Consider the following 57671-nt stretch of genomic DNA (forward strand, 5'->3'; position numbering starts at 1 on the left):
GACCAAGTCCGCAGACGACATCTTGGCGTCAATCCAGCGCTTCTGCCAAAGAACCGTCGACGTCCAGCAGAGATGTGGATAGAAACTTCGGAATCATGACACTAGCAGGAATTGATCATCCTGCTAGCCCAGTGCTCAAATGGGGCGGCGCCCTCTAGCTCCGAGTCCGCTGAAGCATGTCGCGCGATTAAACTTTTTGGAAGGTATTGAGAAGTGAGACTCGCAATTCTGCTCTTCCGCAGATTGGCCTAGCCTCCTGTCTCAGCCAGAAGCAAAGAGGGCCAAGTCCTCCAGATTTCTGCCGAGCCAGGAAAGCTGCTGCGTCATGCTGACCCTAATTTTTAGACGAGTAAGCCCGCACCATGCGGTTTTGATCTAAATCAAAACCTGGAACGCCCGGGTGGCGCACTACCCCGGTGCCGCTGTCGTGTTGACCAACGTCTAGGCCAACCCTGCAGAGGCAGAACGCTTTATCTGGGGGGCCTTGCGTGGGGGGTTGCGTGTCTTGCTCGTCGAGGACGATTACCTTGTCCGGCTGGTGGCCGGAGAGTTTCTCCGAGACGAGGGTTTTGAGGTCGAAGAGGCCTCTTCCGGTGACGAGGCAGCTCTGCAGCTTGTCGGGCCGAGATTTTTTCATGTGTTGTTCACCGATGTCCAAATGCCAGGGAAATATGGATGGTGTCCACGTCGCGACCCACGCCCGTGGCTTCCATCCAGCGATTATTCTAATCGTCGCGTCCGGGCTCGCGCCGCTCATCCACGACCGCCTCCAGGAGTTCCGTCCGGCCATCACCTTCTTTCCTAAACCCTATCATATGTCCGAGATCGTCCGCACGATTAGGCGTCTGGCCGCGTAAGGACCGGTCCACCCCAATCTGCGAGGGTGCTAGCCCGCCACGGGTGACGTATCCACCTAAGGCCCTCACGAGCCAGGAGAGTAAGTGGAGCGTTTCGATGGCTGATGTTGCCAAAGCCGCGATAGCTGCAAGCGCTCGAATTGATGCGTTGCCGGTGATCCTCGATGTGATTTGCAGAACGACTGGCATGGGCTTCGTGGCAGTGGCCAGGGTAACTGACGATCGATGGATCGCGTGCGATCTGCTCGACCGGATCAATTTTGGTCTCAAGCCCGGCGGGGAGCTAAAGATCGAGACGACCATTTGCAGCGAAATCCGGCGCGACGCCGAGCCAGTCGTCACCGATCACGTTGACCTGGACCCGCGACATGGCCAGCACCACACACCTCGACTCTATGGTTTTCAAAGCTATATCTCCATGCCGATCGTCAGGGCCGATGGCTCAATGTTTGGTGCTCTCTGCGCAATCGATCCACAGCCTAGGCGGCTGAGTGCTTCTGCGACCGTAGCGATGTTCAAGGCGTTCTCGGACTTGATCGCCAGTCACCTCGATGCGCAGGACGACAGCGACGCTCGTGACAAGGAGCTGACCGACCAACGCCATAACGCCGAGTTGCGGGAGCAGTTCATTGCCGTGCTCGGTCATGATCTTCTAAATCCGCTCGCCGCGATCGACGGCGGGATCAAGCTGCTGGCCAAACGGCCACTTGACGACAAAGCTGTCGTTATCATCAAGCTGATGCAAGAAAGCGCGACGCGGATGAGCGGCCTCATCGATAGTGTTCTAGACTTCGCGCGCGGGCGCCTGGGTAACGGCATCGCTCTGGAGCGCGCCTCCAGCGCTTCATTAGTGCCGTTGCTTGAGCTGGTCGTTGCAGAGCTACGGACGGCATGGCCTGATCGTGCCATCGAAACCGATTTCACGATCTACCAGCCCGTCTCATGTGACCCCGAACGTGTCGCTCAGTTATTCTCCAACCTATTGGCGAATGCCATTACGCACGGCGCGGCCGATGCCGCGATCCGGACGAAAGCCTGGACACATGGCGGCTTCTTCGAGTTGTCGGTCGCCAATTCGGGTGAGCCAATCCCCCTAGCGGCAATGGAGCATCTGTTCCAGCCATTTTACCGCAACTCACTACGCCCAACTCAGCAAGGGCTCGGCCTGGGGCTGTATATCGCCTCAATGATCGCTCCGGCGCATGGCGGCAAAATAGACGTCACATCTATCCCAGCTGAAACACGCTTCACGTTTCGCATGCCCATCATTTAGTCGAGTTTACACCCTTTGCCGCCAGCACATTTTGTTCCGATCATCGCGCCACGGAACGACGAGTCTCCGTCTAGGACGACCACCTTTGCATCATATCGGGCTGTCACAGCCTTAGGCTTTCGGAAGGAAGGTAGGACGATGGAACACGATAGCGGTTGGTTCGCCCACGAGATCATGCTCATTACGCATCCAATTGATGGCCATCGACGCCGCCTGACGTTGCCATGCCGATGGATTGAGTTCGTGCAGAACTGGGACGCGAAAGGGAATAAACGACCGTTCTTCCAAATCTCGGCTAAGAACACGGCGGGCTTGAATGAAGAGAAGTGGCACATCCTTGCATTTCAGGATGGCAGCGGCAATCAACACCAGTACGTGATCAGCGATATCAAGGAGACCAAGCCCAATGTCATCCGACTGACTAAGGCAGCTTGAACCGTGCAACACCATCATGATCAGTCAGTGAGATCGCTCACTCGCCTTCGGTGTAGGAAAGCCACAGCGGCGACTTAAGCCGTCCGGTCGCCGCGAACTCTGCCGGACGGCGTTGTGGATCTTTTGGGCTTCGTGGCTAGCAGGTGTTTTAGATGGTGATAGAATGGCCGCTATGGGACTTCTTCGCTCCAGCGCCCCAGAATGGGGAGGCTTACTCTCACACGTATCTCCACCTGTCTTGGATTTAGGATGTTTCATCATGACGATGTCCCGGTGAGACGCCGAAAGCGCCCACCAGTCGCTAAGTCCTCGCTCCGCAACATCGGCGCACGCATGCCTAGCCGAACGACGCTGACATTTTAGCGGATCGAATCACTGAACTCATGTGTCGGCTAGGGGTTGGGCCCGAATGAGGCTATTAGCGGTTCTTTGAACACAAGACGATCCTCGATAGCGACGACCCCGGGAACGGTCTCTGCCGCGACGCGGAGTGCGCTTCGCGCGATTTGATCATGGATGGTCCCGGTGAGCGTGACCACACCGGCGTGTACTTTCAAAGTCACGCGACAATTCTCCAAACAGGGCATTTCGAGGACTTTGGCGGAAACGTTGGCCTCTATATCCCGATCGCTTCCCTGGAAATTTGGAAGGTCGGCAAGCTTGCGGCCGAGTGCTGCAACGAGATCAGCGCGACTCACAATACCCGCGAGTAGCTTACCTTGCACGACTGGAATGCGCCGGATATTGTGCTTCTCCATGAGTCTAACGACTCCTTCGAGCAGTGCTTCCTCTGTCACGGTTACAACCTCGCCGGTCATGAGGTCGTCAACGCGCCGACTGTGTGCGCGGACGTAGTCGTCGGCCGCGTGCCGGTGACGCACAAGAAGTTCGAGGAAGCCGGGATGACGGCAGCCGTCAGTGTCGGTCTCGACTCTTCGCAATAAATCGCCTTGTGTCAGGATACCGACCAGCCGGCCGTCGCTTGAGACAACCGGGACGCCGCTGACGCGGTTCAACACCATGATTCTTATCGCCAAGTCAATCGTAGCAAACGGTCCGACCGTCAACACGGATCTAGTCATAATGTCGCCAGCTTTCATCAACCATTCCTTCGATCCGCTACGGTCGCCCTACCGCAAGACGCCGATTGCATGCTGTTTGTCTCACCCGAGAAGGCTACTTTCTGCGGGCACTCGATGGCCCCGCGGCGGATTGGCGGCTGCCAACCGCGCTGGTCTCAGTGACGCTTCAGACAAGCATTGACCCGGTGTCGAGAAACCGCTGGTGCCATGAAAGAGCTTCCCCCGGCAGTGAAGGTGAGTGCTGACCGTACGAATGATCTCGAGCGCGCTTGTAATAGTCGGTCAGTCCTGGCCGGTAATCCGGATGCGCGCAGTTCGCTATGATTGTCATGGCGCGCTGTTTAGGCGAAAGACCGCGCAGGTCAGCCAATCCCTGTTCGGTCACCAGAACCTGCACATCCTGAGTGATATGGTCGACGTGGCTCGCCTGAGGCACAACCGCGGAAATCTGGCCGCCTTTCGCGGTCGACGGCGTCATAAAGATCGAGATGGAGGCGTTGCGTGCGAAGTCACCCGACCCGCCGATTCCGTTTTGAATGCGAGATCCCATGACATGGGTGGAATTGACGTTACCGTAGATGTCGGCCTCGATCAGACCATTCATGGCGATACAGCCGAGACGCCTTACAAGCTCGGGATGATTGCTTATTTCCTGGGGGCGCAGGATCATTTTGTTGCTGAAACTCTCCATATCGCTATTGACCCTGACGGCCGCCTTGGGGCTGAGTGAAAACGCAGTCGCGGAGGCCATACGCAGCTTCCCCACGGCCAGCAGGTCCAACATCGCGTCCTGTATCACCTCTGTGTACGCAGTCATGTCCTCGAATGAGCTGCTTAGAAGTCCAGTGAGCACCGCGTTTGCAATGTTACCGACACCGGACTGGAGCGGCAGCAGGGAAGCCGGTAAGCGCCCCTTTACAACCTCGTGGTGTAGGAACGCCAGCAAATGCCCTGCTATGGCGTGCGCCGCCGCGTCCGGTGGAGCGAAGGCAAGGTTGCGGTCGGGCGCGTGCGTTTCGACGATGCCGACGATCTTGTCGGGGTCGCAACGGAAAAAAGGATCGCCTATGCGATCGTCCGGACGCACAAGAGGGATGGGAACCCTGTTGGGTGGCAACGCAGTCCCGTAATAAATATCATGCATACCTTCCAAGGCGGTATTCTGCCAACTATTCACCTCTAGGATCACGTTTCTTGCTCGGTCAAGCCAGGTCTTGTTGTTGCCCACGGAAGAGGAGGGGACCAGAGCGCCATCCGGCCGCACGGCTGTGACCTCGATAACCGCAATATCGAGCGGGCCTAAGAAGCCTTGCCACGCCATTGGCGCGACTTGGCTTAGATGCATATCGAAATACTCCATCGCGCCGCTGTTTATTTTCTCACGGACAACCGGATCAGAGTTGTAAGGCAACCGGAACTCGATGCCGTCCGCTTTCGCAAGCGCGCCGTCGAGTTCTGGACCGGTTGAGGCGCCAGTCCAAACTCGCACTCGAAATGGCCTTCCCGCCGCATGCTCCTTTTCGATGAGTGCCGCGAGGGCGAGAGGGACGGCCTTCGGGTAGCCGGAGCCCGTAAATCCACTCATCCCCACGGTGCTTCCGGACTTGATGAGCGAGGCAGCCTGGTCGGCGCTCATAACCTTGGAGCGCAGGCTCCGCGAGCCAATTCTTTTGTGATCGATCATTTTCCGCCCTCGACTTCAAACTTGCACTCACTCGGTTACAAGGTCGATGAGTTGCTCCACATCAAAGCAGTTAGTCGGGATGCGCCGCGATCGCATTAGCCCGCCACTTGGCAACGCCGACGCCATCGGAGGCGTCCGCCCGGCGGACTGCCGGATAGGCCGCCGCTTAGCGGGCGGATGGCAGACCGACAACACGACTACGGCACCGCCAGCCAACCTTGATTGATACAGATCAAAGACTCGAGACATCTAAACGCGGAGGCTGCGTATACCGCCACTGGGCCATCCACAACCAGGTCGGCGTTCCGGTGACACGACAAGGCTCCGCCTGAATCTAGATCAGAAGATTGCGCCCCCGATCTAACCAATCTCGTTCGCAGTCGTCTTCGCGCAGAAAGAATCGCGTCATGCGTCTCCACTCGCTAGACGAATTGGCTCGGACGGAAAGTGCGTGTTGTTGCGCGCGGACCTCATTGTGCCAATGGACGGTGGCCGCCTCGGTGAATTCTTCCGGCTGGAAAATACCTGCACCACGTTGCGCGACCTTGTGACAAGGGTGCGCGCGTTGTCGTCTGCAGTCACCTTGGCCGGCCACAGGGCGTGCGCGATCCGGCACTGACTCTGCGTCCGGTGGCTCATGCTCTGACGGGCGTTGGACTAGTGGCCGCGCAGTTGCAGTATCGCGAGGCCATTTACGGTGTTCGCCTCGTTTTGCCGGGCTTTCATCCGACATGTGGACGAACTAGTCTAGCCGCACGCTTGAGTGGATGACGTCTCGCATAGTGCAGCCAAAAGCACCGCCCATTTCGCTCCGGGCCTGGGACTTCGCTCGGGGCGACTCAGGATCACAAGGGGCACATTGCCGAAGCCATTTTTCCTACGCTCGGCGCGGCATAGCCGCATATTACGCTAAAGGCGGGTCGCTATCTGGCGAACCGTGTGCCGATCCTCCTCCGCCGCGTCCGCAGGCACTGTCATCACGAGCCTAAGGTCAGTTCGTTCTGCACGGATGCGCCGAGCGGCCGCGAGCAATGTCCTCAGGTCCTCGAAAAGGATATGGTCTTCGAAGGTATCACCTGGTCCGAGGAGCTTAAGTCGCCACAAGCTGGACAATTGCCTTAATTCTTTTCACCTAACGAATGGTATAAATGAACGGCCGGCGCAATTATTTCTCTCGACCCGGCGGGTTGCATGGCACAACGCCGTTACTGGTTGGGGCTTCGCGCCAAGGCGGCAGTTGCGTCGTCGTGAGGAGTGTGGACACCCGCGAAAACAACTGTCTCGTGGAGAAAGGCTTCTTGAGGAGGGTGCTGCCACTGAGGTGTTCAATGCACTGTCTATCGGCGCTCATCAACAGGACGCCTGCGTCTGCGGTAGCCCACGAGCTATAGCTGCGAGTTCGAGCCCGCTTAAACTTGGACCGAGATTTACATTGACGGGCAGGACGACGCCTTTCTTCGCCCGATCCAAGTGGCGCAGGGCGCCTTCACGAAGCGTCTCGGCGACGCAGCCGCGAAGCGGCCTATCGTCATCTGTGACGATGGCGAGCGGTACCGGAGGTAGCGTCGTAATGATTCCCATGTTGTCAGCAGACACCCCCTTAGGGCTCATGTCTGATAAGCATGTCGCCTTCTCCATGGGAAGCTCCACCATGATGATGTCAGGACGCAGGCTCCCTAGTTGAGGCCGACGGCATTAAGCCGTCTTGATCGAGATCAAGCCAAGCCGGATTGGGTCAGACGAGGGTGAGAAGGGTTAGCCTATCTTTAATAAGTCTTCGAACCGAAATGCGATGGACCGCGAGGGTGGGCCAGATTGACCCGAGAGGTAAGCCGTGAAGATGCGACAATTGAACCTAGAGCATTCAACTGCCGCTCAGGTGATGAGCAAGGAACCGCTGACCGTTACGGGCGAGACTTCTCAGGTCCCCGCGATAGGTCTGATGATAGTGATTAGAATCAACGGTGTACTTGGGGGTGGACGCCATTAGCGCACCCACTGGCGTGCTTCAGAATTGCGAGACGAAGGTAACGATCACGATTACTCAGCGGCTGCGATCGAACGCGTCGGCGGCGACATTGTGTGGTCGTATGAGGAGGAGGTGACGAGTCATTGGTTGATGTTGCTGGGAGATATAGGGGGCCGCCATCCAAGGTGTCCGCCGGGCACTAACGATGGCTTTCGGTTAGGCCGTCTGCAACCACTCAGCGGCCCAGTCTCGGCTCGGCCACCGAAACCTAGAATCTCTGAGTTGCAGGTCGCGGGCTCTCATCGTTGCGGCGCATCCAGGTCCATAAACGCGGCGAGCCGCGGTTCGGGCGCCATGACCCGGCAAAATTCAAAAGATGAAGTCGCGCGACCGGTGGTTGATCCGGATCAAGGCCGTCCGGCGTCTCTCGGTCGACACTAGGCTTAACGGGCTCAGGATTATGCGCGAGTGCAGGCGCCCCCGTGGTCATGACGTCGAACGAGTAGTTTAATAAGGACTAGGAAAATGACGATCGCTAGCTTGATGGTCGAGGTCGATCTTGAGAGCGACAACAACGCGCTCCTGCGCTTCACCGCAGACCTTGCGGGCCAGCACGGCGCATCAGTCATCGGTATCGCGGTACGCCAGCCTCACCAGATACTGTACGGCGATGGCTATGTGCCTATCCAAGTGCTTGAGGCCGAAGAATCTGAACTGGAGAAAAAGCTGGAGCGGGCAAGGGAACACTTTGAATCGGCGATGCACGGGCGAACTGAATCGTTCGCTTGGCGCTTCTCGACTGTGCTCGGACCATCTTCCGAATACATTGTCCAACAAGCCCGCGCCGCTGATATTGTTATAGTTGGCAGCAGCCGCCGGCGGGCGGCGCTCCTTGGTGGTATAGTGATCGGCGCCGGGCGACCTGTGCTCGTGGTCCCCAATGACCTTGAGGGGTCAAATCTGGATCGCGTTTTGATCGCCTGGAAGGATACGCGAGAGGCACGCCGCGTCACTCTCGATGCCATGCCATTTATCCGTAAAGCACGAGCAGTGGAAGTCATCGAGGTTGCACCACATGAAGACCGGGCGGATGCGGCATCTCGCTTGGAGGACGTCATTCTGTGGCTGAGGCGACATGGAGTTCAAGCTGAAGCTCAGGTTATATCTGCCTCGGGTGACAACGCCGCCCAGCTAACCGACATTGTGACCGAACATCATGCAAATCTGGTGGTCGCGGGTGGATACGGCCACAGCCGACTCCAAGAATGGATACTCGGGGGCGTCACCCGTAGTCTTCTGACTGTGCCGAAGTGCTGCACCTTTTTGTCCCATTAGAATTCGTTGCGCGACCGATCGAAGGCGGCACTGCACAGTCAATCTCGCCGGACGATTGCTAAACGCTGCCACAAGTCGCTCGGCTTCAACTTGCCTCGGCGGGAGGTGGGAAGGTATAATCTTGACAGAGACCCGGTCCGACAATGAACGACCCGGAGCACGCGTAACAGGGTCCAGATCCGAGAGCCGCACGCTCCTTTGGCTTTGGCAGCTATCCTTTATTGTCGCCGTCACCGGTCCTATATTGGCGATCTCTATGGCGAGTGAAAGTCGCGGCGCCGAGAATGCATCGCCTCGTCAGCCTCAGACGACGTTGCACCTTCCGGACTTCAGTGCAGTTGTCGCTCGAGTGCGGTTATCAGTCGTGACCGTTACCGCTCTGGACCAGGATTCGTCCGACCCGGGAGCCGACGAGGATTCTACGGTGTCGCAACCCTCCGGCTCACTGCCTTTCGGCAACGGGCTATCATTAAGCGGGGCTGCGGAAACACAGGCCTCTGGCTTCATAATCGGTGCCGATGGGACCATTCTCACCGACATTCGTGTCGTGCTCAATGCGTCGACGGCGCTGGTGACGCTTGATAGCGGTGCCGAGCTCTCTGCGCGGGTTCTCGGCCGCGACATCCGCAGCGGTATCGCGGTGTTGAAGGTAGAAGCGAGCAAGCCTCTCTTACCAGTCACTTTCGCCGACTCCTCCACGGCGAGGTCGGGCGAGTGGGTTGTCAGCATGGGCAACCCACTGGGGCTTGGTCCATCAGCAAATGCCGGCATCATCTCGGCGTTGGGCCGGAATACAGACGCCAGCCCCTACGATCAGCTCATTCGAATTGAGGCGCCGATGAATTCCGGCGACTCTGGCGGCCCCCTCTTCGACCAAGACGGCCGTGTGATCGGTGTAATGACGGCGATTTCGCTGCCACCAGTCGGCCCTTCCGGCGTCGGTTTCGCCGTCCCCTCAGAAATCATCCGACCGATTGCGAGCGAGATTGAAGCAGTCGGCCATGTGGTGCGCGGCTATATTGGCGTGAGCTTACAAGCTCTGACGCCGGGCCTGTCGGAGGCGTTCGGCCTCGGAAGGGCTTCGGGAGCGTTGATCACGAAGGTCCAGGTGGATGGACCTGCGGCCGCCGCGGGCCTTCAGCCAGGTGACGTTATCCAGGCTCTTAATGGCAGACCAGTTCAGGCGCCACGGGATCTCGTGAGCGGCATAACGGCACTGAAACCGGGAGAGCGAGCAAGGCTAGACATTTTTCGGGGGCAGGGCGGCCAATTGGTGGTGCTGCGGGTAATCCAACTGCCGGACGATCGCGAACGGCACAAGCCGGTAGGCCAAGTCCGTCAGGAGGAGGAGCTTGGCCTAACATTCGAAGAGGTATCGTCGACGCTCGTCGAGCAACTGGGACTTCCACCCGGGACAAATGGCGCAGTCATTACGGAGGTGGAGCCGGGTTCACCGGGCGATGCCAGCGGGCTACAGGTGGGAGACGTCGTGGTCGGAGTTGGGTTGCGACCTGTGACAAACATGACAAAGCCGCACGCGCTATCCGCAGTGTAAGGGAAAAAAACCGTACAGTAATCCTCCGGATTATTAGCGAGGGTGAGGCGTCCTTCGTTACGGTCGACCCGAGCGAGACGTCGAACAAAAGTAACGGTGTCGCCCAATGATCCCGCAACCCGTCGGGACAGACCGAAGGATTTGTGGGCAAGAAGATGTTACGCATAGGTATATACGCGGTCGACCAGAGTTGCAGCGGATAGCCTGGCTTAGCCCGAGTACTTTGGCCAGGCGATCGCGAGTATGCCCGAGCCTGCCTAATGACAGTCGAACATGTCGCGAGCTCCCCGCGATGTGCGGGTCTCCGTGCAACCCAGTTAAAAGCGATAGATCTAGAGATATAGGTGAGAAAATGTCGGAGCATCCCTCAACAAAGCCAGCCATTTGGTTGCTCAGAAAGCTCGCGCGCCAAACTGGCATCGTTAGGTCGATTAGCGCAGCCGTCGGAACAAAGATTGGTAAGGAAACATGGACGAACCCAGGTAGAACGCGGTCTGGACGATGCGCTACGGCGTTTCCCGGTGGATTGGTTGACATCATGCGCTCCGGCTTCAAATATCGGATGGGCCAACTTGGCATCGGATTTTGGCTAGTGATTGCGCCCTGTTCGGTTGCGTCGGCTCAGACTGTTGCGCTGCCGGTGCTTGCCTGGCCGGGCCTGACCCAAGATGATGTCAATCGCATGCATGCCTCGGCTGCAAGGCTCTATGAAGGGCGGTCGATTGGCACGGTGGAGCGGTGGCGCAGCCCCGGATCACGCGATGCGGGCGAGGCAAAGTTAGTCGCTAGCTTCGTCGCTGCCGGAATGCCCTGTAGGACTATCGATTACACGGTTCGATTTGAAACGGCTAGAAGTAGATTAGATCACTACGTCCTCAATTGGTGTCAGGTTTCAGGGGGTGCTTGGAAAGTGGTCGAACTAGCCCGAAAAAAGTAAAGACAGCGCGGAGCTGAGTGATGTCGCTCAGTTCGTTTGCACCGCAGCGGATAATAGAAGTTGGAGTCCGTTCTATGAAACTATCGAAGAGCTTTTTGTACCTAGTGTTGCTGATCCCCCTTGGCTGTACGCCGCCAGCGACTTCAGTGCCCACTAGCCAAGCTACGATACAGGGTCAGTCGATGGAGCATATGCTTTCGGATGTCAATAAGATCCGGGCATTCGCTTACGGGAGCGGCAGCGCCGCAGCCACCGAGGAGTCGGCACATGATCTAGTCTCATGGTCACGGCGCTTGGGTGAGTTGTTCCCTGCTGGGGAGGCGACAGCAGATTACGTGGATATGAGCCCAGAGCGGGTGGGGGGTGCCCCTGCTGCGATGAGAGAGACGTCCGGAATGCTGCTGGTGGCGGTGCAAAATGGCAACCGCCCGGACATTGGGAGCCAGCTCGCTAACACCGAGAAGAATGGTTGCGGCTTCTGTCATCTCATTACGAACACCAGCATCAGATGACGCCACCAAAATCCAGATTTAAGATGAGGAAAGGGACTCGGGGGTATTACGGATGACTTATGCCAACGTGATGGTCTATCTGGAACTTGGGCAGCGCAACGGCGCGGTCCTCGAAGTAACAAGAGAGTTGGCAACGCGCTTCGGGAGCCGTGTGATAGGCATCGCAGCTCGCCGGATAAAGCCCGTGGAGTATGCCGATGGCTTATGGGTCTACGTTGACAGCCACGGTCCTGATTGGGAAGAGATTGAGAGGGCGATAGAGGTTGCGGAAGAGGAGTGCCGGACTACGCTCGCGGCCAGTGTGCCCCATTTAGAGTTTCGATCCTCCACGAGCTTCGCCTCTTTGACCAGCTTCCTCGCCCAACAAGCCCGGAGCGCAGATTTATTCGTCGCGGCAACTAATAGCAACAAACACATGTCCGCTCCTGGAGTAAGGGGCGGGATCGGCGACCTGGTGATGGAGATCGGGCGTCCCGTTCTCCTGGTGCCACCTTCCTTAAGCGCACTGAAGCTGGAAAAGGTGATGATTGCATGGAAGGACACGAGGGAGGCGCGACGCGCAGCCTCTGAAGCCCTCCCTCTCTTGCAAGTCGCCAGCAAGGTGTCCGTTGTGGAGACGGTCACCGAAGAGGGGGCCCTCGAATGTCGTGCGCGCCTTCAAGACGTCGCGAAGTGGCTCGGGGAGCATCAAGTGACAGCGGCTGCTATGCCCCTGATCTCCGCTGGTAATGTGGAGGATGAGCTGCGGATGGCCGCGGCGGAGTATGGACCGGACCTAGTCGTGGCGGGCGCATATGGACACCCACGTTTGCGCGAGTGGGTGTTCGGCGGGGTGACGCGCGACTTTCTGTTGCGCTCTGAGCAACTGATATTAATGTCACATTAGCCGACTACAGCTGACCAAACCGAAAGCGTCGTTAACACCAGATTGCCGCAGGCTGGCCTCCCCATGACGGGAGCAACGAATGTCAGGTTCGGCCGGTGGGTTTACTCTTCTCGTCGCGCTACGACCACCATGCACGGTGGCGGCGGGCCCGCGAAAGGTGTAGTCCGACGCGCCGGCAGAAGCACTTTCCAGGACAGCTTAAAGCCGAGTGACCATCCTCAAGCGAGATTCAGCTCCGTCGCTGGTCTAAGCTTCGCAAGTAAGGCGTGTTGACTTGGATCAAGCGATCAGATCGATCCAATAGGCACAATGTCGCGTCAACGTTAAGGACGGCCCGATGTCGATGACAGCAGCCGACGTTATGACTTCACCCGCTATCGTAGTAAGTCCCGAGGCAGGTGTTGCGGAGATCGCGGAGTTACTTTCCGCTAAGCGGATCAGCGCCGTTCCGGTGTGTGATCCAAACGGCAGGCTGCTTGGCATCGTGAGCGAGTGGGACCTCCTGAGACCATTCTGCGAGTCAGTGAGAACGCGGCGTGACCGATGGCTTGCCAAAGCTGCTAGCGGGGAAGACCTTTCGCAGAGCATCCTCAATTACCTTCGAAGAGACTCGCGCTCTGCGTCTAGCATAATGATCACACAAGTCGTGACAGCAACAGAGCAACTGACACTGCCGCAGCTCGCGGACTTGATGATGAGGCATGGGGTAAAGCGCCTGCCAGTCCTTCGGAACGATATCGTCGTAGGCGTCGTTAGTCGCGCTGATCTGGTGAGCGCACTCGCGCGAGTTCCAACTATGCTCGGCTAGGTTGCCATCGGCATCAAGCATTCCTATTGGAAGCGCAAAAGTGCAGCCTGTTTTGCATGGAAGACACCAACCGCGCGACTGCATTATCGCGCGGCGTATTGGCTTTCTGCCTATGGCTTAGGGCACAAGGAAGGCCGAACTCCCGTCTCAGGAGACGGCAAGCTTGTCGATGACTGATACAACTCCTGGCACCGCCCAGGCAGCACGCTCAGCCGCGGCACGTTCGTGCCAAGTGTTGACCCGACCTTCGAGTACGACTTTGTTTTCATCCACCCCGACGCGAATTCCCGCCGCTTCGACCTCCGCGCTGCGCCTGAAGGCCGTTTCGATGCGGCTTTTCACGTCGCTGACTTGGACACTGGGACTGATCTCGATTAGGTCTGTTACGCCAATGACACCGGAAAGCCGATGTACAGCATCTTCAGCTCTTCGGCGTTGAAAGTCCCACTCTAGCTTTCCTGTCAGTGTTACCCAACCCTGCTGAACTTTAACCTTGACAGCCCCATCGGGAACGGCGGCGTCCCACGCAATCATGTTTAGCGCACGATGTGCGATTTCGTCATCAGCCGTCTTCTTCGCCGCAGGGTCGCGAATCTCGATTTCTTGTGCGATACCCCGAACCCCTTTGACGGATTGAACCGTCCGTTCGGCATTGAGCTTTTCACTATAGCTCGCAACATGCCCGGTAAGAGTGACGATGCCATCATCGACGATAATACCAATATTGGTAGCGCTGACGCTGGGTTCGAATTCTAGAGCAGCAATGACGTGTTGACGTAAATCAGCGTTGTTCATGAGTGTCTCCACTAGAGGTTCTCCGAGACTGACCACTTCCTTCCGGGCTTCTCGGCCGTATGACTATAGGGGATTCGCAACGCGAAGTACTGATGTGCATCAAAAATGCGCCAATCGGGGTTCACCGCTGAGGGACCTTTTTCCGACAAGAAGCTTCAACAGCAGCATCCGCGCTGCGATCGTGGCCGACGCCGTAGAAGCTCTCGTCATTGATTGAGAGGTTGACATGGATCAAGTGGTGTAGGAGCGGATCCTCCAATATCGCGTTGTTGTGGAGGCAGCATGACTAGACCCAGAAAGGTGCTCGACACGCAAACGTGCCAGGCCGCGCTCAGGTGGTGGCGGGAGGAGGGCAGCCCGGCTGGTCACCTCAGCAATTACATGCAAAGGATCCTGGACGTCCGGGTAGGAGCGAGTGAAGCGGTCAGTGAGCTGAAAAAAGTCCGGCCCATTCCGTTTCCATCAGGAGCTCTGGGCGCGTTGGCGCGAGCCGGCGCCGAGCCGACACGAACGTCTGATACTTAATTCGGGGCAGTCGATGAGCTGGGTGCCGCCCAGTACCCGCGCTCTGGCACCTCCACCATCCTCAACGCGCAGAATCGGGGCACGACATGCTCGACGCACAGATATGCAGCCCTCGACTGACAGATTTCTCGGGCGATGACGCCAAGGCGCAGAACGCGGTCTTTGCCTTCCTTCAAGACCCGTCAACCCACGGGCTAGGTCGACCGATTACAAGGATCGACACGCATGGGGCTGCGGTTTTCCTAGCGGGCGCTGATGTTTACAAAGTAAAGCGCGCTATTCGTCTTCCCTTTATGGACTTCTCGACCCTTGCTAAGCGGCATACAGCATGCGTTTCGGAGATGACGGTCAATCGCGAAAACGCTCCCGGTCTTTATCTGGGAGTTGTGCCGATCACCCAGATCGGGGGGAGCCTGCAGCTCGGCGGTCCTGGTGACGTCGTGGAATGGGCGGTCCATCTGCGTCGCTTCGACGAAAATGCAACACTTGATCGCTTGGCGGCAAAAGGTGCGCTCGGTCCGGCCTTGATCGACAAGCTGGCACGGGCGATCGTTACAGCACATGGACGTGCGCCAGTAAGGGATGGCCGGCGAGCGACCAACGCTCTGCGTGGCGTCGCGGCGGAGACTTCGCAGGAGCTTTCCGATGCCACTGACGTGTTTTCCCCGGAACTGACCGCGATCTACGCGAGGGACCTAGCCGCTGCCTTTAAGCACGTTGAGTCACTTTTGACCCGCCGTGGCGAGCTGGGTCAAGTGCGACGCTGCCACGGTGACCTTCACCTTGGCAATGTGGTTCTGGTCGATGGAAGTCCTATTCTGTTCGATGCTATCGAGTTTGACGACGCCATCGCCACGTCCGACGTCCTTTACGATTTGGCTTTTCTGGTCATGGATCTTTGTGAGCGTGGGCTGCGCAGTGACGCCAACCACTTGCTCAACCGCTATCTCCTGCTGTCAGATGATGAATCCCTTCAAGTAGAGGGTCTTGCAGCATTCCCCTTCTTTCTGAGCTTGCGTGCCGCGATTCGGTCGAAGGTGGCGGTTACCTTGGGTCGGTCTCATCCTGAGAAGAAGGCTCCCTCTGAGGATGCCTTGGCTTACTTCGAGGCCGCACGTAGATTTCTTTGTCCTATGCCTCCCCAATTGATCGCTATCGGTGGTCTTTCCGGTACGGGAAAGACCACGATTGCGACCGCAGTCGCGCCCTTCATCGGGCGCGCTCCGGGAGCACTTCATTTCCGCAGCGACGTCGAGCGGAAACATCTTTTTGGAGTTGCCGAGACTATCCACCTAGCGACCGACGCCTATCAGACAGAGATCTCGCTACAGGTCTATGGTCGGCTTCGGGAGCTTGCCCTAAAGGGACTTCATGCCGGGCAGTCGGTTATTGTAGATGCGACGCACCATCACCCCGAGGAGCGCGACGCCATTGCGGCAATTGCTGCGCGAGAAAGCGCGAGCTTCCTTGGCGTATGGCTTGAGGCTCCGGCCGAGGTCTTGCGGCACCGCGTCTTAGAGCGGAAGGGGGACGCTTCCGACGCCACGCCGTTGGTCCTCGCTTCACAGATCACGGAGCCCGTCGGCGACATCACGTGGTCGAAGTTGGATGCAGCTCAACGACTTTGCGCGCTGGAATCAGCCGTGGTGGAGCTTGCGCAGCGAGCAGGGTCCGCAACGCCAGACGACATTGGCCGCCTCTCACGTAAGGCGACAGGTTGATTCCGCTCGATGCAAACGGTCACCCGGCGAATTGGAGACGCTTGGCAAGAGGATCGACGATAGTTCCGGCAACCCCTCGGAGGATGTTGGCCGCGTCCTCCAACCGACCAATGCCCGCGAGACCGCCCGTCGACGTCACAAACTGAATGGCTCCGTCGATTTTTGGTCCCATGGTTCCAGCCCGGAAGTCACTTCGATGACCGCGCAGGCTCGTTGGATCGGATCGTCGGATCGCCCGGGCATTTGGGGTTCCGAAGCCCAGATAGGTGGCGTCCACGTCAGTCAGCATTAGGAGCCTGTCCGCGCCTAGCAGGGTCGCTAGGAGCCCACTACAGCGATCTTTGTCCACCACTGCCTCGGCGCCGGTGAGGAACCCATTTGCGTCACGGACACAGGGTATTCCGCCGCCGCCGGCGCAGATAACGGTAACGCCTGCTGCCATCAGCACGGCTATCTCAGGCTGCTGCAGAATCTCGAGGGGCTCAGGGGAGGCGACAACACGCCGCCAACCGTCGCCATCCGCCGTCATTTGCCAGCCACGTTCCGCTTTGATGCGAGCGGCCTCCGCCTTACTGTAAACTGCACCGATCGGCTTCTGGGGCTTTTTGAAGGCGGGATCGGAGGCGTCGACGCGGACATGGGTCAGGAGCGTAGCGACTTTTGCGCCAGCAGGAAGACGGTTGCGCATCTGCTGCTCGATCATGTATCCGATCATGCCTTCGCTTTCAGCGTCTAACACATCCAGCGGGGCTTGGGCATCCGATGGTCCGGCCTCCGATTGCAAAGCGAGCATCCCCACCTGCGGTCCATTGCCATGGGTGATAACCAACTGATGTCCAGCCATGACGATTTCTGCTAGCTGAGCCGCAGCCACTCGAACATTAGCCCATTGGTTGGCAACCGACTGCTTCTCACCTCGCTTAAGTAGGGCGTTTCCGCCCAGCGCCGCCACCACGCGCATGGTATTACGCTCCAATTGTGGCGACGAGGATCGCCTTGATCGAATGCATACGATTTTCGGCTTGGTCGAAGACAATCGAGCCAGAGCTCTCGAAAACCTCGTCTGTCACTTCCATGCAATCGATGCCGAAGCGCTTGAAAATATCAGCGCCGACCGATGTGCCAGTGTTATGGAACGCTGGCAGGCAGTGCATAAATTTAACAAAGGGGTTCGCGGCCGCGGCCATCACCTCACGCGTAACACGATACGGTGTAAGCAGTTCAATGCGGTCAGACCAAGCGGCCTCGTCCTCGCCCATCGAGAGCCAGACATCCGCGTATAAGAAATCGGCTCCACTTACCGCCTCCGACACTTTTTCGGTCAAAGTGAAACGCCCGCCATTTTGCCCCGCCAGCTGCGTCACCTTCTCAACGAGGGCTTTATCGGGCCACAGTTTCCTCGGCGCCGCGATACGCATATCTATACCAATCTTGGCCGCGCCTATCGCGAGGGAGAGAGCAACATTGTCTAGGCCGTCTCCGATAAAGCTGAGAACAACGTCCGACAGGTGCTTGTGAGTGAACTCTCGCATCGTCATAAAATCCGCAAGCACCTGGGTCGGATGGGCTTGGTCGGTTAGGCCATTATAGACGGGCACACCCGAATACTGCGCAAGCTCCTCCGCTAAAGTCTGCCCAAAACCGCGATATTCGATGGCGTCATAAATTCGGCCCAACACGCGAGCGGTATCCTTCATCGTCTCCTTGTGCCCAATATGGCTGCCGCTTGGGCCGAGGTAGGTGACGTGCGCGCCTTGATCGTATGCCGCCACCTCGAAGCCGCTGCGTGTTCTTGTAGAATCCTTTTCGAAGATCAGAGCGATATTCTTACGCTTAAGGCGAGGGCGCTCGTAGCCCCCGTATTTAGCGGCCTTCAGCTCCGCCGCGAGCCTCAATAGGAAGCGGATCTCGTCCGGCGATAAATCATCGAGCGACAATAGGCTGCGGCCGCGCAAATTGATCGGCATGATCTTATCCCTTCAAATTGCGTCGCGACGAACCGGGCAGGTCATACAGTGGCCGCCCCCGCGACCACGCCCCAACTCGGAACCCTCGACGGTAATTACTTCGATCCCGGCCCGACGCAGCAGCGTATTGGTATAAACGTTGCGGTCATAGCTAATGACAACACCGGGTTCAACCGCGACGACATTGTTTCCGTCATCCCATTGTTCACGTTCGGCCTCGTAAGAATCGCCGCCAGTTGCGATGAGGCGAAGTTCCTTCAGGCCGAGTGCCCTTCGTACTACCTCTGGAAAGGGTGCGTCCTCCTCAACCACGTGAAGGCAATCTGGGGTAGGTCCGACCTCTAAGGTGAAGCTCCTTAGACGGTCGACCACCGCCGGGTAGAGTGTCGCAAGGTCCGGTGCACAGAAGGTGAAGACCGTATCGAGATGCATAAAGCTGCGATCGCGCGGCATAAGGGCCGCGATAACCCGTGTGAACTGCCCTGAGGAAAACAGGCGTCTGGCAAGTCGGCTGACCGCATGCGGCGTGGTGCGCTCTCCCATACCGATCAGCACGACACCGTTGCCAATCGGCATGACGTCGCCACCTTCCAGCGTCGCCGTGCCGGCGAAGTTAGCTGTGCCGTCCCACCAAGTGTCGAACTTTGCCGCTCGGAAGCGGGGATGGAAGCGATAGACGGCACCAACATTGAGCGCCTCAGGCCGTCGCGCAGGCCAATACATGGAGTTGACCGACACGCCGCCGCCCACCCAGCAGGAGCTGTCGCGGGTGAAGATCTGGTTGGGCAGCGGTGGTAATACGAAGTCCTGCGATTCGAAGCTCCGGTCCACCAGACCCTGCGGTTTGAAGGGAAGCTCGGCGCGAGCGATGCCGCCAATTAGAGTGGTTGCTAGGTGACTGGCTGACATTTCGTCCAGCCAGCCGATCAGCTCGTCAACAAGCTCGAAACCTACCGTCTCCTCATTCACCCGCGCACGCGTCAGCCACCGTCGTGCGTCTGCATCAGCCATTGTCTCCGCGAGGAGCTTGCCGAACTCAAGCACTTCGACCCCTCGGTCCTGGAGCGTGTCGACAAATGCGTCATGCTCCTGACGAGCGCGCTTCACCCACAGAACATCGTCAAAAAGGAGCGTGTGGCAGTTTTCGGGTGTTAATCGCTGTAGGCTGAGATCCGGCCGATGCACAATTACCTCGCGCAATCGCCCAACTTCGGAATAGACTCCAGGATCACTCATAGGGGAAACCTCGCTCGGCTGGCTCAGGAGAGGGGATTGATTGCGCCGGTGTACATGAGCCAGGCCGCGGCTACGCCCGCAACAATCAGTAGCGCCGCGATTACTGCCTCAGCGGGATGAAATAGCCGGAGCTTCAATTGCCTTCGGGCGACCCAGTAAATAAGAATGCCGGGCGCATAGAGGATAGCACACATGAATAAGTATGACGTTCCTGCCGCATATACGAGCCATATGCCATAGACAGTAGCGACGAGCCCAATGACCAGATCGCGGATCTTGGCCTCTGCTTCGCCACGGATAGCGAGGAGAGCGGCATAAGCGCCAGAGAAAATATACGGGACGAGGATCGCGACTGAGGCAATAGAGAACAATGCTTGATAAGTGCTGTTCGCGAAGAGTGTTATGAGGAGGAAAAGTTGGACGAGACCATTGGTAACCCAGAGCGAAGTCGTTGGCGAGCCATTTGCATTGGCCCGCCCGAAGAAGCGGGGCATCGTGCCATCGCGCGAAGCGACAAAGGGTATCTCCGCTGCAAGCAAGGTCCAACTCAGGAAAGCTCCAAAGACCGACACCACAAGGGCAATGTTAATCAGTCCTGCACCCCATGGGCCGACCACATGCTCCAAAACGCCGGCCATCGACGGATTTTTTAGCCCAGCAAGCTCGGGCTGGCTCATGATCCCGAGTGCCAGCAGAGACACCAAGGCGTATAGCAACAGGCAGATCACGAAACCGCCGATCGTCGCCGCCCCGACATCGCGGCGCCGCTCGGCACGTGCTGACACCACGCTCGCGCCTTCAATTCCGATAAAGACCCAAAGGGTGACGAGCATCGTGCTCTTCACCTGCGTAAGAACCGAACCTAATCCTTTCGTGGCGGCGCCACTGAAGTCGAGCGCGAAGATGTTCGTATGGAAGGCTGCGATGGCAAGCACGATAAAGAGCACGATGGGCGCGATTTTGGCTATGGTCGTCACGAGATTGACGAGTGCTGCCTGACGCACACCCGACAAAATGAGCGCGTGGATGACCCAAAGCGCGACGGAAGCGCCCAGGACGGCCTGCCATGTATTTCCATTGCCGAAGGCAGGATAGAAGAACGACAGGGCGCTAAAGACTATAACAGCATATGAGACGTTCCCAACCCAAGCGCTGATCCAGTAGCCCCAAGCGCTGTTGAAGCCGACGAACGGACCGAAACCGGCTTTGGCATAGGCGTATGGGCCGGCATCGAGCTCCGGCTTGCTCCTTGAGAGCCGCTGATACACCTGTGCGAGGGCGAGCATTCCCACACCAGTGATTACCCAACCGATTAAGATGGCCAGAGGTGCTGCGGCTGCCGCCATATTCTGCGGAAGGCTGAAGACGCCGGATCCGACCATCGAGCCGACGACAATCGCCGTCAGCGCTCCCAACCGGAGCTTACCCGAATGCTTCGCGACGACGCCCGCCTGTGAGACGAGATTTGGAGGGGCGAGTGGTGCTACTGGGCTAATACTCATGACATGTTACCTCCGAACCTTTGGCAGCTCTCTCGCGTGATGATGGGGTCATGGCACCCCTCCCGTTTGATGACTGGCGATCGCGGTATCGAACTGTTTCACACCATTTGATCCGCCGATGATCACGCCTTAACACCCGTCCTCGCAAGAATGGTCGGCAAAGGGGGACCGCGCATTGACTCACATCAAGGTCAAGTGAGTCAGGTGCGGGGGTTGTTGTAAACGTCGATATGTAAGCTAGCGCGACAGGCGCTATAACGATCAACGCTTGCGATGGAGGCGATGCTATCCGAACACTTAGCAGTAAAGCCGTCCTTCCATGGGAGCAGGGGAATCTGAACGCGCCGGATAAGGAGAGGATACTGGGCGATCGACGCAACTCTCCTAGAAGGTTCGATAGAAACGACTTGATCGGCCGAGGCGACGCTGACCGTGTATCTACGTCCCGTCTCGACCGAACGACGTAGACCCTTTCCCTCAACCCCGATCTTGCGGTGGTCATGCGCAGCCAAGCGACTGGGGTTAGATGGCAACCGCTGCAGACGGACGCCTAAACCCAGGTATCAGCGGCGGGGCGCTCGGCCGAGAAGCCTCTGGCGGGTATGTTGGCGTGCGCGAGGATTGCCACAGGACATAAAACTTGGTCTGGCGGAGGGCGCCTAGTGGGAGACGAATGCGCATCGCTCGGCACGTAGGAGAAGATCTCGTGTCACACCTCCAAGCACCACCTCCCGAAGTTGACTGTGCCCGTAAGCGCCCCCGACGACCACGTCTGCTCGGTATTCATCGACAAATGCCTCGAGTTGTGCAGCATCGTCGCCATTGGCCGCGGCTGCGACAGCCTCCGCTATGATACCGTGGCGCCCGAGCCATGCAGCAACATCGTTCACACGTCTGGTCGCCGCGGCAAGATCGGCTTTGCCGGCGATCTCGATAACCGTCACTTCTTCTGCTAGTTTCAACAGAGGGAGCGCATCTGAGCTGGCGCGACGCGTTTCTCGCTTATCTTTCCAGAAAACCAATACCCGCCGGAATTTGAGTCGATCCATATTTTTAGGCACGATGAGCAACGGCCGCCCAATTTGCATCAGCAGATTGCCAAGATTAACGTGACGGGCGCGGCAGAGTGGTTGGTTGGCCGAGCTTGGTCCAGTGATGACGAGGTCGGCTACCCGTGCCTCATGCGCAAGATACTCGGAGAGGGGCGCGATTGTCACTGATGAGCGCCATTCCAGCTTGCTTGCGCGACCGAGAAGCGCCGACCGAAACTCAGTCTCTGCGGCTTCGAGTTCTCTCTCGATCTCGCGAAAATCACGTTCGATAGCGTCGTCGAAATCGAGCGCATCATTGTAGAGGAGCTGAAGTGGTTGGCGAGCAGCGATGCCAACCACTTCAGCGTGACACCTCTCAGCAAGCTCTCCGGTAACCCTCAGAAGGCCTGCATTGTCCTCTCCCGGCGCCAAGTTTACCATTATCGTGGTGTATGTCACGAAATACTCTCCCTTCAAGGATCATAAGATTGCTGACTGGATCATCTAGGGGTTCTTGACTTGGCCGGCGGTGATCGTCGCATCCGGGTCTATACGACGCAGCGACGCATCGTCGCGGTCAAGGAACAGCCTTTGGAGGTTAGATGTCCGTCATAGTTCATGCCGAACAGAAGTCATGAGCGAGGGTTTTCGCAGAAGGCTGGACTTCTGCGTATCGAGATAAGAGACTACTCCGAGTGGCGATCCGAAAGTCTTATGAACGAGTGAGGCGGCCGCCATCATCACGAGAACCACATCGTCGTAGCGTGGCTTAAGATAAGGGCATACCGGAGGCCACGAGTTGACGAAGATCAAGACGAGGCAGATCTCGAGCCCCAGCAATGACCCTCGTTCGCGGGTTATCAGGTTACCGCTCGCCGGACAGCAACCCAGGCTGCGGCGAACGACGCCAGCCCGATCAGTGCAATTGGCCAGGCGTATTGGAGCACCAGGCAGGCGGGCAAGTCTTGTAGGAACAATCCACGCGCGATGATGAGCATCCAACGTATCGGATCAGCACGCGAGACAAGTTCCGCCAGCGCAGGCATATTTTCGATCGGGGCGGCGTAGCCGGACAGCACCACCATAGGTGATGCGATCACGAAGACGCTGAGCATTGCCTGCTGCTGAGTGCGCGCTATTGAGGATATTACCAGCCCAATAGCCACGCCGGCTAACAAGTAAAGCACCAACGTCGCCTGCAGCATGGCCATGCTACCTAGAAATGGCAATTTGAACCACAACAGCCCTGCGAGGATGACGATGTTTGCATCGATCCATCCGACTATGAGGCCTGGTAGAGCCTTGCCGATCAGGATCTCTGCGGGGCGAAGCGGCGTTACGAGCAGCTGTTCAAACGTGCCCAGCTCGCGTTCGCGGGCGAGCGACAGTGCGCTTACAAGCATCGCGATCATGAGCGAAAGCACTGCCACGAGACCGGGAAGTATGAACCATTGGCTCTCAAGAGTTGGGTTAAACCAGTCGCGGGTGACCAACGTTAGCGGAACTTTGCCTTCGCCGGGTTGGATCGCCGATAGCTCTGCGACAATCTGCGTAGCATAGCTTTCCACGAGCAAGGCCGTGTTCGAACGACGCCCATCGATCAGCAGCTGTACCTCTGCGTCGCGGCCGGCGAGGACGTCAGCCGAATAGGTCTGCGGGACGTGCAGCACGGCCGCCACCTGCCTAGCATCGATTGCCGCGGCGGCTCCCGCCGGACTTTGTAGGCTCGCCACCGCGTGGAAGGCTGGGGATGCGGCAAAGCGCCTTACCAGTTCGGCGCTTTGCACCCCGGCATCGTCGTTCCAGATCCCTAGAGCAACATCACGCACGTCGTAGGTTGCAGCATAGGCGAAAACGAAGACTTGGAGAAGCGGCGGAACTAAGATGACGAAGCGGGTGTGCCGGTCCTTCCACAGGCCGGTGAGCTCCTTGGTCAAAAGCGCCATTACACGCTGGAACATCAGTCGAGACGCCGCCGAGTGACGAGGAGCGTGGCGCCGACGGCCAGGATGGCGGCCGCCGCCAAGCCACACAGATTGGGCAAAATGACGGCCCATATGTCGCCAGCCAAAAAAACGGTCTGAAGTATCGAAACGAGATAGCGAGCTGGCACACCGTAGGTGATGATCTGCAGCCAGCGCGGCATGGAGGCGATATCGAATAACATGCCTGACAGCATCATTGCCGGAAGCATGGTGGTCAGGAAGGCCACTTGGGCTGCAACGAATTGATTGCGGGCCAGTGTTGAGATGAATAGGCCCAGGCCCAGGGCGAAGACCAGGAACAGTGCCGACGCCGCTCCCATGGCGCCGAAGCTGCCGCGGAAGGGCAGATCGAATAATCCGACGGCTAAGAGCACCGAAAGTAGCATGCTGCCCATACCGAGGACAAAGTAGCAGCCAAGTTTCGCTAAGATCAGCTCAGCCATGGCCGCGGGCGATGCCAGCATGCTTTCCATCGTTCCGCGCTCCCATTCACGCGCGACGATCAGCGCAGTCAAGAGGGTGCCCGTCATGCTCATCACCATCACGATGATTCCTGGTACGATCGCGTCCGCCGACCGTAGTTCAGGATTGAACCAGTAGCGCGATGCCAGATCGATCGTGGGTCCACTAAGGCGTCGTTCACTCGCCTGACCGACAAGCCAGGTGGTAAGCGCACCGGATACGTAGCCCTCGAGAATGCGGGCAGTGTTAGGATCCGTCGCATTCACCGCGAGCTGGGCGGTTGCGGGCCAGCGGATGGGATTAGCCAGTCGCTCGCTGAAATCGTCACGCACGACCAGCATGCCGCGCACATCGCCTCGTATCATCGCCGCTTCTGCGTCATGAGTGTTCGGCATGCGTTGCGGATCGATAAAAGGCGAGGCAGCTAGCGACTGCAGCATACCACGGACCTCCTCTTCTGGAGCCGCGATAACGACCGCGATCCTCATGTGATTGGCGTCGAAGGAGATTCCATAGCCATTCACGATGAGCAGAACCAGCGGCAGAAGGAATGCGATGAGAATGGCGGAAGGGTCCCTGGAAATCTGTTTGATCTCTTTCCCCACTAGGCCGCGCATGCGAAGGGCGACGCTCACGTGGGATCGCTCGGCTGCTCGCCACGCTTTACCAGGGCGATGAACGCGTCTTCCAGGGACGGGTCGGGTAGTTCGGTTGTTCGGACTTGAGCGCGGAGGCTAGCGGGCGTCCCCGTGGCGATCATCCGACCATCACTGATGATGCCGAGACGATCGCAATTTTCGGCCTCATCCATAAAATGGCTGGTCACCAACACAGCGACACCTGAGGCTGAGAGATCCCCGATGCGCTGCCAAAACTCCCGCCGTGTAAGTGGATCCACGCCTGAGGTCGGCTCGTCCAGAAAGAGAATATCAGGGTCATGCAGCAAGGCCGTGGCTAAGGCCAGCCGCTGCTTAACGCCAAGGGGCAAAGAGCCTGAGGTAGAATTGGCTACCTCCGACAGTTCGAACCGTTTTAGAGCCAGGTCGATCGCAAGGGCGCGCTGAGCGCGCGGGAGCCCGTAGGTGCGCGCGAAAAAGCTAAGGTTTTCCAATACAGTAAGCTCGGCGTAAAGCGAGAAGCGCTGCGCCATATATCCGATGCGGCCCCGGGCGGCGGCGGCTGACCGCAGGAGGTTCTTGCCCGCGACCTGGGCGGTTCCTTCGCTGGGTCGGAGCAAGCCGCAGAGCATGCGAAAGATCGTGGATTTGCCGGCTCCGTTTGGACCAAGCAGTCCGAAGATCTCGCCTCTTGCGACCTGAAGAGTCACATGATCAACGGCTAAGAAGGTGCCGAATCGGCGCGAAAGGTCGTGCACTTCGATTGCCGCACGTGAGGCTGATGCAGAAACTGGCTGCGAAAAGGCCCGGATCATCTCATGGGACGATTTCACCTTCCGCGCGGGCAGGCGGTCAATGAATCCATCCTCAAAACGGGGCGCGAGCGAGGTCAGCTCAATGCCACCGAGCGCCGCGGCCTTCGGAACCGGCACACCTTTCCTTAACACGATCCGCACAGCGTCACCGTCCATCGTGGCGTCCAATACGCTAGGATCGTCACGCGCGCGTTCCGCGACTTTGCGGCGGGTTCCTGTAGCCGCGGTCAGGCGGAAGACGCGGCCCCACAGAGGCGCTGTAAATGCCTCGGGCTGTGTTGCCGCTAGTAGTTTGCCCTCATGGAGGAGCAAAACCTCACTGCACCGCGCGGCCTCGTCCAGATACGCTGTTGCCCAAATTACACCCATACCGTCCTTGCGACCTTCTTCAAGCATTGCTGAGACAATGGCCCAAAGTTCGCGCCGAGACGCAGGATCGACACCCACCGAAGGCTCGTCGAGCAGCAGGAGTCGCGGCTGACCCAACAACGCGCAGGCTAGTCCAAGCTTCTGCTTCATCCCACCCGACAATTGACCGGCGAGGCGGCGGTTAAACGGCGCGAGACCGGTAAAACGCAAGAGGTGCGCTGACCTCTCTGCGCGAACCGCCTGTGTGAGTCCATGGAGATCGGCGGAGAGTTGCAGATTTTCGGCGACGCTCAGATCTTCGTAGAGTCCGAAACGTTGCGGCATGTAACCGATCGCGCGATGGACGGAAGTAGCGTCGGTGACCATGTCATGGCCCAACACCGTGATCCGTCCTTGGCTCGGGCGCAACAGTCCGGCGAGCAGCCGGAGCAAGGTCGTTTTGCCAGCGCCGTCGGGCCCGATAAGGCCGGTGATTACACCGGCCATGACGTTCGCCGAAACTCCCGCGAGGGCGATCCTATCGCCGAAAGAATGATACAGATCATCGATCCGCACGAGCGGGTCGGTCATGACGTCAGTTGCTTGGGCAGATGAATTGTGACGGGCTGACCTTGCCGGATACCGGAATCCGGATCGGTCACACGGATCCGAAGCCTGTAGACGAGCTGCGTCCGCAGCTCGGGGGTTTCTACGGTTTTGGGCGTGAATTCCGCCTCGGGCGAGACGTAGCCGATCTGGCCAGCATATGGGTGGCCAGATCGGCTGTCGGTGAAAATACTCACCGCGGCTCCGGGCGCGACGCGGCCGAGCATAGCTTCTGGCACGAAAGCTCTTATCCAGACTTCTCCGGTTATGGCGATCGAATAGACCGGAGAATTTGGCAGCACAACTGTTCCTGGTTCGACCACCCGGGTCATCACGATGCCGTCGCAAGGTGCCTTAATCAGCGTGCGAGACAACTCGGTACGCGCGAGCTCAAGCGAGGCTTCAGATTGGCGAAGCTGGGCGCGAGCAATGTCGATATCCTCGCTGCGCGGCCCGTTAATGGCTTCCGTCAGCGCAGCCTGTGTCTGCGCAACAAGTGCTCGAGCGGAGTCAAGAGCCCTCCGAGCGTCGTCGAGGGCCTGGCGAGGGGTCGCATTGGTCAAGACGAGTACCTGCTGCCTGTTGAACGTTGCCTGGGTATTGGCAAGCACTGCCTGAGCGCTGGCGAGATTGGCGCGGGCCTGGTCAACATCCTCCGGCCGCGTTCCATGTACTAGCTTCTCAACTTCCGCCTGTGCTGCATCGCGGCGCGCCATTGCGAGGGAGGTAGCATTTCGATAAGTTGCGCTATCGAGCGCCGCGAGGACCTCGCCGAGCTTAACGGGGTCGCCTTCGCGCTTCTGCATAGTGGTGATAGTGCCTTCGCTGTTGAAGGCGAGGTCGACTTGCCGGATTTCGACGTTGCCGTAGAGCGTGCTGGTTTGCGGTGCTGCGCCAAGCCGCTGAACTACTTCCCAGCCCATCCATCCCATGAGAGCCAGAACAACGACGGCTAACCCGATCCGCTTCATGTCTAGGTGCCAGTCGTCATGATTGCGGTCGCCGTCATCGGTCATCATCCCTCTGTTACGGCGAGGGTAACGACACTGGTTCAAAGCGTTTTGATCCAGGTCATTCTTTGGACTAATCTGCGCGTTATGCTTCGTTCGATCCGAAGGCTGAGGTAAGACGGACGCAACTTGAGCGAGATCAACTAGTCGGGGCGACGTTCTGCTATTTGGGGTGAGATCGGAAGAAGGGGCACGACATGGCAATCAAGGCCGCGGATATCATGACACGGAGCGTGGTCACTGCTAAACCGGAGGACTCGGTCACTCAGATCGCACATCTCCTGTGCGATTTCGAGATAAGTGCCGTTCCAGTGTGTGACGATAAAGGCGGCATCCTCGGCATGATAAGCGAAGGCGATCTAATGCGTCCGTTCGGAAAAGCCAAGACGTTGAAGCGCGCTTGGTGGCTCGGCGTGCTCGCCGAAGGAACCGAGCTTGCACCATCTTTTTTGGAGTATATCCGTCAGGACAACCGACGCGCTCGCGATTTGATGACCAGTCCTGTCATCACAGCGACTGAGGAAACCGAAATTTCTGAGTTGGCCGACCTCATGGGCCGACAACGGATCAAGCGCTTGCCAATCACCCGGGAGGGGAAACTCATTGGCATCGTCAGCCGGGCGGATATCGTGCATGCGCTCGCGTATCGTCCTCAAGACATCGGCCAGGCGGCCTGATATCGGGACCGCGGTGCTGCAGGATTGTTTACATCCAGCAGCGGCTTGGTTTCGCGGCATCACGACAGCGCTGCCGGACGGCATCGTCTCGATTCTGCGGATGACCAGTACTGCAGGCGGCTGAATACTTCGGAGGATTGGTGACCAGTCGACGCTTGAAGGGTTAGCCTCTGGCCCAAGTTATGCGTTGGCTTGGCCGCAGACGCCGCAAGTCTGATGAAGATACGCTCTGCTGCCGCGATGCCCATTGAGGTGTGTTTTGTACTTTTTGGCCCTGGCGACCGACTACGACGGAACCATAGCGAACCATGGCGCGGTGACGCCCGAGACCTTAGACGCCCTTCGACGCTTCAAACAGACCGGGCGTAAATTAATTCTCGTGACGGGGCGCGAGGTTCCTGACTTGCAGAAGGTATTCCGTGAGCTGGCCATTTTTGACCGTGTCGTCGCGGAGAATGGCGCTCTGATCCTTGAACCTTCGACCGGAAGGGAGCGGTTACTGGCTCCAGCGCTCCCAGCTGAGTTTATTGACCGACTTCGTAAGATGAACGTCGAGCCACTTTCGGTGGGGCGGGCCATTGCGGCGACTTGGGAACCTCACCAAGCCACGGTTCTGAACGTTATCCGTGAGCTTGGGCTCGATTTGCAAATCACTTTCAATAAGGGGGCGGTGATGATCCTGCCGCCAGGTATAAGCAAGGCGAGTGGCCTTCTAGAGGCCCTCGTCGAGCTCGAGATCTCGGCCCACAACGTCACAGGAGTCGGGGACGCCGAAAACGATCATGCATTTCTTCAGATATGCGGCTGTGCGGCTGCCGTGGCGAATGCTCTTCCTTCGGTGAAGGAAGCCGCTGACATTGTGCTTATCGGGGATCACGGCGCAGGGGTCAGCGAGTTAGTCAACGAGATTATCGCGCACGACGCAGATATCGCGCCCGCGACGAAGCACGGATTGCTCGTCGGCGTGGATCGTGCGGGCAAGAGTTTCTATATCAAACCGCATGGCGGAAGCGTTTTGGTCATTGGTCCCTCTGGTTGCGGAAAGTCCACCCTCGCCACGGCCTTGACGGAACGCATGGCGCTGCAACGATTTGAATTCTGCGTGCTTGATCCGGAGGGCGATTATCTCGACCTCAAGCACGCCGTATGTGTCGGAAGCGCAGCCACGGCGCCCGACGTTCCTGAGGCGCTCAAGCTGTGTCACAACGTGGGCGTCAATCTGGTCATAAACACGCAAGCTTTGGGTATAGCCGAGCGTCAGTCACTTTTTGGAAACCTACTGGCGCAAATCTCCCACTTTCGGGCCTTGACAGGACGTCCGCATTGGCTCGTGATTGACGAGGCACATCAAGTCTTGCCGGCGTTTGAGGCTGGTCCACGACACCTCAGGGTGGGCGTGCCGTCGGCAGCCATTCTACTCACGATGTTCCCGGAGGCGCTGGCGGCCGATGCGGTGGCAATGGCCGAAGTCGTTCTGGCCTTCGGCTCCATGCCACTCGAGGGCCTGCGCGCCCTCAGAACGACATTTGATGTGCCTATGCCGACAGAAGTGCCGGTCCTGAACTGCGACGAGTTGCTGTATTGGGAGCCGCATTCAGGGCAGCGGCCGGTGCCGCTTAAAGTTGACCGCCCGGTCCAGATCCATAAGAGGCATGTGGGAAAGTATGCCTCAGGGGATGTTGGCGCTTGGCGGAGTTTCTACTTCAGAGGGCCGGGCGGCCGGATGAATGTTGGCGCCGAGAACCTATACCGCTTCCTCGACGTCGCGCATGCCGTGGATGATGAAACTTGGGAATATCATCGACAAGCCGGCGACTATTCTGCCTGGTTTAGGCACGTTATCAAAGACGAGGATCTTGCCCGGGAGGCTAAGACCGTAGAAGAAGACACCCATCTTAATGCTTCCGAGAGTCGCAGGATCATTAGCAAGGCCATACGCCGGCGTTACGCCGCGCCCGGAGCTCCTACTTCTGCATGCCAGAGCTATCTCGAGCCTCATGAGTTAGTGTGACGATCATCATTTCGAACCGCGCGACAGACCTGTGCTTCGCCCTCCGGGCCGCCGGCTGGCCTCGCGAGCTCCGTCGCTGCAAGGTGGCCTATCGGCCGCTAGCGCGAGAAACACTTGTCCCGATTTCGATCGGTCTGGCCGATCTCTGAGGCGCCCGCTAATAAATCTTCTGCGGCAAAGCGGGGCTCACCGGCGAAAGTTGCGCGCCGCAAAGGTCCCCAAGGCACGTCAATCGGCTGAGCAGTTGAGCTAAATCAAAGCGACGCATTCGCTTCCGGGGGAATGTTGTCAAGCCCTCGCAGAGGAAGGGAAGACTGCAGATGAGCAATGATGCGGCATTACGACGCGATGTCGAAGCCGAACTCGAGTTCGATCCGGCGATCGAGGCAAGCAGGATCGGGGTCGCGGTCAACGATGGCGTGGTCACTCTCACAGGACACGTTCCAACCTTTGATGAGAAGATACTCGTGGAGCGCGCGGTGCAACGGGTGAAAGGTGTCAAGGCTATTGCCGAAAAGATCGAGGTGGTTTTGCCGGACCATGCCAGGTTCGACGACGAGGAGATCGCCCGACGCCTCGCTAGTCTTCTTGCATGGACGGTTCCGGCCCTAGCACATGGAGTGCCGATCAAAGTCGAGGGCCGCTGGGTGGAACTCTCCGGCGAGGTCGATTGGAACTATCAGAAGCAAGCTGCCGAGAACCTCGCACAGCGCCTATTAGGCGTTGCTGGCGTCACGAATCGGATTACGGTCCGCAAGCAGGTCTTCCCTGGGAATATGAAGGATCGCATCGCCGAAGCGTTCAGGCGGAATGCCGAGTTGGATCCGGACAACATCAGCATAGCCGTCGACGGTGGACGCGTGACACTGTCAGGCAGGGTTAAAGGCTGGCGTGAACGCAATGTCGCGGAGAACACCGCCTGGGCGGTGCCGGGCGTCACGCACGTGGTGGACAGGCTGGCCGTCGGCCGATGAAGCGCATGGTCGCCGTTCGAGACCTTCCTTTATTCAAGGGGCTGACGATGAACGCCGTCGATATCATGACACCGGAGCCGTTGACCGTTAGAGCGGACGACACTCTCTACAAGGCCGTGCAGTTGATGATAGGACATCGCGTTAGCGGCCTGCCGGTTGTTGACCCGGACGGTCGCGTGATTGGGATGCTGACAGAAGGTGATTTACTGGAGCGCGCCGAGATCGGAACTGAGATAGCGCCAAACTGGCTTCTGGCTTTCCTAGCGCCAGGACGGCTCGCGAGGAACTTCGTTCAAAGTCACGGCAGGCGCGTCGGCGAGGTTATGACGGACCATCCGGTCTGCATAACTGAAACAACCTCGCTTGAAGATGTGGTGATGCTGATGCAACGCAAGCGAATTAAGCGACTTCCGGTCGTGCGGGACGAGGCATTGGTGGGTATAGTGAGCCGAGCGGACTTTCTGCGGGCTCTTGCGCCGCTTCTAGATCCGCAAGAAACGGCGGCCCTTGGGGATGCCGAAATCAGGGAGAAAGTCATCTCAAGTTTGGACGAAAAAGCTTGGGCGCCCATCGGTATCAAGGTCACCGTCGTGGATGGAAGGGTCGACCTCGACGGAATCATTTCGGACGAGCGCACACGTGACGCCATCATCGTCGTGGCGGAGAATGTCGCCGGGGTTAAGTCTGTCAAGGATCATCTCGTGTGGATCGAGCCGAATTCCGGTTTGACGGTTGGCATAAGTGGAGGCTCGCCGCTTTGACGCGGGATAATCGACACAGCTGCGGCGCAAGGGACGAGAGCGCATTTACACTTTCCATCGCGTTTTTAGGCCGCGCCTCGCAAAGTTTGATCGGAACGCAGAGCGCACCGGTCTCTGGCAGTTTCGGTGATTGGTTCGGAGCCCTCGGTGCTTGTCGCGGGATGATATCGCGGGGCAGCTTTTCAGAAGTTTGTGTGGAGTATCCATGGAAGCTAGTGCTCAGCGGATCCCGTTAAGAACCGTGCGTCGAACGGATGTGCAGTAGGTTACGAGTTGTGGAGGCAAAAGTGACAGTAGTAGATGTTCGAGTCGACGAAGCTCTTTGGGGCTCAACTATCTTGCCGGAAGGCTTCGTCGAGCGTTGGTTCGTCACCGATGGCACGCTGGTGTCTCGCGGGGATCGAATTGCCGAAGTCCGCATTGAGGACAGCCGCCACGAGATCACAGCACCGGTGACCGGCTGGCTCTCAACTGCGTCGAAGGTCAACGCCGTCGTTGAACCTGGCACCCTTCTCGCACGTCTGACAACGGACGGGAAGGGCACGCCTTAAGGCGGGTCGTCCGAAGGGTTGGACCTCGTATTCCTCCGGGACGGCAAGGAACACCGATGTGCCGGCCTTATCGACCATTGCTGTCGAGAGCAGCGAATACTCTGTTCATGATGTGAAGTAGAACGGTCCGAAATTTTCGACCTACTGTGCCAGGATACACGATGAACCAGATAGCGACGCCCGAACTCACGCACTTGAGCCCGGAGGAACTTCGGAAGGTAGACGCATGGTGGAGGGCCGCAAACTACTTAAACGTCGGCCAAATTTATCTTTGTGCTAATCCGTTGCTACGCGAGAAGCTCCGTGTCGAGCATATCAAGCCACGTCTGCTCGGTCATTGGGGCACGTCCCCAGGTCTGAACCTCATTTACGTGCATATGAATCGGCTTATCAAGAAATACGATCTCGATGCAATCTACATGGCCGGTCCGGGTCACGGGGGTCCCGCTTTGCTCGCGAACCTATGGCTCGAGGGCAGCTATACAGAGTTCTTCCCGCTGGTGACGCAAGACGAAACCGGCATGTTACGCCTGTTCCGTCAGTTTTCCACACCCGGCGGGGTGCCGAGCCATGCAAGCGTACCGACGCCGGGGTCGATCCATGAAGGCGGCGAACTCGGGTATGTTCTCTTACACGCCTTTGGCGCAGTCATGGACAACCCCGATCTCCTAGTTACCGCGGTTGTGGGGGATGGAGAAGCCGAGACGGGACCGCTGGCTGGTAGTTGGAAGAGCATCGACTTCATTAACCCAGCTCGAGATGGCGCAGTGCTGCCGATCTTGCACCTGAACGGGTATAAGATTTCCGGACCGACCGTCTGGGCACGACACAGCGACGACGATCTATCGAAGTTCTTCCAGGGGCAACGGTACGAACCACTTTTTATCGAGGGAGACGATCCGGCCAATGTGCATGAGAAATTCGCGGTTGCGCTTGAAACGGCCGTCCTGAAGATCCGTGCCCTTCAGCGTGCCGCCCGCCAAGATGGTGTGAGGAAGCGACCGCCGTGGCCCATGATTGTCCTTCGTACGCCCAAGGGCTGGACAGGTCCTAAGGTTGTTGACGGTCTGCCTGTCGAGGGCACGTTTCGGGCTCACCAGGTGCCGGTGTCGGAGGTCAAGACGAATCCGGTCCATCTCAAGATTCTAGAAGATTGGATGCATAGCTATAAACCGGAGGAGCTGTTTGACCACGAAGGGCGCTTTCGCGAAGAATTTGCCGAACTGGCGCCGAGTGGAACCCGGCGCATGGGGTCGAACCCGAACGCCAATGGCGGCAAATTGAGTGTGCCGCTGGTTCTGCCCGATTATACGGCCTACCAGGTCAGTTTCACCAACCGGGCGATAGAGCGGAGTGGCTCGACGGCGATCCTAGGAAAGTATTTGCGTGACCTGTATAGTGCTAACCCTCATAACTTCCGCCTATTTTGCCCGGACGAGACGAACTCGAATCGACTGGGCGCTGTGTTTGAAGTTTCGGACCGCTGTCTGGTCAGTGACATATTGCCGCAGGATGATCACGTCTCGCACAACGGACGTGTCATGGAAGTCCTTAGTGAACACTGCTGCCATGGGTGGCTCGAGGGTTATACGCTCACCGGGCGCCATGGCCTTTTTGCAACCTATGAAGCCTTTGCGATGATCGTTGATTCAATGGCGATTCAGCACGCAAAATGGATCGAGCACGCGAAGCGCGTTCCTTGGCGAGCGGATGTGCCATCGCTCAACTACCTCCTGACCTCGACGTGCTGGCGCAATGACCACAATGGCTTTAGTCATCAGGGGCCAGGCTTCATCGACACCATTATCCATCGCAAGCCGAGCGTGGCGCGAGTTTATCTGCCGCCAGACGCGAACTGCTTACTATCAGTCGCCGATCATTGTTTCCGGAGTGTGAATTACCTGAATCTCATTGTCATCGATAAACAGCCCCAACTACAGTGGCTAACGATGGAGGAAGCGAAGGCCCATTGTGGTCGGGGCGCGGGCGTCTGGGAGATGTACAGCAACCATCCGGAAGACCCGGACATCGTACTCGCCTGTGCCGGCGACATCCCGACCCAAGAGACTATTGCTGCCGCATGGATGCTGCGACAGTATGCGCCAGCGCTGAAAGTGCGGGTCGTCAATGTCGTCGATCTCATGCGGCTCTGTCCCCCAGATCGTCATCCCCATGGCATGGACGACGAGGAGTTTGTAAAGATCTTCACGGCGACCGTCCCGGTGATCTTTGCTTTTCACGGGTATCCGGGCGTCATCCACGACCTGCTGCATGGACGAGCAGCGCACGATCGTTTTCATGTCCGTGGCTACATAGAGGAAGGAACCACAACGACGCCCTTCGACATGGTCGTCTTGAACAAGATGAGCCGCCTCCATCTCTGCCTCGACGTGCCGCGCTATGTTCCCGATATGCTCCGAAGCAGTGGTATATTGATTGACCGATGCAACAGTCTGCTGGCAAGACACGATCCTCATATCCGAGTGCATTTTGACGATCTTCCCGAAATTAAAGACTGGACGTGGTCAAAATGACAAGCTAGCGATGTCATCAGGATTCTTCTTCGGGCGATGACGTCGCAGGGACACGGAAATTCACCGCGAGATCAAGCGATACGTGTGGTTCGTCAATCAGGATTTTAGTGTCGACCCCCTGCAGCTAACTTTTTGATGGCGGTGAGACGGCGCCCTAATCTTCCGGAGCTAACTCAGGAAAGACCGGGTTGCGTCGACCGGCACAATCTGTCCAGTACGCGGGCAGCCCACGCCGTTGGCGGAAGGCCTTTAGGACGGAGCCAGCGTGAGTATCACGCTGAGCGTCCCATCTACCCGGCGAAAGTCAATCGTAGAAACACTCCTTGAATCGATCTGCGTCAGTCACCACCGCACAAAGCGGCACGGTACTTAAGTTTGCGGGCCACTCGCACTCAAAGGGAGCCGCTCAAGAAATTCCTACCACCAAGTTCGTCAGTCCGAACATTCTCTTGCTTATCGCGCTCGCTCGTGCGTGGAGAGTGAAGGGCCGAGCGATCCCCGAGGGGAGGGCTCTCAACTGTGGCTACGTGTCTCACGGGGTGGGGTAACCGGGCACTAGGACCGTCTGCCACCGTCCTCTCCGCTCTCTCAGAGCTGCTTAAGAGGTTAGGCGACTCGAGCGTATGACTCGACGGCTTGAATGTCTTGCTCTCTGCCGTCGACGAGCCGGCTTACTTTGACGAGGCACTGATAAACACTATAGACATTGTCCGCGGCAACCTCTGCAGACTGCGCAGGGCCCTACGCTCTAAGTCACCCAGATTATTGGCTCGCCGACGACTAGCCGCACACTCGCGTACGACGGGGTGCATTTTCAGATGTTGCGGACTTCGGCCTGAGGTCCTCTGACTACTCAGCATCCGCCTTGCCCTGTCCGCTCGGGAAAGGTGAACAGCCATCGCGCATAGAAGATTTCAGCCGCGACTGTCCTCGAACTGGATCTGAGATGAGGATGCGCTCAATCCGACGAATGCTCTGCTTCAACAGCCGTAGTTGAATCGAACTCGTGCCACATGCCGTTGACGACACCGAACAACACGGCCAGCCCGACACCAAGAATCCAAGTGAAATACCACATGATACTTCTTCCTCAATAAAAGTCCGGATTTGTTGCAACTTCGTTTGTTGTCACTTTACCCCACATCACCCAATAGACCCAGGTTGTGTAGAGCAGGACGAGGGGAAGGAAGATGATTGTTGAAACCAACATAATGAACAATGTGGCGGGACTCGAGGACGCATTCCACACCGTCAGGCTGGAGTGGGCGTCGATCGAGCTTGGCAAAATATAGGGGAACATCGAGAGGCCAACGGTCCCGATAATGCCTATGACGGAGAGCGCTGAGCCGCCCAAGGCCAGGCCCTCAAAGCGGCGGCGGATGCCCGCGAAAGCTAGAACTGCTCCAAAGAAGGCCAGCACAGGCACGGTCATGAACCAAGGGTGCAGACTGTAATTCGCCAGCCAGCTTCCGGCTAGACGCAGGCTTGTGGTGTGCAGCGGGTTGGACGGCGCGTCGGGCGCCACGGCACTCGTGATATGGAATCCGATGTTGGCCCGGGCAATCCATAGGCCTCCGATTGCGAACAGCAGAGGGGAGAGAAGGGCCGCCCAGCTTCCGATCAGGCGGGCCCGTGCATGCACCGGCCCCCGCTCAACTTTAACAGCGAGAAAGGCTGCGCCGTGAAGAACGATCATGCAGACCGAGAGCACGCCGCAGAGCAGCGCGAAGGGCGAGAAGAGGCCCAGAAGGCTGCCCGCATAATACGTGCGCAAGTCATCATCGAGTCGGAAGGGAATGCCCAGAAGGACGTTTCCCACGGCTACGCCGAATACGAGAGCGGGCACCGCGCCGCCGACGAAAAGCGCCCAGTCCCAGCGCGCACGCCACGCCGTCCCAGGCCGCTTAGAACGATATTTGAATCCCACCGGGCGCAGAATGAGCGCCGCGAGGACCAAGAACATCGCTAGGTAGAATCCTGAGAAGCTCACGGCGTAGACGAAAGGCCAGGCCGCGAAGATCGCGCCGCCTCCAAGGATGAACCAGACTTGATTTCCTTCCCAGGTTGGACCTACGGCGTTGATCACCATGCGGCGCTCGTTATCCGTGCGAGCGACAAAAGGAAGAAGCGCAGCCACGCCGAGATCCCATCCATCGGTGAGCGCAAAGCCGATCAGTAAGACGCCTAACATTCCCCACCAGATAACTCTGAGCGTCGCATAGTCCAGTGGCACGTCCGCTAAGTTCATCGACGTCTCCCTTCCTACACGGCTATCGGGGTGGCCGGGATATTTCCCGGCGCCGGTGCTGGATCTTCGTGCGCTGCGTAGGGCCCACGCCGGACCGTCCACGTAATCAATCCGACCTCAATGATCGCGAGTGTGCCGTAGAGCAACGTGAAACCCGCGATCGTGAGCCATAGCTGTGCACGGCTAAGCGACGAGGCAGCAAGCCCTGTCGGCAACACGCCGTCGATCGCCCAAGGCTGTCGGCCAAACTCGGCGATGACCCAGCCCAGTTCGGTTGAAATCCAAGGAAGCGGGATAGCGCATACCGCAATCCAAAGAAACCATCGTTGGTCAAAACGCCTGCGGCTACACAGGATAAACGCGGTTCCGAACAAGATCAGGAAGAAGAATCCGAGGCCCGCCATAATGCGGAACGACCAAAACATGACAGGGACGTCCGGCACCGTATCCCAAGCCGCGTCTGTAATTTGCTGCGGCGTCGCGGTAAGCGGATTGGGCAGGGTACGCTTGAGTAGAAGCGCATAGCCTAAGTCCGCACCGTGGCTAGCGAGAACCGCGCGCGCACCGGGATCGTCAGGATTTCGCTTCAATGTCTGAACGGCTGCATACGCGAGCAATCCAGATTGGATCTTCTGATGCGCCTCGAGCACAAGCTCAGACATACCCGTGATCTGGGTATCTAAGCTGCGTGTTCCGATCAGCCCGAGTACCCAGGGTATGTGCACCGCGTACCGCGTAGTACGGGTCGCGACGTCCGGCCAGCCGACCAGGGTCAGGCCGGCGGGTGCTGGTTCAGTATGCCAGGCAGCCTCAATAGCGGCGAGCTTCATCTTTTGGTTTTCGCCGATCGTATATCCGCTCTCATCGCCCAAAACGATAACCGAGAGCGAGGCCGCGAGTCCGAAGGCAGAAGCGACAATCATCGACCGTCGTGCGAAGCCGATATATCTTCCGCGGAGAAGATATAGTGCGGAGATACCCAATACAGCGACGGAAGCGATGACATATCCAGCGCTCACCGTATGGACGAACTTCGCCTGAGCCGTCGGGTTGAAGAGAACAGCGCTAAAGTCTGTTATCTCCATGCGCATCGTCTCAGGATTGAATCGTGCGCCGACCGGATTTTGCATCCAACCATTGGCGATAAGAATCCAGAGGGCAGAGAGGTTCGTTCCCAAGGCCACCGCAAGGGTGACGCAGAGGTGTCCCAGCTTCGAGAGCCGCTGCCAGCCAAAGAACATGAGACCGACAAAGGTGGCTTCGAGAAAGAAGGCCATCAGACCTTCGATCGCAAGCGGAGCGCCAAATATGTCTCCCGCATATTGCGAGAAGTACGACCAATTGGTGCCGAATTCGAACTCCATAGTCAGTCCGGTTGCCACGCCCAACACAAAGTTGATGCCGAAGATCATGCCCCAGAACCGGGTGATATCTCTCCACACGGTGCGGCCGGTCATCACGTAGATGCTTTCCATGATGACGAGCATGAACGACATGCCGAGCGTGAGCGGCACGAAAAGAAAGTGATAGAGTGCTGTCAGCGCGAATTGAAGCCGCGAAAGGTCGACGACGCCGGGGTCCATCTCGGTTAATCACTCCTGCGCTGTTGCCGCCGAATGGCAGAGGTCGCCATAGGTTAAACGCTCGCCCAGAAAAGCGTTTGATCTAGGTCAATGCTTCGGTTGCCGACTTCGATTAGGCTCTGGGTATGCCGAATGAAACTTGCACCCGGTTGGCCATGACACGGCGGAAGACTTGGCTGCGGGTTGCGGTGGCGTCCGGCGGTCGCCGCAATCGAACTTCTGCCGCCATGCTCGTTCTAGACAACCTGGCCGCGATAGGCTTTGCCGCCGGGCTCGCCTTGGGGCTGACGCGCTTGCCGGCCGGAATAACGTCTGCGTTGCCGTGGCTTGTGCTAGGTGCGGCCAGCGTGGCCGCGCGTGGACTCTGCGCCTTAGCGTCCACGCGCATCGGCGCAGCGGCGGCGCGTGATGCTAAGCGCGTGCTGCGCGACCGCATTGTGCGCTTGACGCTCGCTTTGCCATCGGGGACCCGCCCAGCGGCGGGAGCTTTGATGACCTCAGCGGTCGATAAGGTCGAGACGCTCGACGGTTACGTTGCTCGCTTTCTTCCAGCGCGTACTGCGGTCGCGGGTATGTTTCTCATTCTCGTCGCGGTCGGTTGCGCAAGCATCGTTGCGGCCGCGATCCTCCTCTGCACGATCGTTCCTTTCGTATTTTTGATGGTTCTTGCGGGCGGCGCCGCAGCTGATGAGGCCCGCGCTCAGTTCGCGGCTTTGACGCGGCTCGGTGCACTGTTCGCCGATCGTATCCGAATGCTGCCCCTGGTCCTTGTCTTCCAGGCGGAAGAGAAGGAAACGCGTCGTATTGGCGAGGCTGCTGACGAGCTGCAGCGACGCACTATGAGCGTGTTGCGGATTGCGTTCATTAGTTCCGCCGGGTTGGAATTCTTCGCAGCGCTGTCCGTGGCCCTGGTCGCCGTCTATGCTGGCTTCGACCTGCTTGGCCTGCTCCCGGCCTTCGTGCCGGAGCATCTGGATCTATGCCGCGCTTTTTTTGTGCTCGCGCTCGCCCCCGAGTTTTACGCGCCCATGCGCCGCCTCGCAGCCAGCTATCACGACCGTCAGGCAACGGAAAGCGCAGTCGACGGGATTATCGCGTTGGAGTCCGTCGCGCCAATACATGAAAAGGTCGCTCAACGTCTGTCACGCGCGCCGCGCATCCAATTTGACCATGTCACCGTCCGCTATCCGGGTGAAGACCGCGCAGCTCTGTCTAGTCTACAGTTGGATGTGGCTCCCGGCCAGATTGTCGCATTGCTGGGACAGAGCGGCACGGGAAAGACGACGGCACTCACCTTGTTACTCGGCCTCACTCCGCCCACGAGTGGTGAGGTTAGAATCGACGGCGCACCCCTATCCGAACTCGGGTCACTAACCGAGTCGATCGCCTGGGTGGGGCAGGTGCCTGTGATCATCCCGGGTAGCATCGCCGCCAATATTTCGCTCTCTCGCCCGTGGGCGACCCGGCGTGAGGTGGAAGCTGCTGCGGAGAAGGCAGGGCTCGGGATGATGCTGTCGTCACGGCGCGATGGCCTTGATACGCACTTGGATGAGCGTGGCGGCGGGCTGTCAGGGGGCGAGCGGCAGCGGATCGCTCTTGCCCGCGCGTTGCTCAAATCCGCGCCGATCCTACTGTTGGATGAGCCGACCGCGCATGTGGACGCGGCGTCGGAAGCCTCGCTCATCGCCGCGATTGCACGCGGCGCCCGCGGAAGCACCACCATACTAGCCACCCATTCGGCTCAACTCGCCGCTATCGCCGATAGGATTGTTCGGTTGGCCGTCGCATGAGGGCATCCATTCATGCCTTGATCGCCGTCGAGCGGAGACGGCAGCGGGGCAAGCTCGCAATTGCGGCTCTGTCGGCAGCAGCCGTAACCGCGTCATCCGTGCTGCTGCTCGGACTATCCGGTTGGTTTATCGGCGGTGCGGCCTTGGCCGGTCTCGGCGGTCCAGCTGTGGTCTACGCCTTCAATTACATGTTGCCAGCTGTAGCTATCCGGCTTCTAGCTATCCTCCGCACCGGGGGCCGATATACCGAACGCATTCTTGGTCATGAGGCCGCCTTCGGGGCACTCGCGCAGCTGCGTCCGGCGTTATTCCGCGCCATTGTAGCGGCTCCAGCTGTTACCGCACTCAAACTCACGGTCGGCGATGCGTCGATGCGTATGGTCCAGGATGTGGACGCGGTTGAGGCACGTTTCGTGCGCCTGTCCGCTTCTTGGGGGGCGGCCGCCTCTTTTATTAGCGGGATGGCGTTGCTGCTTTGTGTTGGTGTTGTACCTGCCTGCGCGACGATGATAGTCCTGGGGTTGGCGCTTCTGACCGCCTGGGCTCTCTCCAGGCTCTCAGAAATCAACGGTCGGGCGGTGCAGCGGGCCAACGGAAGCCTTAAGCAGGAATACATGAGGGCGATCGCCGCCGCCGCCGAGTTGAGGGCCTATGGACTTGGCGACTGGGCCGCCGCGCGGGTGGCCGCGGAAGGCGAAGCGCTTCTCGATGCGCAGGCCCGCGCGACCGCCTGGGGTGGCTACTCCACGCTGCTCCAAGCAACAACACCAGGCTTGGCGGGCGTGGTGGCTTTGGCGCTGAGCGCCAACGCGTCGCTGCCCTTGGCCGCATTGGCGGCGCTCGCTGCGGTCATGACCGTAGACGGCGCTAACGCCTTCCTCCGCGGCTTCGAGGTTCGGGGCAGTCTCGCAGAATCTGAGGCGCGATTGGATGAGATACTGCAGGCTCGGGCGCCCTTGGAACACAGTCCCGTGTCGATGCGATTTCCACCCAACATCAGCCTTTCTGCTCCGGCGGCCGTATATCCGCCCGGCACCATCCTTGGGGTCAGCGGACCGTCTGGCAGCGGAAAATCGAGCTTGCTCGAGCGGCTTGTGGGTTTACGAACCGATGCCGACGCGATCCGCATAGGGGGCGTTGACATCGGCGTTTTGGAGCCGGCGGCGCTTCGCGGCTGCTTCGCCTATGCCCCCCAAGACGCCGCACTCCTCGCCGGGACCGTGCGAGACAATCTTTTGCTCGCCCGCCCGGCGCCCATCTCCGACGACCTACTTTGGGGGGCGTTGCACGATGCCGGGCTGGATGAGCGCATCCACGGCCTGCCCGCCAAGCTTGACGCCTGGATCGGCGAAAATGGTGCGGCGCTTTCTGGCGGCGAGCGAAGGAGGCTTAGCCTCGCGCGCAGCTATCTTCGGGAGGCCCCGTGGTTGCTCCTCGATGAGCCAACGGTGGGGCTCGACAGCGTGACGGAGGCAATCGTGATCGAGCGGCTGCGCAGCCGCCTGGCGCGGACCGGACAAGGCGCAATACTTGTATCGCACCGGCCTGCACCGCTGGCGATTTGCCAGGTTATGCGGTACACAGATGCCAAGACGTTCAAACAAACGGAAGTCCTGGAGCTGGTTTGAAAAGGCTTCATCGCGGACAGGGCCGGAGGAAGGTGGTTCACTCACCGTATGTCACGATCGATTGGCCAGCTCTGTAGACCCAGGCGATGTCGGACACCCCTCGGCCGCAATGACGAGGTTTGACCTGCGCCATCGCGCGCCCTGGGCGTTTACCTCTTTACAAGGATGGCACGTTAACTGGTTCCCGCGAGATCTTGCCGCTGGCTTAATCCTTGCGGCGATTGCCGTGCCGGAGCAACTCGCGACTGCTCGACTCGCCGGTCTGCCACCGGAAACCGGTCTCATAGCCTTTATCGCCGCGTCACTTGGCTTCGTGATATTTGGCGCCAGTCGCCTTCTCTCCGCGGGCGCCGACTCCACAATCGCGCTCATTTTTGCCGGTGGACTAGTAGCAATCGCCCCAGCCGGCACCGCGGAATATGCTCACCTCGCCTCGCTACTTGCCCTAATGGTCGGTGCGATTCTCATCGCTGCTGCTCTCCTCCGCGCTGGATGGGTCGCCGATCTTTTGTCGATTCCCGTGACAACTGGGTTCCTGGCCGGAGTTTCGTTGCATATTGCCATAGGTCAGCTGCCGTCTCTTCTGGGAATCGCGGAGGTTTCAGGGTCGTTATGGGAGCGATTGCCCGAACTTCTTGGCGAGATTGCGCACCTCAATCCCTATTGCCTCATGATTGGCCTGGTTGCGATTTGCACGACCTTGCTTTCGGAGAAACTGGCGCCGCATCTTCCCGGCGCGCTCATTGCGATCTTAGGAACGTCGATTGCAATTGCAGTGTTCCATCTCAAGCGGCTAGGCGTGACCATGATTGCCGATTTTTCGCCTGTTGGGCAAGCACCGTTTCTCTCGGACTTCTCCAATATGCAAGATTTCATGAAGCTGGTCCCTTTGGCCGGGATCGTGGCGCTTGTCTGTATGATGCAGACCGCGGCTGTGGCGCGTGCTTTTGCCGGCGAAGGGAAGCAGCTTGAGCCGATAAGTCCAAACTTTGCAGGCGTCGGCGCCGGATGCATTCTTTCTGCGCTCATGGGTGCTTTTTCGGTGAATGCTAGCCCACCGCGTACCGCGGCGCTTGTCGGAGCAGGAGCTCGATCGCAAGTGGCCTCGCTCATTGCGGCGGCCTGCACGCTCGTTCTTATTATTAGTGGCGGAGCACTGGTTCACTACGTCTCACAGGCGGCGCTAGCGGGCATTTTGATTGTGATCGCGATACGCATATTTCGGTGGAGCGAGATGGTGCGGATTATGCGGCTAGGTGGCTCGGAAATTGTCCTCGTCCTCGCCAGCGCCGCACTCGTGACCGCGCTACCCATCGAGACGGGCATGTTATACAGCATAGTGCTTTCACTGCTCCAGAGCGTCTATGCAATGGCCCGGCCGCTTTGCCTAGAACTTGCACGCGTCCCGACTACGACAGTGTGGTGGCCCCCAAGCGACGCGGAGCGTGGTGAAGCCGAGCCAGGAATATTGGTGTTTGCACCCGCCGCGCCCATCAACTTCACCAACGCTGTCTATATCTGCCGTCGACTGCAAACAGCTGTGGCCTCGGCTCGGGTGCCCTTGAGACTTGTGGTGATCGAGGCAAGCGGTGTGGTTGAAGTGGATTACACCGGCTCTATCATCCTCCAACAAACGATTGCCGATCTGCGTCGGAAGGGAATTGTGCTGACGCTGGCCCGGCTATCGTCGGAGCGGGCGCGGTTCCAGGCCGAGCGGACGGGGTTGCTCAGCTGCCTAGGCCATTCAGCAGTTTTCAGATCAGTCGAAGATGCCATCAGCAGCAGCATCAGCGGCAAAGCCGTGCCCTGACCAAAGCCGGGACGGGCGCGCGCACCAGGACCGTAGCCGCGCGTGGTGAAGCCCTCGTTCAGCTCGGGAGAGTCATCCGTGGGCGGAACGATGGTTTTACAGGGCCGCTCGGTCCGAGCAATGCAGAGCCAGGCTCGACGACACGAGGCTGCAAGAAGCCCAGTTCACCTTCGTGCCCGCTACCGTTCACGAATCATCGAATGCGGCGGCGACGCGGAGCTGTGGTCGTCATCAACGAAACCGTCAGACGATCCGACGCCCCTAAGCACGGCGGCATCCCGCAGACGACACCTGAAGATCCGCCCGCCGCTGGGTCAGGCGGCATTCAAAATCGCACCTTCGCCCAGGTCTTTGATGGCCTGGATCATCGTCACGAGCACCGCCTGGGCGTCTCCATAGACCATATTGCAATTGTCGGCGTAAAAGAGCTCGTTTTCCACGCCCGCATAGCCCCGGCCCTGGCCGCGCTTGATAACATAAACCTGATGTGCCTGATCGGCGTTGAGGATCGGCATCCCGTAGACTGGTGACGCCTTGTTCGTCCTCGCCGCGGGGTTCACCACGTCATTGGCGCCGATGATAAGCACATCGTCGGTGGAGCTGAACTCGTCGTTGATTTCGTCCAAGTCGTGGATGATATCATAGGGCACGCCCGCCTCGGCGAGCAGCACGTCCATGTGTCCGGGCATCCGACCCGCTACCGGATGAATTGCAAATTTCACATCGACGCCAGCGGCCTGCAAGAGCTTGACGAACTCATAGAGCTTTTGCTGCGCCTGAGCGGCGGCGAGGCCATAGCCCGGGACAATGATCACCTTGCCGGCGTAGCGCATGGTAACCGCCGCGTCACTCGCTTCAACCGGTTTGAGGCGGCCCTTGATCTCTCGCTCCTGCTCAATGATGACATCGCCAAAATTGCTGAAGAGGACATTCCACACCGACCGATTCATTGCCTTGGCCATCAGCAATGTAAGAAGCGTGCCCGCCGAGCCGACCACCATACCGGCGATCATCAGCGCGGGATTCTGTAGTACGAAGCCCTCGAGGGCGACGGCAAGACCGGTAAAGGCATTATAGAGCGAGATGACGACCGGCATGTCGGCGCCACCGATCGGCATCGTCATCAGGACCCCGAAGAGGAGCGCTCCTACGAAGAATAGAGCGGTGGCTCCGTTGCCAGCCGTGCCGCCTTTCGTGATGAAATAAAATCCGAGTCCCAGTGTGGCTAGGAATACGAGGCTGTTAAGGGCCTGTTGGCCCCATATTCGCCACGGGTTGTTGATGCGGCCGCCGAGTTTGGCCCACGCGATGATTGAACCCGAGAATGATATCGAGCCGATCAGCGCGCCAGCCAATGTCACGCCGAGTTGCGGTTTGCCTGACGTTCTTCCGCTGACGAGCTCCACTGCGGCGATGGCGGCGGCCGCTCCGCCACCCATCCCGTTATAGAGCGCGACCATCTGCGGCATCGCCGTGATCGCCACCGTCTTGCCACTCCGCCAGCCCCAGCCAAGGCCCAAGCCGAGCGCAATTGCCACGAGCGTGAAATTAACGAGCAAGTGTGGCCTGGCCACGGCTTCAACGTTGATGACGTAGAGCAAGCTGGCCAAAACGGCCAACACCATGCCGATTCCCGCCGCGACGATGCCCGAATGGGCCGTAACTGGCGAGGACATGCGCTTCAAACCGTAGATGAATAGGAAGGCGGCCACAAAACTTCCGGTGTCGATGATCCAATGCGAACTCATGCTGGACCTCCGCGGCTTTTCTTCGATCGGCTGGACTGAAACATTGCGAGCATGCGTTCCGTCACAGCAAAGCCGCCCGAGGCGTTGCCCGCGCCCAACAGAACACCGACGAATCCAATCACCTGCTCCGGCATCGTGCTTGCGTTAAGCAGGGCATAGATGGCGCCGACGACGATGATACCATGGACAAAGTTCGAACCCGACATTAGCGGTGTATGCAGGATCGACGGAACGCGAGAAATTACCTCGTATCCTGCGAACGCGGCGAGCATGAAAATGTAGAGAGCTACAATTCCGACGACGGGCGTTTCCATCCCAATCTCCCGATCGATTATCTGGCTATGCGACCAATTTGGTTGTCGTGATCAAGGTTTGAACGTGCTCATTCGCGATATGCCCCGCGCGGGTAAGCACCGTTCTACTTAGTACTTCATCGTCCCAGTCGGGGCTCACTCTCTTGTCTTTTATGATCAGCTCGAGCAGACTGAGAATATTCTTGGCGTAAAGCTCGCTGGCGTGTTCGCCGAGAAGCGAAGGGACGTTCATCGGCGCGACGATCGTCACCTCCCCCACGCGGATGGTCTCGCCCGGCCTGGTGTATTCGCAGTTGCCGCCGCCTTCGGCCGCAAGGTCGACGATGACGGCGCCGGATTTCATGCCGTCGACCTGTAGCTTGCTAATCAATTTCGGCGATGATCGTCCAGGTACCGCCGCGGTAGTGATGATCAGGTCGGCTTGCTGGATGTGCTTGCTGAGAATGACCGCGACCTTGCTCTGTTCGTCTGCTGTCAGCTCTCGTGCATACCCGCCTTCGCCCCGTGCATCGAAGCCAGTATCGACGAACTTCGCACCGAGCGACGCCGCTTCCTCTTTTGTTTCGAGGCGCACGTCATAACCCTCGACGATCGCGCCGAGGCGGTGCGCCGTAGCGAGGGCCTGAAGGCCGGCGACGCCGAGGCCCATCACGAGCACTGTAGCGGCCCTAAGCGACCCGGCCGCAGTGGTCATTCTAGGGAGAATCCGGGCGAGATGTGTGGCCCCGAGCAGGACAGAGTAGTAGCCGCTCAAAGAGGCCTGACTGGATAGCGCGTCCATAGCTTGGGCCCGGCTTATGCGGGGAACCTGTTCCATGGCGAAACAGGTGATCGATTTATCTTGAAGCAACCTAACGAGGTCCGGTTGCCTCTGGGCATAGACGAAGGAGATAAGGATCGCTCCCGGTTTCATTGCCAGGACAATCTCGGCGGCCGGCGGCTGGACGCCGAGCACAATATCAGCGTCGCCGACCAGCGTCTTAGCGTCGGCGACAAACTTGACCTGACTAAAGGCGCTGTCCGGAAGTTTTACGGCTTCCCCGGCGCCCATTTGAATATATACTTCCGCGCCAAGCTTCATCAGCTTGGCAAGAAGGCTAGGAACCATCGCAACACGACGCTCGTCCGGCGTGGTTTCCTTCAGGACGGCTACTTTGATTGGCATGGTGCGCTCCGTCAATTTTCTCGACAATGTTGCCGTAAATGGGCCGGGCGCAGCGCAGCTCTGCCCCTTTGGACCTTCGCGCCATCTCCGCCGCCGCCAGGGCTCACTTTGCTTGAGACCGGAGCCCCCGCTGGAGCCCCTTCCTGTGGCACGATCCAGCACCACAGGAAGGCAGAGACCTAGGCGATCACGCCTCAGAATTCGGCGTCGATATCGACGACATCAATCAGCTTGTGATTGACGAACTCTTTAATACCAAGTCCGAGCAGTTCACGACCGTACCCGGAGCGGCGAATACCGCCGAAAGGGAGGTCGGCTTTGACCATAGTCGGATGGTTTACGAACACCATGCCTGTCGAAATTTTCTCGGCCACCTCCGCGCCATGCTTAACATCCGAGGTGAAGACGGAACCACCTAGGCCAAAAGGCGAGTCATTGGCGATGCGCAGGGCATCCTCTTCGTCCTTGGCACGGAACAGCATGGAAACCGGACCGAAAAATTCCCAATAGCGCGCAGGGTTCTCTTCGCTGACATCTGTTAGAATCGTCGGTTGGACAAAGGCTCCTCGGTTTGGCACCTTGGGGCCAACTTCGGTTGCCTTAGCGCCGTGTGCGGCCGCCCGTCGGATCTTGTCCTTCAAGTCGTCGGCGGCTCCCTGCGACGACAATGGTGCTAACGTCGTCTCGGCATCGAACGGATCGCCCGCGCGCAGCCCTGCGACACCGACAGTATAGCGTTCAAGGAACCGATCGTAGATTTCATCGACGATGATCATGCGTTTGGAGGACACGCAGACTTGTCCCCCATTCCAATGACGGCCGAAGACGGCCCATTTGACTGTTTTTTCTAGATCGGCATCGGCGAGTACCACAAACGCGTCTGCCCCGCCGAGCTCCATCGTAGACTTTTTCAAGGCTTTGCCTGCTTGAGCAGCGATGATGGCACCTGCCTCTTCCGACCCAGTGAGTGCCACGCCACGAACGCGTGAGTCGTTGAGGATAAGCTCGACCTGCGAACGCGTGGCATACAGATTCTTAAAAGCCCCTGCAGGCAGACCCGCATCGCGCATCAGCTGCTCGAAAGCTGCGGCACTCTGGGGCACGTTCGAAGCGTGCTTGAGCAACATCGTGTTCCCGGCAGAGAGCTGTGGCGCGATGATGCGAGCAATCTGATAATATGGGAAATTCCAGGGTTCTATGGCGAGCAACACACCGAGCGGATCATGAACGAGCATCGCCTTGCCTTCCGCCGGATTGCCCACGGGTAGCTTTTCCGGGGCTAGCAGGGCTTCGGCGTGCTGGGCGTAGTATTCAAAAATATTTGCCGAAAGCTCGACTTCTGCTTTCGCCTCAGCGAAGAGCTTGCCCATCTCAAGGGTTAGAGTCTTAGCGTAGGTGTCGACTTCCTTTCGCAGGAGGCTGGCAGCAGCATGCATGATCTCCGCGCGTGCGGAAAAAGGAGTCTTCTTCCAAGATAGAAACGCAGCGTGCGCGTCCGCTATGGCTTGTGCGACTTCATTATCACTGGCGTTCGGAAACGTTTTCAGGACATCACCTGTGTAAGGGTTTGTACTGGCATATGTCATAGCATTGTGTCCTTCCTAGCAGCCTAAGCGTCTGAAGCGCGTGGGCTGAGTGACCCCCGCCTGTCCGGAGGCTCCCATAGTTCGATATTGCGAGCTTTGATTTGGATCACTGCAGCTTCAATTGAGGGACGGCCCGCGCACATGGCGACAGAGAACATTCTGGTGTCGGAATAGGAGTGGGACGCGTCCGAGGCTTGAATGACGGTCGTCTTCCGTCGTTCCTTGAATTTGATGATGGCAGGTCCACAAAGAGCAAAAATCACCCGCGGGCAGTGGCGACCGATTCAGCTGTAGAACGTAGTGCCGATGCGACTGCCGACGGCACGGGCAGAATGAAGCGGCGGCGCTCTGCGACACGCTGTCAAGCCAGATATGTTGTCTCCGTGCGCGATTTTAGCCCGCGGTCACTTTCCCACGTTGCAGATGATCGCACGCTTGATCTGGCGCAAAGCGCCGCTCGTGTGCGCGCCTAATCTAACCCCACTGGAAAGGGCAAGATCATGACGAAAACGATGAGAGCCGCGGTTGTTCACTCCTTCGGCAAGCCACTGGTGATCGAGGATGTCCCGATACCTGTGCCCGGGCCGGGCGAGCTACTCGTGAAAGTCATTGCCTGCGGCGTATGCCATACCGACCTTCACGCCGCTGAGGGCGATTGGCCGGTGAAGCCTGTGCCGCCGTTCATTCCGGGCCACGAGGTGGCGGGTGTGGTGGCCGCTATTGGGCCTGGCGTAAGTGATTTCAAAGAGGGCGATCCGGTCGGTGTCGCGTGGCTCCATGACGCCTGCATGCGCTGCGAATACTGCGAGACCGGTTGGGAGACGCTCTGCGAGCACCAGCACGACACCGGCTATAGCTGCGACGGCGGCTTTGCCGAATACGTCATCGCCTCGGCAGCCTTCGTGGCCCGTCTTCCGGTTGGCGTCGATTTCGCGCAGATCGCGCCGATTCTGTGTGCGGGTGTCACAACGTACAAGGGCCTAAAGGAGACCGAGGCCCGTCCGGGCGAGTGGGTCGCTATTTCAGGCGTCGGCGGTCTTGGTCACGTTGCAATCCAGTACGCCAAGGCCATGGGGCTTAAAGTCGTCGCGCTCGATGTGACCCCTGAGAAGCTTGCTTTGGCGCGCACAACAGGTGCGGACGTAGCCGTCAACGCTCAGTCGCCGGATGCGGTCGCCGAGGTTCTAAAGGCGACGGACGGCGGAGCGCATGGGATTCTTGTGACAGCCGTTTCGCCGCCAGCTTTCTCGCAGGCGCTGCATATGGTGCGACGTAAGGGTACGATCGCGCTCGTCGGCCTGCCGCCCGGCGAGTTTCCGACGCCAATTTTCGATGTAGTACTAAAACGCATCACCTTGCGTGGGTCAATTGTCGGCAGCCGTCGCGACCTCGACGAAGCGATCGTCTTCGCGATGGAGGGCAAAGTAAAGGCCGAGATTACCAGGGCACCGCTCGGTGACATCAACAAAATTTTCTCGCAACTCAAAGCGGGCAGGGTTGAAGGCCGTATGGTACTGGATTTCACGGCGCCACTGGAGACGTCAGTGAAGGAACCGGAAGTCGCGTATGCATAAGTTCGCCCGATGACTTGCGAGCATTCCCGATCGTAGCTGACGGCACGTTCGTGTGCTTGAGTGTCGGCGGCCAAGGAGTCACGCAGCGCTCTGCAGAGACCGATCGTAGCCCTGCTTCAGTTGGCGCGATCGGTCAAGAGCCCAATGGAATAGCCGATGTGCGAAGGTCAGCATGAGAGCAATGGTCTTGAGAGCGATCGGCCAACCTTTACGTCTAGAAAGCCGCCCTGACCCCTTGCCGAGTGCCGGGGAAATTCGGGTGCGCGTCGAGGCCTGCGCGGTTTGCCGGACGGACCTCCACGTGATTGACGGCGAATTGCCAGACCCGAGGCTGCCCATTGTTCCGGGTCATGAGATCGTCGGAATCGTAGAAGCCCTGGGAGAAAATGTGTCGCAGCCGGCGCTCGGCACCCGCGTGGGCATTCCCTGGCTCGGGCATACTTGCGGTCATTGTCCCTACTGCAATGCGGGACGGGAAAACCTCTGCGATAAGCCAGCCTTCACCGGGTTTACCCGTGACGGCGGCTTCGCGACCCATGTGGTGGCAGATGCCGCCTTTGCTTTCCCTCTCATTGGCTTTGACAATCCCGTCGCGGCCGCTCCGCTGATGTGTGCCGGCTTGATCGGGTGGCGATCTCTCCGAATGGCCGGGGACGGACTCAGAATCGGCCTCTACGGCTTCGGCGCCGCCGCTCACATCCTGGCACAAGTATGCAGATGGCAGGAGCGGCAGGTCTATGCATTCACACATGCCGGAGACGCAGTTGCGCAGGAGTTCGCCGCAAAGCTCGGCGCTTGCTGGACGGGAAGCTCGGAGGAAAGACCTCCTGAAGAGCTGGACGCAGCGATAATCTTCGCCCCGGTCGGCGCGCTGGTACCGAACGCGCTCCTTTCGGTGCGGAAGGGGGGGCGAGTCGTCTGTGGAGGAATCCACATGAGCGACATCCCGCAGTTCCCATACAGCTCGCTCTGGGAAGAACGTCAGCTGGTTTCTGTGGCCAATTTAACCAGGCAAGACGCGCTGGAATTCCTAGCGATCGCGCCACAGGCGGCAGTCAAAACGGTGACGACGGTCTACCCCCTCGAACGAGCCAACGAGGCGCTCGCCGATCTGCGGGCCGGCCGATTTCAAGGCGCAGCAGTCCTGGTTCCATAAACAACGCCGATCGAGTTCGCAACAACTATAGAAGTTCCCTCACGAGGGAGCTTAATCCCCGGATCGCAATCAAATCGGAGACCAGGGCTTCTGGGGCTTGAGACGTTTTAACAAAGCATCCGAGCGCACTCCACTGAGTCCTTTCAAAGAAGCCCAGCTGATCGATATCGGATATTAGCTGGGGACAACCTCGGATGTTACTGAGCACTTTCGAAGTCACGCGCCGCGCGGTCCGACAGGAAGCTCGCGTTCGCTGGACTCCGGAGGTCTCATCGGAAAACTTCGTCACGGTTGACCGCAAGACTTGTTGTGGTTTCTTCGATAGAGACCAAGGGTCGATTTTGTTCGATCGCGCTCGTTGTCAATCAAACCTGACCGTCAAGAAGCTCCCGAATGCGAACAGCTAGCTCACCGGCGGTATAGGGTTTTTTCAACCAGTTACTCGCCGGGGCCAGTTCGCGTCTGCCGGCGCGGCCTTCCGAATATCCGGAGGTCAAAAGGATTTTGATATCTGGACGGGTCGACCGCACCTCCTTTGCCAGTTCGTCACCGGTTATGTCTCCGGGCATGACGACATCGGTGAAGAGCAGCTTGATTTCAGGACGGGAGGAAAGCAAGCTCAGCGCCTCAGCGCCGTTCATTGCTTCGATGACACTATAGCCCATTTCTGTTAGCCGCGAGACGGCAACGCGGCGGACGCGTGCGTCGTCTTCGACAACAAGAATCGTTTCGGTGCCGCCAGGCATCTTCTCTCGCCTGCGAATGGTCGTCTCCGGGTCGTCGCCGCTGCGGGCCTGACTAGCAGGGGCAGGGGGAAGAAACAGCCGCACGCTGGTGCCCATGCCAGGCTCGCTGCTGAGTTGGATGTGCCCGCCGGACTGCTTGACGAAGCCATAGACCATGCTGAGGCCAAGGCCAGTACCCGCGCCCACATCCTTCGTAGTGAAGAATGGCTCGAACGCATGCTTTCTCACCTCGTCGGACATTCCGGTCCCAGTATCGGTAACGGAGATTGACACATAGTTTCCAGTGCGTGCCTCAGGATGCATTTGTGCATAAGCGGTATCAAGCCGCGTCGCCGAAAGTTCCACTGTAAGCTTCCCACCACGCGGCATGGCAGAGCGAGCGTTCAAAGTGAGATTGAGAAGGGCATTTTGCAGTTGCGACGGGTCCACGAGCACCTGATGTGTAGAGCCTGAGACGATGGTGCATAGCTCAATTGCCTCCCCAAGAGTTCGCCGCAGAAGATCGGAGAAGCTGAGTATGAGCTGACCAACATTGATCAACTGCGGATGGAGCGACTGGCGCCGCCCGAAGGCCAATAATTGCTCAGTCAGCTTCGCCCCATCACTCGCGGCATCTTGAGCCTCGCGTACAAGCAAACCGAGTTCTTTGCTGTCGACCCGGCTCTCAATCATCTCAAGATTGCCGCTGATGACCGTCAAAAGATTATTGAAGTCGTGGGCGATGCCACCCGTCAATTGTCCAACGGCCTCCATCTTATGAGCTTGACGGAGCTCCTCTTCGATTTTGTGTCGGCTGGTGAGATCGCGAATGAAACCTGTAAAAATGCGGTTGCCGCTCGTTACCGCCTCGCCGATCGCTAGTTCCATAGAGAAATGGGTGCCATCTTTGCGAAGACCGGTGACGACACGCCCATAGCCAATTATGCGCCGCTCTCCGGTTCTCAGATAGTGCGAGAGATAGCCGTCATGAGCATCGCGATCTGGCTGTGGCATCAAGATGCGAACATTCTGCCCTAGTATCTCCGTAGTCTCGTAGCCGAACAGCCGTTCTGCAGCAGCGCTGAAAGAGCTTATCTTGCCGGCTTCATCGATCACCACCATCGCCTCTGGCAGGGTTTCCAAGATCGACCGCAGATGTGCTTCCCTGGTGATGAGGTCAATCTGCGTTTGCTTTAGGGCAGTTACGTCGACGTTAGTCTCGACGATCGCGAAGCCCGACGGGTCCTCCGACAACACCGCCACCCAACGGCTGGCAACGAAGATCGCTCGTCCGTCCTTGTGCCGGTGCGTGAGCTCGCCCTTCCAAATGTCACTATCGCGTAAATGGGCGCGGATGCTTTCGAGGGGTTCTAGGAAATCGGTCTCCAAAAACTCGTGAACAATCCGACCGACTGCCTCCTCGCGGCTCCATCCGTAAAGCTCCTCGCACCCAGTGGTCCAACGGCTGATTACGCCGTCAAAGCCGTGAACGATGATGTTGGCGCTGTCGAGAATGCGGACAATTTCATCAAGGCTGTGGCCGCTAGTGACCTTTGACTTCAAAGCAGGCGTAACCTTCCTTATTGTGCCGTGTAATACTCAGGCCATACGGCTCGCCGTATCGAATTAGTTTCGTCGGAAGCGTACCCCACGTCGCCCTCGCCGGCAAGCACCAGGAGCTTCGCCAGCCTTTTTATAACAACGGCATGGCGCCCCGTCGGGGCGATAACGCCACAAGTCGTCAGCTTCGTCATCGTACGTGATACCGTTTCGATCGTGAGACCGAGATAATCGGCCATGTCCTGGCGCGTCATCGGCAGCTCTATAACAGGCTGCTCCTGCTGCTCCCGGCGCAGCCGCCGCATTATGACGAGCAGGAAGCTGCTGACACGTTCTTCAGCACTTTTGCGTGCCAGGAGCACCATCTGGTCTTGTGCGGCCGCCATTTCGTCGCAGAGCTGGGCAAAGAGTTGGGGACGAAGGTCGGGGGAATGGTTGATCTCATCTTGAAACCGAGTGCGCCCGAAGCGGCGGACTCTTGCCGTTGTTACCGCCTCGGCGGTATAAAGGTAGCTGTCTCGGAGAGAAACACCGAGGAGATCGCCGGGATACACGAAGCCCGTAATGACCCTGCGGCCGTCGCTCATAATCTTAAATATCCGCAGGACCCCTTCCGTGACGGCGAAGACATGACTTGCAGTATCGCCTTCCCAAAATACCGCCGATCCGGCCTCGAATCGTTCTGCCATCTGTTTGCTGAAAAGCTCTTCGATGGTCGACGGTTGATGGCAGGGGGGCGCGAAATCCGCGACGACCCGGGTTTGCCGTGACATCGCACTTTCCGTGAACATTGGCGACCTCTTTCCCGCGTGTTGACGCGGGCAGTTGAGCCAGCTCACGTGACGGCGTAACGATGGCAGTGTTCTCGTTGGTGCGAGATTGTGACGGACTGTAACATGGGGAGAGACGCGCTGGTCTCCAAAATTAGACGTGGCTGAACCACAGACCCGCTCCGAGCATGTTCTCGTCGTGGACGACGATGCGCGTATTCGTCAAATGCTCACTCGTTACCTTGAGGAGCAGGGCTATCGGGTCACAGGGGTCGCGGACGGCCAAGCTATGCGAGAATTCTTACGAGACACCGTGGTCGACATCATCCTGCTTGACCTTGTCCTGCCCGGTGAAGACGGCCTGGGTTTAGCCCGCTGGGTCAGGTCACTTTCCGACGTGCCGATCATGATGCTGACCGGCCGCGACGATGTCATTGACCGGATCGTTGGACTGGAGATCGGCGCCGACGACTATATCGCCAAGCCGTTCCATCTGCGGGAGGTGCTGGCGCGATTGAAGACCGTCCTCCGTCGCCGGCAACCTCCAACATCGTCGAACCGAGCCGAAGATAGAGATGTTTTTCGGTTCGAAGGCTGGGTTCTAGATTTGGGGCGGCGACAACTGCTCACCAGCGATGGCTTGGAAGTTGTCCTCACGACCGGGGAGTTCGATATGCTGGTCGCGTTAGCAAAACATCCGGGACGAGTATTCTCGCGGGAGGTGCTCATGGACCTGACACACGGAAGAACATTGGAAGCATTCGACAGGACAATAGATGCACAAATCGCGCGGCTGCGAAAAAAAATAGAACAAGATGTGAAGAGGCCAATGCTCATAAAATCAGTGAGAGGTATCGGCTACGTCTTCACGGGCAAACCGATCATCTGAATACCATAGGTTCTCAATCTTTAGCTGAGGTGTGTCCGTTCAGGATTATCACCAGACCATGATCGCGCCGGTCAATCTCCAGATCGCCAAGATCAGGCATGCACCTATCCTGCCACAGCGTCCAGACGCGGATTGTGTCACAGGCTTCCCTTTTTGCGAGCGCTTTTAGGTGTCGGAGAAGATCGGTTGCGACGCCAGCTTCATCGGCAACGCTAGTTATAACGAAGAATGACACATCCAGCATCCGGTCATGCAAAAGATGTCTTCTGACGGCACAAAGGCATAATCCTTGGACGTACCCGACGGGGTTTACCGCGACGACAATGTCGTCCTGGTCGTCACCGTGGAAGCTGGAAACCAGCCTCTCCTCGCAAAGCGCCCGCCAATTCTCAAGATCAAGCTTGGGCACAAGAGGATGGACTAGAAGGTAGGCTGGATCAATCTGCTCTCTAGCTATACGGCCGACGTTGTAGGTGACAGGCATCGTTGGTGCTCCTTATCGTCCTCCTTTAAGGTCCGGCTAAAGTCCTAGATGTGATCCAGCGCAAACCAACCCCTAAATGTCGAATAAACAAGGACGTGAGGTTCTACCGCGCGAGAAAGGATTCGAAATTTAACGCCGCGAGCACCGGAGCCCGGACGGGGTCGTCGAGGACAGCGTCGGTTGAGCAAGGAAGGTTGTGCGCAGGAAGCGGGCCTTCCTAATACACTTCGCTACGCGGTCGCACCGGATCGGCTTCGCTTGTGACTAGCCGGGTGAAGCCGGTCTCTGGATCAGCCAAGATCTAGGCGGCCCAAGCTGGCTAACCGACGTCGGCTAGGTGGAACGACATGACGAAGGTTCTCGACGAGTCGTGGTGCCGGCGGGGATCGCCGCAAGCGTGGGATGAGGCGGCCCAGAGGCGCTACACCGCTGTCAGAGGGAAGGTCTCCGCCCGGGAAACAGTTGAATGACGGGGACGTGAAACCGTGCTCGTGACATCCTCCGGCCGCCTTGATTAGGACCTGGGACTAGCCTCTCCAGCCCTGGTTGGAGCTCTGGCTCAGGCGATAGAGCAGCAGGGCGGACCGCGCTAAGGGGTGATGGTCGGAAGCGATTTCTGACCGTTGGCGGCGACGGTCGGCCGCGCTTTGAAGATAGTGGGGGCAACTTGAAGCCTTACGGGCGATCCAGCGGCGATCAAATCCTCATCTCTGCGACTGGGGAAGGCCAACCTCAAGACGTCGCCAAAAATAACTGTGGAAGCGAACAATTTGATATGAATCAAGCCATGGAAACCGCGGCAGGGCACCATCCAAGCCGGATAGTTGAGGCAGTTCAAAATGTATGAAGTTTTTGACGACTTCCTAACGACGGATACCTGGTACACGACACAGCGGCCAGACATGCACCGGTTCTACCTAGCGCTGGATCAGGTCGTCTGGAGGGAAGACTTCGATGGAGAAAAATTGGCCGCTTACATGTGCCAGAAAACGGGTCATTCACGGGACAGCTATATGGGAGCCGAAATTGGCCGGCTTGCGGACGCGGCGTGTACCGTTCACAATTTCCTCAGTGGCGCTGGACGCCTAACTTAGTCAATGCCGGCTGGCGGTAGCAGCTTGGCCTCTCCGTAGCTCACGCGCGCTCCCACCAAGCACAGTAAAGCGGCAAAAAGGGAGCC

43 protein-coding genes are annotated in these 57671 nt (G+C 58.5%); 21 read left to right on the plus strand and 22 right to left on the minus strand.

Features of this window, described 5'->3' with window-relative positions:
* The first annotated feature begins 538 nt into the window (after positions 1-538).
* From GSQ83_RS03550 to GSQ83_RS03560, 3 genes are all read left to right on the plus strand, one after another.
* Positions 539-805 carry a response regulator gene (locus GSQ83_RS03550; protein ID WP_254065484.1) on the plus strand — a complete coding sequence of 89 codons (267 nt, stop codon included), beginning with the start codon at positions 539-541 and terminating at the stop codon, positions 803-805.
* Positions 806-954: 149 nt separating this feature from the next.
* Entirely contained in the window at positions 955-2130 is a 1176-nt protein-coding gene (locus tag GSQ83_RS03555; protein ID WP_158801512.1) for a GAF domain-containing sensor histidine kinase, read from the plus strand.
* Between the two features lie 138 nt (positions 2131-2268).
* The gene (locus GSQ83_RS03560; protein WP_158801513.1) at positions 2269-2565 is read left to right on the plus strand and encodes a hypothetical protein; all 297 of its coding nucleotides are present in this window, start codon (positions 2269-2271) and stop codon (positions 2563-2565) included.
* Positions 2566-2957: 392 nt separating this feature from the next.
* On the opposite strand, the gene GSQ83_RS03565 is transcribed toward GSQ83_RS03560, so the two are convergent.
* Entirely contained in the window at positions 2958-3665 is a 708-nt protein-coding gene (locus GSQ83_RS03565; RefSeq protein ID WP_158801514.1) for a CBS domain-containing protein, read from the minus strand.
* Between the two features lie 148 nt (positions 3666-3813).
* Complete coding sequence (locus GSQ83_RS03570) at positions 3814-5331, minus strand: acetyl-CoA hydrolase/transferase family protein (RefSeq protein WP_174246618.1); 1518 nt, start codon at positions 5329-5331, stop codon at positions 3814-3816.
* Between the two features lie 525 nt (positions 5332-5856).
* On the opposite strand from GSQ83_RS03570, the gene pgk reads away from it, so the two are divergent.
* From pgk to GSQ83_RS31075, 5 genes are all read left to right on the plus strand, one after another.
* Entirely contained in the window at positions 5857-6102 is a 246-nt protein-coding gene (gene pgk / locus GSQ83_RS31070; protein WP_371417955.1) for a phosphoglycerate kinase, read from the plus strand.
* A gap of 1723 nt (positions 6103-7825) precedes the next feature.
* Positions 7826-8635 carry a universal stress protein gene (locus GSQ83_RS03580; RefSeq protein ID WP_158801515.1) on the plus strand — a complete coding sequence of 270 codons (810 nt, stop codon included), beginning with the start codon at positions 7826-7828 and terminating at the stop codon, positions 8633-8635.
* Positions 8636-9059: 424 nt separating this feature from the next.
* Complete coding sequence (locus tag GSQ83_RS03585; protein WP_158801516.1) at positions 9060-10190, plus strand: trypsin-like peptidase domain-containing protein; 1131 nt, start codon at positions 9060-9062, stop codon at positions 10188-10190.
* A gap of 1501 nt (positions 10191-11691) precedes the next feature.
* Complete coding sequence (locus tag GSQ83_RS03590) at positions 11692-12525, plus strand: universal stress protein (protein ID WP_158801517.1); 834 nt, start codon at positions 11692-11694, stop codon at positions 12523-12525.
* 361 nt (positions 12526-12886) lie between these two features.
* On the plus strand, positions 12887-13333 hold the full coding sequence (locus GSQ83_RS31075) for a CBS domain-containing protein (protein WP_371417956.1): 447 nt from the start codon (positions 12887-12889) through the stop codon (positions 13331-13333).
* 147 nt (positions 13334-13480) lie between these two features.
* Here the strand turns inward: GSQ83_RS31075 and GSQ83_RS03600 are convergent, their stop codons facing one another.
* Positions 13481-14128, minus strand: a complete 648-nt coding sequence (locus GSQ83_RS03600) for a BON domain-containing protein (protein WP_158801519.1) — start codon at positions 14126-14128, stop codon at positions 13481-13483.
* A gap of 866 nt (positions 14129-14994) precedes the next feature.
* Here GSQ83_RS03600 and GSQ83_RS03605 point away from each other — a divergent pair.
* On the plus strand, positions 14995-16374 hold the full coding sequence (locus GSQ83_RS03605) for an AAA family ATPase (protein ID WP_216849904.1): 1380 nt from the start codon (positions 14995-14997) through the stop codon (positions 16372-16374).
* A 19-nt stretch (positions 16375-16393) separates the two neighbouring features.
* Here GSQ83_RS03605 and arcC read toward each other — a convergent pair whose 3' ends face one another.
* The 9 genes from arcC to GSQ83_RS03650 all read right to left on the minus strand — a co-directional run bounded on the left by arcC (position 16394) and on the right by GSQ83_RS03650 (position 27959).
* Positions 16394-17335, minus strand: coding sequence for a carbamate kinase (arcC, locus tag GSQ83_RS03610; protein WP_158801521.1), 942 nt, complete (start codon positions 17333-17335; stop codon positions 16394-16396).
* Positions 17336-17339: 4 nt separating this feature from the next.
* Positions 17340-18341: an ornithine carbamoyltransferase gene (argF, locus tag GSQ83_RS03615; protein ID WP_158801522.1), complete on the minus strand. Its 1002-nt coding sequence runs from the start codon at positions 18339-18341 to the stop codon at positions 17340-17342.
* Positions 18342-18353: 12 nt separating this feature from the next.
* Positions 18354-19577 carry an arginine deiminase gene (locus GSQ83_RS03620; RefSeq protein ID WP_158801523.1) on the minus strand — a complete coding sequence of 408 codons (1224 nt, stop codon included), beginning with the start codon at positions 19575-19577 and terminating at the stop codon, positions 18354-18356.
* A 23-nt stretch (positions 19578-19600) separates the two neighbouring features.
* Complete coding sequence (gene arcD / locus GSQ83_RS03625; RefSeq protein ID WP_158801524.1) at positions 19601-21079, minus strand: arginine-ornithine antiporter; 1479 nt, start codon at positions 21077-21079, stop codon at positions 19601-19603.
* Positions 21080-21738: 659 nt separating this feature from the next.
* Positions 21739-22569 (minus strand): universal stress protein, encoded by an 831-nt coding sequence (locus GSQ83_RS03630; RefSeq protein ID WP_158801525.1) that lies wholly within the window; start codon positions 22567-22569, stop codon positions 21739-21741.
* Positions 22570-22970: 401 nt separating this feature from the next.
* Positions 22971-24167, minus strand: coding sequence for an ABC transporter permease (locus GSQ83_RS03635; protein WP_371417949.1), 1197 nt, complete (start codon positions 24165-24167; stop codon positions 22971-22973).
* Positions 24071-25192 (minus strand): ABC transporter permease, encoded by a 1122-nt coding sequence (locus GSQ83_RS03640; RefSeq protein WP_216849905.1) that lies wholly within the window; start codon positions 25190-25192, stop codon positions 24071-24073. Before GSQ83_RS03640 ends, GSQ83_RS03635 begins: the two co-directional genes overlap by 97 nt.
* A complete protein-coding gene (locus tag GSQ83_RS03645) occupies positions 25189-26928 on the minus strand; it encodes an ATP-binding cassette domain-containing protein (protein WP_158801527.1) in 1740 nt (579 codons plus the stop codon). The genes GSQ83_RS03640 and GSQ83_RS03645 overlap by 4 nt, the downstream gene beginning before the upstream one ends.
* On the minus strand, positions 26925-27959 hold the full coding sequence (locus tag GSQ83_RS03650; RefSeq protein WP_216849906.1) for an efflux RND transporter periplasmic adaptor subunit: 1035 nt from the start codon (positions 27957-27959) through the stop codon (positions 26925-26927). Before GSQ83_RS03650 ends, GSQ83_RS03645 begins: the two co-directional genes overlap by 4 nt.
* Before the next feature lie 191 nt (positions 27960-28150).
* On the opposite strand from GSQ83_RS03650, the gene GSQ83_RS03655 reads away from it, so the two are divergent.
* The 6 genes from GSQ83_RS03655 (at position 28151) to GSQ83_RS03680 (ending at position 35461) form a co-directional block, all read left to right on the plus strand.
* The gene (locus GSQ83_RS03655; RefSeq protein WP_158801529.1) at positions 28151-28630 is read left to right on the plus strand and encodes a CBS domain-containing protein; all 480 of its coding nucleotides are present in this window, start codon (positions 28151-28153) and stop codon (positions 28628-28630) included.
* Positions 28631-28889: 259 nt separating this feature from the next.
* On the plus strand, positions 28890-30641 hold the full coding sequence (locus GSQ83_RS03660) for an HAD-IIB family hydrolase (protein ID WP_158801530.1): 1752 nt from the start codon (positions 28890-28892) through the stop codon (positions 30639-30641).
* A 320-nt stretch (positions 30642-30961) separates the two neighbouring features.
* Positions 30962-31615 carry a BON domain-containing protein gene (locus GSQ83_RS03665; protein WP_158801531.1) on the plus strand — a complete coding sequence of 218 codons (654 nt, stop codon included), beginning with the start codon at positions 30962-30964 and terminating at the stop codon, positions 31613-31615.
* Positions 31612-32376 (plus strand): CBS domain-containing protein, encoded by a 765-nt coding sequence (locus tag GSQ83_RS03670; RefSeq protein WP_158801532.1) that lies wholly within the window; start codon positions 31612-31614, stop codon positions 32374-32376. Before GSQ83_RS03665 ends, GSQ83_RS03670 begins: the two co-directional genes overlap by 4 nt.
* Positions 32377-32714: 338 nt before the next feature.
* Positions 32715-32927, plus strand: a complete 213-nt coding sequence (locus GSQ83_RS03675) for a lipoyl domain-containing protein (protein ID WP_216849907.1) — start codon at positions 32715-32717, stop codon at positions 32925-32927.
* 161 nt (positions 32928-33088) lie between these two features.
* On the plus strand, positions 33089-35461 hold the full coding sequence (locus GSQ83_RS03680) for a phosphoketolase (RefSeq protein ID WP_158801534.1): 2373 nt from the start codon (positions 33089-33091) through the stop codon (positions 35459-35461).
* 958 nt (positions 35462-36419) lie between these two features.
* On the opposite strand, the gene cydX is transcribed toward GSQ83_RS03680, so the two are convergent.
* The 3 genes from cydX to GSQ83_RS03695 are packed head-to-tail and all read right to left on the minus strand — an operon-like array spanning position 36420 to position 39292.
* Positions 36420-36539: a cytochrome bd-I oxidase subunit CydX gene (gene cydX, locus GSQ83_RS03685; protein WP_158801535.1), complete on the minus strand. Its 120-nt coding sequence runs from the start codon at positions 36537-36539 to the stop codon at positions 36420-36422.
* Between the two features lie 12 nt (positions 36540-36551).
* Entirely contained in the window at positions 36552-37709 is a 1158-nt protein-coding gene (gene cydB, locus GSQ83_RS03690) for a cytochrome d ubiquinol oxidase subunit II (RefSeq protein ID WP_158801536.1), read from the minus strand.
* 14 nt (positions 37710-37723) lie between these two features.
* Complete coding sequence (locus GSQ83_RS03695; protein WP_158801537.1) at positions 37724-39292, minus strand: cytochrome ubiquinol oxidase subunit I; 1569 nt, start codon at positions 39290-39292, stop codon at positions 37724-37726.
* Between the two features lie 227 nt (positions 39293-39519).
* On the opposite strand from GSQ83_RS03695, the gene cydD reads away from it, so the two are divergent.
* The 3 genes from cydD (at position 39520) to GSQ83_RS03710 (ending at position 44520) form a co-directional block, all read left to right on the plus strand.
* Positions 39520-41082, plus strand: coding sequence for a thiol reductant ABC exporter subunit CydD (gene cydD / locus GSQ83_RS03700; protein WP_254065480.1), 1563 nt, complete (start codon positions 39520-39522; stop codon positions 41080-41082).
* Positions 41079-42710, plus strand: coding sequence for an ATP-binding cassette domain-containing protein (locus GSQ83_RS03705; RefSeq protein WP_158801539.1), 1632 nt, complete (start codon positions 41079-41081; stop codon positions 42708-42710). The genes cydD and GSQ83_RS03705 overlap by 4 nt, the downstream gene beginning before the upstream one ends.
* Before the next feature lie 109 nt (positions 42711-42819).
* Positions 42820-44520, plus strand: a complete 1701-nt coding sequence (locus GSQ83_RS03710; protein WP_158801540.1) for a SulP family inorganic anion transporter — start codon at positions 42820-42822, stop codon at positions 44518-44520.
* Positions 44521-44834: 314 nt separating this feature from the next.
* Here GSQ83_RS03710 and GSQ83_RS03715 read toward each other — a convergent pair whose 3' ends face one another.
* From GSQ83_RS03715 to GSQ83_RS03730, 4 genes are all read right to left on the minus strand, one after another.
* Positions 44835-46268, minus strand: a complete 1434-nt coding sequence (locus tag GSQ83_RS03715; protein ID WP_158801541.1) for an NAD(P)(+) transhydrogenase (Re/Si-specific) subunit beta — start codon at positions 46266-46268, stop codon at positions 44835-44837.
* Positions 46265-46582 (minus strand): NAD(P) transhydrogenase subunit alpha, encoded by a 318-nt coding sequence (locus GSQ83_RS03720; protein ID WP_158801542.1) that lies wholly within the window; start codon positions 46580-46582, stop codon positions 46265-46267. The genes GSQ83_RS03715 and GSQ83_RS03720 overlap by 4 nt, the downstream gene beginning before the upstream one ends.
* Before the next feature lie 25 nt (positions 46583-46607).
* On the minus strand, positions 46608-47747 hold the full coding sequence (locus tag GSQ83_RS03725; RefSeq protein ID WP_158801543.1) for an NAD(P) transhydrogenase subunit alpha: 1140 nt from the start codon (positions 47745-47747) through the stop codon (positions 46608-46610).
* A 194-nt stretch (positions 47748-47941) separates the two neighbouring features.
* On the minus strand, positions 47942-49333 hold the full coding sequence (locus GSQ83_RS03730; RefSeq protein WP_158801544.1) for an NAD-dependent succinate-semialdehyde dehydrogenase: 1392 nt from the start codon (positions 49331-49333) through the stop codon (positions 47942-47944).
* Positions 49334-49833: 500 nt separating this feature from the next.
* Between GSQ83_RS03730 and adhP the strand changes: the two genes are divergently transcribed.
* The gene (gene adhP, locus GSQ83_RS03735; protein WP_158801545.1) at positions 49834-50907 is read left to right on the plus strand and encodes an alcohol dehydrogenase AdhP; all 1074 of its coding nucleotides are present in this window, start codon (positions 49834-49836) and stop codon (positions 50905-50907) included.
* 172 nt (positions 50908-51079) lie between these two features.
* Positions 51080-52063, plus strand: coding sequence for a zinc-dependent alcohol dehydrogenase family protein (locus GSQ83_RS03740; protein WP_158801546.1), 984 nt, complete (start codon positions 51080-51082; stop codon positions 52061-52063).
* Positions 52064-52428: 365 nt separating this feature from the next.
* Here GSQ83_RS03740 and GSQ83_RS03745 read toward each other — a convergent pair whose 3' ends face one another.
* Complete coding sequence (locus GSQ83_RS03745) at positions 52429-54351, minus strand: PAS domain-containing sensor histidine kinase (RefSeq protein ID WP_216849908.1); 1923 nt, start codon at positions 54349-54351, stop codon at positions 52429-52431.
* A 17-nt stretch (positions 54352-54368) separates the two neighbouring features.
* Positions 54369-55139, minus strand: a complete 771-nt coding sequence (locus tag GSQ83_RS03750) for a Crp/Fnr family transcriptional regulator (RefSeq protein ID WP_216849909.1) — start codon at positions 55137-55139, stop codon at positions 54369-54371.
* Between the two features lie 178 nt (positions 55140-55317).
* On the opposite strand from GSQ83_RS03750, the gene GSQ83_RS03755 reads away from it, so the two are divergent.
* On the plus strand, positions 55318-56007 hold the full coding sequence (locus GSQ83_RS03755) for a response regulator (protein ID WP_254065482.1): 690 nt from the start codon (positions 55318-55320) through the stop codon (positions 56005-56007).
* 13 nt (positions 56008-56020) lie between these two features.
* Here GSQ83_RS03755 and GSQ83_RS03760 read toward each other — a convergent pair whose 3' ends face one another.
* Positions 56021-56491: a hypothetical protein gene (locus GSQ83_RS03760; RefSeq protein WP_158801548.1), complete on the minus strand. Its 471-nt coding sequence runs from the start codon at positions 56489-56491 to the stop codon at positions 56021-56023.
* Positions 56492-57671 lie beyond the last annotated feature (1180 nt).

This window comes from Acidisoma sp. L85 (genome assembly GCF_009765865.1).
Taxonomy (GTDB): Bacteria; Pseudomonadota; Alphaproteobacteria; order Acetobacterales; family Acetobacteraceae; genus Acidisoma.

Coding starts and splice junctions, on each gene's coding strand:
- GSQ83_RS03560 (WP_158801513.1), top strand. CDS start 2,269: ATGGAACACGATAGCGGTTGGTTCGCCCACGAGATCATGCTCATTACG.
- GSQ83_RS03760 (WP_158801548.1), bottom strand. CDS start 56,491: ATGCCTGTCACCTACAACGTCGGCCGTATAGCTAGAGAGCAGATTGAT.
- GSQ83_RS03740 (WP_158801546.1), top strand. CDS start 51,080: ATGAGAGCAATGGTCTTGAGAGCGATCGGCCAACCTTTACGTCTAGAA.
- GSQ83_RS03750 (WP_216849909.1), bottom strand. CDS start 55,139: ATGTTCACGGAAAGTGCGATGTCACGGCAAACCCGGGTCGTCGCGGAT.
- GSQ83_RS03650 (WP_216849906.1), bottom strand. CDS start 27,959: ATGACCGATGACGGCGACCGCAATCATGACGACTGGCACCTAGACATG.
- GSQ83_RS03600 (WP_158801519.1), bottom strand. CDS start 14,128: ATGAACAACGCTGATTTACGTCAACACGTCATTGCTGCTCTAGAATTC.
- GSQ83_RS03590 (WP_158801517.1), top strand. CDS start 11,692: ATGACTTATGCCAACGTGATGGTCTATCTGGAACTTGGGCAGCGCAAC.
- GSQ83_RS03665 (WP_158801531.1), top strand. CDS start 30,962: ATGAGCAATGATGCGGCATTACGACGCGATGTCGAAGCCGAACTCGAG.
- GSQ83_RS03655 (WP_158801529.1), top strand. CDS start 28,151: ATGGCAATCAAGGCCGCGGATATCATGACACGGAGCGTGGTCACTGCT.
- GSQ83_RS03555 (WP_158801512.1), top strand. CDS start 955: ATGGCTGATGTTGCCAAAGCCGCGATAGCTGCAAGCGCTCGAATTGAT.
- arcC (WP_158801521.1), bottom strand. CDS start 17,335: ATGCGCGTGGTGGCGGCGCTGGGCGGAAACGCCCTACTTAAGCGAGGT.
- GSQ83_RS03720 (WP_158801542.1), bottom strand. CDS start 46,582: ATGGAAACGCCCGTCGTCGGAATTGTAGCTCTCTACATTTTCATGCTC.
- cydD (WP_254065480.1), top strand. CDS start 39,520: ATGCTCGTTCTAGACAACCTGGCCGCGATAGGCTTTGCCGCCGGGCTC.
- GSQ83_RS03580 (WP_158801515.1), top strand. CDS start 7,826: ATGACGATCGCTAGCTTGATGGTCGAGGTCGATCTTGAGAGCGACAAC.
- GSQ83_RS03570 (WP_174246618.1), bottom strand. CDS start 5,331: ATGATCGATCACAAAAGAATTGGCTCGCGGAGCCTGCGCTCCAAGGTT.
- GSQ83_RS03705 (WP_158801539.1), top strand. CDS start 41,079: ATGAGGGCATCCATTCATGCCTTGATCGCCGTCGAGCGGAGACGGCAG.
- GSQ83_RS03635 (WP_371417949.1), bottom strand. CDS start 24,167: ATGGGCCGTCATTTTGCCCAATCTGTGTGGCTTGGCGGCGGCCGCCAT.
- GSQ83_RS03670 (WP_158801532.1), top strand. CDS start 31,612: ATGAAGCGCATGGTCGCCGTTCGAGACCTTCCTTTATTCAAGGGGCTG.
- GSQ83_RS03605 (WP_216849904.1), top strand. CDS start 14,995: ATGACGGTCAATCGCGAAAACGCTCCCGGTCTTTATCTGGGAGTTGTG.
- GSQ83_RS03730 (WP_158801544.1), bottom strand. CDS start 49,333: ATGACATATGCCAGTACAAACCCTTACACAGGTGATGTCCTGAAAACG.
- GSQ83_RS03715 (WP_158801541.1), bottom strand. CDS start 46,268: ATGAGTTCGCATTGGATCATCGACACCGGAAGTTTTGTGGCCGCCTTC.
- GSQ83_RS03695 (WP_158801537.1), bottom strand. CDS start 39,292: ATGGACCCCGGCGTCGTCGACCTTTCGCGGCTTCAATTCGCGCTGACA.
- arcD (WP_158801524.1), bottom strand. CDS start 21,079: ATGAGTATTAGCCCAGTAGCACCACTCGCCCCTCCAAATCTCGTCTCA.
- GSQ83_RS03710 (WP_158801540.1), top strand. CDS start 42,820: ATGACGAGGTTTGACCTGCGCCATCGCGCGCCCTGGGCGTTTACCTCT.
- GSQ83_RS03620 (WP_158801523.1), bottom strand. CDS start 19,577: ATGAGTGATCCTGGAGTCTATTCCGAAGTTGGGCGATTGCGCGAGGTA.
- GSQ83_RS03680 (WP_158801534.1), top strand. CDS start 33,089: ATGAACCAGATAGCGACGCCCGAACTCACGCACTTGAGCCCGGAGGAA.
- adhP (WP_158801545.1), top strand. CDS start 49,834: ATGACGAAAACGATGAGAGCCGCGGTTGTTCACTCCTTCGGCAAGCCA.
- cydB (WP_158801536.1), bottom strand. CDS start 37,709: ATGAACTTAGCGGACGTGCCACTGGACTATGCGACGCTCAGAGTTATC.
- GSQ83_RS03565 (WP_158801514.1), bottom strand. CDS start 3,665: ATGAAAGCTGGCGACATTATGACTAGATCCGTGTTGACGGTCGGACCG.
- argF (WP_158801522.1), bottom strand. CDS start 18,341: ATGCCGATCAATTTGCGCGGCCGCAGCCTATTGTCGCTCGATGATTTA.
- GSQ83_RS31075 (WP_371417956.1), top strand. CDS start 12,887: ATGACTTCACCCGCTATCGTAGTAAGTCCCGAGGCAGGTGTTGCGGAG.
- GSQ83_RS03725 (WP_158801543.1), bottom strand. CDS start 47,747: ATGCCAATCAAAGTAGCCGTCCTGAAGGAAACCACGCCGGACGAGCGT.
- GSQ83_RS03645 (WP_158801527.1), bottom strand. CDS start 26,928: ATGACCGACCCGCTCGTGCGGATCGATGATCTGTATCATTCTTTCGGC.
- cydX (WP_158801535.1), bottom strand. CDS start 36,539: ATGTGGTATTTCACTTGGATTCTTGGTGTCGGGCTGGCCGTGTTGTTC.